Origin of the sequence: Klebsiella sp. RC2, from assembly GCF_014192815.1 — a bacterium.
Classification (GTDB): Bacteria; Pseudomonadota; Gammaproteobacteria; order Enterobacterales; family Enterobacteriaceae; genus Klebsiella; species Klebsiella variicola.
This window is the reverse complement of sequence record NZ_JACHYL010000009.1, coordinates 110,941-168,611: the sequence shown is the minus strand read 5'-3', so window position 1 is coordinate 168,611 and position 57,671 is coordinate 110,941. Positions and strand designations below refer to the sequence as shown.

General features: G+C 55.3%; 50 protein-coding genes and 1 tRNA gene (2 of these 51 only partly in view). 27 read left to right on the top strand and 24 right to left on the bottom strand.

Annotation, left to right across the window (positions count from 1 at the left end; translation table 11 throughout):
• From FHW76_RS23965 to FHW76_RS23925, 9 genes are all read left to right on the top strand, one after another.
• On the top strand, nucleotides 1-649 hold the 3' portion of the coding sequence (locus FHW76_RS23965; RefSeq protein WP_008806478.1) for a DUF554 domain-containing protein. It extends 65 nt beyond the left edge of the window; only the last 649 of its 714 coding nucleotides appear in the window; its start codon lies off the left edge, out of view; it ends in the stop codon at nucleotides 647-649.
• Nucleotides 650-754: 105 nt separating this feature from the next.
• Nucleotides 755-830, top strand: a tRNA-Phe gene (locus FHW76_RS23960).
• Nucleotides 831-1,643: 813 nt separating this feature from the next.
• Nucleotides 1,644-2,261: a DUF6088 family protein gene (locus FHW76_RS23955; protein ID WP_183477047.1), complete on the top strand. Its 618-nt coding sequence runs from the start codon at nucleotides 1,644-1,646 to the stop codon at nucleotides 2,259-2,261.
• The gene (locus FHW76_RS23950; RefSeq protein WP_087499156.1) at nucleotides 2,261-3,346 is read left to right on the top strand and encodes a nucleotidyl transferase AbiEii/AbiGii toxin family protein; all 1,086 of its coding nucleotides are present in this window, start codon (nucleotides 2,261-2,263) and stop codon (nucleotides 3,344-3,346) included. Before FHW76_RS23955 ends, FHW76_RS23950 begins: the two co-directional genes overlap by 1 nt.
• 165 nt (nucleotides 3,347-3,511) lie before the next feature.
• Nucleotides 3,512-5,839: a TerB N-terminal domain-containing protein gene (locus tag FHW76_RS23945; protein ID WP_060875998.1), complete on the top strand. Its 2,328-nt coding sequence runs from the start codon at nucleotides 3,512-3,514 to the stop codon at nucleotides 5,837-5,839.
• Nucleotides 5,840-5,842: 3 nt separating this feature from the next.
• Nucleotides 5,843-7,159, top strand: a complete 1,317-nt coding sequence (locus tag FHW76_RS23940; RefSeq protein ID WP_060875997.1) for an ATP-binding protein — start codon at nucleotides 5,843-5,845, stop codon at nucleotides 7,157-7,159.
• A complete protein-coding gene (locus FHW76_RS23935) occupies nucleotides 7,156-9,354 on the top strand; it encodes a DEAD/DEAH box helicase (protein WP_060875996.1) in 2,199 nt (732 codons plus the stop codon). Before FHW76_RS23940 ends, FHW76_RS23935 begins: the two co-directional genes overlap by 4 nt.
• 11 nt (nucleotides 9,355-9,365) lie before the next feature.
• Nucleotides 9,366-14,060, top strand: coding sequence for a hypothetical protein (locus FHW76_RS23930; protein ID WP_183477045.1), 4,695 nt, complete (start codon nucleotides 9,366-9,368; stop codon nucleotides 14,058-14,060).
• On the top strand, nucleotides 14,057-16,288 hold the full coding sequence (locus tag FHW76_RS23925) for a hypothetical protein (RefSeq protein ID WP_060875994.1): 2,232 nt from the start codon (nucleotides 14,057-14,059) through the stop codon (nucleotides 16,286-16,288). The genes FHW76_RS23930 and FHW76_RS23925 overlap by 4 nt, the downstream gene beginning before the upstream one ends.
• Nucleotides 16,289-17,175: 887 nt before the next feature.
• Here the strand turns inward: FHW76_RS23925 and FHW76_RS23920 are convergent.
• On the bottom strand, nucleotides 17,176-17,661 hold the full coding sequence (locus FHW76_RS23920; RefSeq protein ID WP_060875993.1) for a GNAT family N-acetyltransferase: 486 nt from the start codon (nucleotides 17,659-17,661) through the stop codon (nucleotides 17,176-17,178).
• Nucleotides 17,658-17,951 (bottom strand): DUF1778 domain-containing protein, encoded by a 294-nt coding sequence (locus FHW76_RS23915; RefSeq protein WP_004150912.1) that lies wholly within the window; start codon nucleotides 17,949-17,951, stop codon nucleotides 17,658-17,660. The genes FHW76_RS23920 and FHW76_RS23915 overlap by 4 nt, the downstream gene beginning before the upstream one ends.
• A gap of 595 nt (nucleotides 17,952-18,546) precedes the next feature.
• Between FHW76_RS23915 and FHW76_RS23910 the strand changes: the two genes are divergently transcribed.
• Both FHW76_RS23910 and FHW76_RS23905 read left to right on the top strand, forming a co-directional pair.
• Nucleotides 18,547-19,923 (top strand): cystathionine beta-synthase, encoded by a 1,377-nt coding sequence (locus FHW76_RS23910; protein WP_012967222.1) that lies wholly within the window; start codon nucleotides 18,547-18,549, stop codon nucleotides 19,921-19,923.
• Between the two features lie 11 nt (nucleotides 19,924-19,934).
• Nucleotides 19,935-21,083 carry a PLP-dependent aspartate aminotransferase family protein gene (locus FHW76_RS23905; protein ID WP_008806488.1) on the top strand — a complete coding sequence of 383 codons (1,149 nt, stop codon included), beginning with the start codon at nucleotides 19,935-19,937 and terminating at the stop codon, nucleotides 21,081-21,083.
• On the opposite strand, the gene FHW76_RS23900 is transcribed toward FHW76_RS23905, so the two are convergent.
• The gene (locus FHW76_RS23900) at nucleotides 21,084-21,995 is read right to left on the bottom strand and encodes a LysR family transcriptional regulator (protein ID WP_023298220.1); all 912 of its coding nucleotides are present in this window, start codon (nucleotides 21,993-21,995) and stop codon (nucleotides 21,084-21,086) included.
• A 97-nt stretch (nucleotides 21,996-22,092) separates the two neighbouring features.
• On the opposite strand from FHW76_RS23900, the gene FHW76_RS23895 reads away from it, so the two are divergent.
• The 3 genes from FHW76_RS23895 to FHW76_RS23885 all read left to right on the top strand — a co-directional run bounded on the left by FHW76_RS23895 (nucleotide 22,093) and on the right by FHW76_RS23885 (nucleotide 23,514).
• Nucleotides 22,093-22,695, top strand: coding sequence for a short chain dehydrogenase (locus FHW76_RS23895; RefSeq protein WP_012540553.1), 603 nt, complete (start codon nucleotides 22,093-22,095; stop codon nucleotides 22,693-22,695).
• Nucleotides 22,696-22,781: 86 nt separating this feature from the next.
• Nucleotides 22,782-23,126, top strand: coding sequence for a hypothetical protein (locus FHW76_RS23890; RefSeq protein WP_012540552.1), 345 nt, complete (start codon nucleotides 22,782-22,784; stop codon nucleotides 23,124-23,126).
• 199 nt (nucleotides 23,127-23,325) lie between these two features.
• Nucleotides 23,326-23,514, top strand: a complete 189-nt coding sequence (locus FHW76_RS23885; protein WP_032731253.1) for a hypothetical protein — start codon at nucleotides 23,326-23,328, stop codon at nucleotides 23,512-23,514.
• A 196-nt stretch (nucleotides 23,515-23,710) separates the two neighbouring features.
• Here FHW76_RS23885 and FHW76_RS23875 read toward each other — a convergent pair whose 3' ends face one another.
• From FHW76_RS23875 to FHW76_RS23865, 3 genes are all read right to left on the bottom strand, one after another.
• Nucleotides 23,711-24,892, bottom strand: a complete 1,182-nt coding sequence (locus tag FHW76_RS23875) for a PLP-dependent aminotransferase family protein (protein WP_008806493.1) — start codon at nucleotides 24,890-24,892, stop codon at nucleotides 23,711-23,713.
• Between the two features lie 144 nt (nucleotides 24,893-25,036).
• On the bottom strand, nucleotides 25,037-26,902 hold the full coding sequence (gss, locus tag FHW76_RS23870; RefSeq protein ID WP_008806494.1) for a bifunctional glutathionylspermidine amidase/synthase: 1,866 nt from the start codon (nucleotides 26,900-26,902) through the stop codon (nucleotides 25,037-25,039).
• Nucleotides 26,903-26,978: 76 nt separating this feature from the next.
• On the bottom strand, nucleotides 26,979-27,101 hold the full coding sequence (locus FHW76_RS23865; RefSeq protein WP_004217169.1) for a hypothetical protein: 123 nt from the start codon (nucleotides 27,099-27,101) through the stop codon (nucleotides 26,979-26,981).
• 20 nt (nucleotides 27,102-27,121) lie between these two features.
• Here FHW76_RS23865 and FHW76_RS23860 point away from each other — a divergent pair, with 20 nt between their 5' ends.
• Together FHW76_RS23860 and yghU are read left to right on the top strand one after the other, a co-directional pair.
• Nucleotides 27,122-27,682 (top strand): thioredoxin domain-containing protein, encoded by a 561-nt coding sequence (locus FHW76_RS23860; protein WP_049011378.1) that lies wholly within the window; start codon nucleotides 27,122-27,124, stop codon nucleotides 27,680-27,682.
• 47 nt (nucleotides 27,683-27,729) lie between these two features.
• Nucleotides 27,730-28,596, top strand: coding sequence for a glutathione-dependent disulfide-bond oxidoreductase (gene yghU, locus FHW76_RS23855; protein WP_008806496.1), 867 nt, complete (start codon nucleotides 27,730-27,732; stop codon nucleotides 28,594-28,596).
• Nucleotides 28,597-28,668: 72 nt separating this feature from the next.
• Here the strand turns inward: yghU and FHW76_RS23850 are convergent, their stop codons facing one another.
• From FHW76_RS23850 to exbB, 5 genes are all read right to left on the bottom strand, one after another.
• Nucleotides 28,669-28,956, bottom strand: coding sequence for a DUF2623 family protein (locus FHW76_RS23850; RefSeq protein WP_032731255.1), 288 nt, complete (start codon nucleotides 28,954-28,956; stop codon nucleotides 28,669-28,671).
• Nucleotides 28,957-29,034: 78 nt separating this feature from the next.
• Entirely contained in the window at nucleotides 29,035-29,922 is an 888-nt protein-coding gene (gene yghX, locus FHW76_RS23845; protein WP_023298222.1) for a YghX family hydrolase, read from the bottom strand.
• Nucleotides 29,923-30,044: 122 nt separating this feature from the next.
• On the bottom strand, nucleotides 30,045-30,539 hold the full coding sequence (locus FHW76_RS23840; RefSeq protein WP_008806498.1) for a TIGR00645 family protein: 495 nt from the start codon (nucleotides 30,537-30,539) through the stop codon (nucleotides 30,045-30,047).
• A gap of 140 nt (nucleotides 30,540-30,679) precedes the next feature.
• Nucleotides 30,680-31,105: a TonB system transport protein ExbD gene (gene exbD / locus FHW76_RS23835; protein WP_183477043.1), complete on the bottom strand. Its 426-nt coding sequence runs from the start codon at nucleotides 31,103-31,105 to the stop codon at nucleotides 30,680-30,682.
• 6 nt (nucleotides 31,106-31,111) lie between these two features.
• The gene (exbB, locus tag FHW76_RS23830; RefSeq protein WP_004174395.1) at nucleotides 31,112-31,843 is read right to left on the bottom strand and encodes a tol-pal system-associated acyl-CoA thioesterase; all 732 of its coding nucleotides are present in this window, start codon (nucleotides 31,841-31,843) and stop codon (nucleotides 31,112-31,114) included.
• A 250-nt stretch (nucleotides 31,844-32,093) separates the two neighbouring features.
• On the opposite strand from exbB, the gene metC reads away from it, so the two are divergent.
• Both metC and yghB read left to right on the top strand, forming a co-directional pair.
• Nucleotides 32,094-33,281, top strand: coding sequence for a cystathionine beta-lyase (metC, locus tag FHW76_RS23825; RefSeq protein ID WP_008806499.1), 1,188 nt, complete (start codon nucleotides 32,094-32,096; stop codon nucleotides 33,279-33,281).
• 131 nt (nucleotides 33,282-33,412) lie between these two features.
• Complete coding sequence (gene yghB, locus FHW76_RS23820) at nucleotides 33,413-34,072, top strand: DedA family general envelope maintenance protein YghB (protein WP_004205217.1); 660 nt, start codon at nucleotides 33,413-33,415, stop codon at nucleotides 34,070-34,072.
• 49 nt (nucleotides 34,073-34,121) lie between these two features.
• Here yghB and FHW76_RS23815 read toward each other — a convergent pair whose 3' ends face one another.
• Nucleotides 34,122-35,021 (bottom strand): AraC family transcriptional regulator, encoded by a 900-nt coding sequence (locus tag FHW76_RS23815; protein WP_012967218.1) that lies wholly within the window; start codon nucleotides 35,019-35,021, stop codon nucleotides 34,122-34,124.
• Nucleotides 35,022-35,217: 196 nt separating this feature from the next.
• Here FHW76_RS23815 and yqhD point away from each other — a divergent pair, with 196 nt between their 5' ends.
• A complete protein-coding gene (yqhD, locus tag FHW76_RS23810; protein WP_008806500.1) occupies nucleotides 35,218-36,381 on the top strand; it encodes an alcohol dehydrogenase in 1,164 nt (387 codons plus the stop codon).
• Nucleotides 36,382-36,526: 145 nt separating this feature from the next.
• On the top strand, nucleotides 36,527-37,354 hold the full coding sequence (dkgA, locus tag FHW76_RS23805) for a 2,5-didehydrogluconate reductase DkgA (protein WP_008806502.1): 828 nt from the start codon (nucleotides 36,527-36,529) through the stop codon (nucleotides 37,352-37,354).
• Between the two features lie 86 nt (nucleotides 37,355-37,440).
• Here dkgA and FHW76_RS23800 read toward each other — a convergent pair whose 3' ends face one another.
• The 6 genes from FHW76_RS23800 to FHW76_RS23775 all read right to left on the bottom strand — a co-directional run bounded on the left by FHW76_RS23800 (nucleotide 37,441) and on the right by FHW76_RS23775 (nucleotide 45,907).
• Nucleotides 37,441-39,714, bottom strand: a complete 2,274-nt coding sequence (locus FHW76_RS23800; protein WP_162822796.1) for a YgiQ family radical SAM protein — start codon at nucleotides 39,712-39,714, stop codon at nucleotides 37,441-37,443.
• A 33-nt stretch (nucleotides 39,715-39,747) separates the two neighbouring features.
• The gene (gene ftsP, locus FHW76_RS23795; RefSeq protein WP_008806504.1) at nucleotides 39,748-41,160 is read right to left on the bottom strand and encodes a cell division protein FtsP; all 1,413 of its coding nucleotides are present in this window, start codon (nucleotides 41,158-41,160) and stop codon (nucleotides 39,748-39,750) included.
• A gap of 83 nt (nucleotides 41,161-41,243) precedes the next feature.
• Nucleotides 41,244-41,981 carry a 1-acylglycerol-3-phosphate O-acyltransferase gene (gene plsC / locus FHW76_RS23790; protein WP_008806505.1) on the bottom strand — a complete coding sequence of 246 codons (738 nt, stop codon included), beginning with the start codon at nucleotides 41,979-41,981 and terminating at the stop codon, nucleotides 41,244-41,246.
• A gap of 191 nt (nucleotides 41,982-42,172) precedes the next feature.
• On the bottom strand, nucleotides 42,173-44,431 hold the full coding sequence (parC, locus tag FHW76_RS23785) for a DNA topoisomerase IV subunit A (RefSeq protein ID WP_183477041.1): 2,259 nt from the start codon (nucleotides 44,429-44,431) through the stop codon (nucleotides 42,173-42,175).
• 121 nt (nucleotides 44,432-44,552) lie between these two features.
• Nucleotides 44,553-45,422: a GyrI-like domain-containing protein gene (locus FHW76_RS23780; protein WP_080782722.1), complete on the bottom strand. Its 870-nt coding sequence runs from the start codon at nucleotides 45,420-45,422 to the stop codon at nucleotides 44,553-44,555.
• Between the two features lie 77 nt (nucleotides 45,423-45,499).
• Complete coding sequence (locus FHW76_RS23775) at nucleotides 45,500-45,907, bottom strand: YgiW/YdeI family stress tolerance OB fold protein (protein WP_008806508.1); 408 nt, start codon at nucleotides 45,905-45,907, stop codon at nucleotides 45,500-45,502.
• A gap of 149 nt (nucleotides 45,908-46,056) precedes the next feature.
• Between FHW76_RS23775 and qseB the strand changes: the two genes are divergently transcribed.
• The 4 genes from qseB (at nucleotide 46,057) to FHW76_RS23755 (ending at nucleotide 49,146) form a co-directional block, all read left to right on the top strand.
• Complete coding sequence (gene qseB, locus FHW76_RS23770) at nucleotides 46,057-46,716, top strand: quorum sensing response regulator transcription factor QseB (protein ID WP_008806509.1); 660 nt, start codon at nucleotides 46,057-46,059, stop codon at nucleotides 46,714-46,716.
• Nucleotides 46,713-48,062 (top strand): quorum sensing histidine kinase QseC, encoded by a 1,350-nt coding sequence (gene qseC, locus FHW76_RS23765; RefSeq protein ID WP_012540545.1) that lies wholly within the window; start codon nucleotides 46,713-46,715, stop codon nucleotides 48,060-48,062. Before qseB ends, qseC begins: the two co-directional genes overlap by 4 nt.
• A 106-nt stretch (nucleotides 48,063-48,168) precedes the next feature.
• Complete coding sequence (locus FHW76_RS23760) at nucleotides 48,169-48,750, top strand: NAD(P)H-dependent oxidoreductase (protein ID WP_008806511.1); 582 nt, start codon at nucleotides 48,169-48,171, stop codon at nucleotides 48,748-48,750.
• Nucleotides 48,751-48,831: 81 nt separating this feature from the next.
• Nucleotides 48,832-49,146: a putative quinol monooxygenase gene (locus FHW76_RS23755; protein ID WP_008806512.1), complete on the top strand. Its 315-nt coding sequence runs from the start codon at nucleotides 48,832-48,834 to the stop codon at nucleotides 49,144-49,146.
• A gap of 72 nt (nucleotides 49,147-49,218) precedes the next feature.
• Here FHW76_RS23755 and parE read toward each other — a convergent pair whose 3' ends face one another.
• Genes parE through nudF form a run of 5 tightly spaced genes read right to left on the bottom strand, consistent with a single transcriptional unit; the run spans nucleotide 49,219 to nucleotide 53,623 of the window.
• Entirely contained in the window at nucleotides 49,219-51,114 is a 1,896-nt protein-coding gene (gene parE / locus FHW76_RS23750) for a DNA topoisomerase IV subunit B (protein ID WP_008806513.1), read from the bottom strand.
• Between the two features lie 30 nt (nucleotides 51,115-51,144).
• Nucleotides 51,145-51,720, bottom strand: a complete 576-nt coding sequence (gene yqiA / locus FHW76_RS23745; RefSeq protein ID WP_008806514.1) for an esterase YqiA — start codon at nucleotides 51,718-51,720, stop codon at nucleotides 51,145-51,147.
• Complete coding sequence (cpdA, locus tag FHW76_RS23740; RefSeq protein ID WP_008806515.1) at nucleotides 51,720-52,547, bottom strand: 3',5'-cyclic-AMP phosphodiesterase; 828 nt, start codon at nucleotides 52,545-52,547, stop codon at nucleotides 51,720-51,722. The genes yqiA and cpdA overlap by 1 nt, the downstream gene beginning before the upstream one ends.
• 24 nt (nucleotides 52,548-52,571) lie before the next feature.
• Nucleotides 52,572-52,994 carry a DUF1249 family protein gene (locus tag FHW76_RS23735; RefSeq protein ID WP_002916847.1) on the bottom strand — a complete coding sequence of 141 codons (423 nt, stop codon included), beginning with the start codon at nucleotides 52,992-52,994 and terminating at the stop codon, nucleotides 52,572-52,574.
• Nucleotides 52,991-53,623, bottom strand: coding sequence for an ADP-ribose diphosphatase (gene nudF / locus FHW76_RS23730; RefSeq protein WP_008806516.1), 633 nt, complete (start codon nucleotides 53,621-53,623; stop codon nucleotides 52,991-52,993). The genes FHW76_RS23735 and nudF overlap by 4 nt, the downstream gene beginning before the upstream one ends.
• Before the next feature lie 196 nt (nucleotides 53,624-53,819).
• Between nudF and tolC the strand changes: the two genes are divergently transcribed.
• The 3 genes from tolC (at nucleotide 53,820) to FHW76_RS23715 (ending at nucleotide 57,297) form a co-directional block, all read left to right on the top strand.
• Complete coding sequence (tolC, locus tag FHW76_RS23725; protein ID WP_008806517.1) at nucleotides 53,820-55,292, top strand: outer membrane channel protein TolC; 1,473 nt, start codon at nucleotides 53,820-53,822, stop codon at nucleotides 55,290-55,292.
• 167 nt (nucleotides 55,293-55,459) lie between these two features.
• A complete protein-coding gene (locus tag FHW76_RS23720; RefSeq protein WP_008806518.1) occupies nucleotides 55,460-56,131 on the top strand; it encodes a DUF1190 family protein in 672 nt (223 codons plus the stop codon).
• A 5-nt stretch (nucleotides 56,132-56,136) separates the two neighbouring features.
• The gene (locus FHW76_RS23715; protein ID WP_008806519.1) at nucleotides 56,137-57,297 is read left to right on the top strand and encodes a glutathionylspermidine synthase family protein; all 1,161 of its coding nucleotides are present in this window, start codon (nucleotides 56,137-56,139) and stop codon (nucleotides 57,295-57,297) included.
• A 40-nt stretch (nucleotides 57,298-57,337) separates the two neighbouring features.
• Here the strand turns inward: FHW76_RS23715 and ygiD are convergent, their stop codons facing one another.
• Nucleotides 57,338-57,671: the final stretch of a 4,5-DOPA dioxygenase extradiol gene (ygiD, locus tag FHW76_RS23710; protein WP_008806520.1), read on the bottom strand. Its footprint extends 458 nt past the window's final position; 334 of the gene's 792 nt are visible here — the last part of the coding sequence; its start codon lies off the right edge, out of view; its stop codon occupies nucleotides 57,338-57,340.

Below are 57,671 nucleotides of genomic sequence, written 5' to 3'. Positions count from 1 at the left end.
CAGTCAACGGTTGCCGGAACGGATCCGCACATCAATGACCTCAATTTTTGGCCTGGCGTCATTAGGCATCGGCATTTTACTGGTCATTAAGTGCGCCAATCTGCCAGTGATGGTGCTGTCGACCCTGGTGGGGACGCTGCTCGGCGAAATATGCAATATGGAAAAAGGCATCAATACGCTGGTCAGTAAGCTCCAGCAGTTGATGTCAGCGAAAGGCAAGAAAAAGGCTTCGGCTCATGAGTCTTATATTCAGAGCTATGTGGCGATTATCGTCCTGTTCTGCGCCAGCGGCACCGGCGTCTTCGGCGCCATGCGCGAAGGGATGACTGGCGACGCCAGCATTCTGATTGCTAAAGCGTTTCTCGACTTTTTCACTGCCACCATTTTCGCCTGCACCCTGGGCATTGCCGTCGCCGCCATCAGCGTGCCGATGCTGCTCATCCAGCTGACTCTTGCGGCCTGCGCGGCGATCATTATGCCGCTTACTACCCCGATGATGCTGGCGGATTTCAGCGCCGTCGGCGGTATGCTGCTGGTGGCCACCGGGCTGCGCATCTGCGGGATAAAAATGTTTGCGGTGGTGAATATGCTGCCTGCGCTGGTGCTGGCGATGCCAATTTCAGCGGCCTGGACGCTGTTTTTTGCCTGAAGACGCGTGCTTTTAGCGCAATGTGGTGATAGATTGTTCAGTCTGCTGCAAAACAGATAAATTTCGTTGACGAGGCGCGGCGATTACGGTTTAATGCGCCCCGTTGCCCGGATAGCTCAGTCGGTAGAGCAGGGGATTGAAAATCCCCGTGTCCTTGGTTCGATTCCGAGTCCGGGCACCACTTATTCAGAGAACCCAGCCTATGGCTGGGTTTTTGCTTTTCTACGACCGGACTCTCCATCGAACTCCATTCGATTATTCGCCGCACAGCGGCTCACCCCTTCGGGGCCAGCGCGACACGCGCGCTGTTCAACGCCTGCGGCGTTAGTCCGAGTCCGGGCACCACTTATTCAGAGAACCCAGCCTATGGCTGGGTTTTTGCTTTTCTACGGCCGGACTCTCCATCGAACTGCGTTCGATTATTCGCCGCACAGCGGCTCACCCCTTCGGGGCCAGCGCGGCACGCCCGCTGTTCAACGCCTGCGGCGTTAGTCCGAGTTCGGGCACTCAAATACCGATACCACCATCCGGAATACCAAGTCTGGCAATACGCCTTACAAGCCCAGCGACGCGCAGTGTCTGGACCTGCTGATTAAACCTAACGGATGAAAACTCTGGCAGCTCAAGTACCACTTTGGCGGCAAGGAGGAGAAGTTGGCGTTCAGGGCTTATTGACTGCTCTTCTGCCTTCAGAACAGCACTCTCCTTTTGAAACAGTCAGAGATACCAATCACTGCATGCGCCAATTGCCGGCCCAGATTCTCGGTTGGACAGAGCAGCCCCGAAAACAAGACGCCCCACATTCAGACGCAATGAGGAACCACTAAACGCTGAGGCCTAAGACAGAAATTAACAGGGTCACTTATTAGAAATCCCTGCAACTAATTCTATCGATGTATACAATTTTTTACTGACATCAATATTCTTGTATACCATGATATGTATGGTCTAAAATAAATCCACATTAGAATGAAACGTCAGTCCAGGAGAATTAATGTCTGTTGCCGCTCTGGCCCGCCAGCGGGTTCACCGTATGAAGCGTGGCATCCCCTTTTCCATCAGCGGATTTTATTCGCTGGGAAGCCGTGCGTCGGTACAACAGGCAATGAGTCGTCTGGTCAAAGAAGGCCTGCTGGTCCGGGTCGAACGAGGCTTCTACTCCCGGCCAAAACCGTTGAAAAATCTTCCATCCGTAAACATAGTCACTAGTGCCAATGAGGTTGCCGCCGCATGGGCAAAAGAACGCGGTTACAAAATCACCCTTCAGGGACTGGAAGCCGCTTACCGGTTAGGGCTGCAAACGCAGGCACCGGTTAAACGTATCTACTGGTCAAACGGCCCTACGCGAGAGTTTCGTGTCGGCAATGAGCTGGTCCGGATCCAGCACAAATCAGCAAGCCGGTTACGTTGGCTGAACCGACCTGAAGGAGAGCTGATGCGTGGTTTGTTGAGTCTGGATCAGCAACATACTCCACCGGAAACGCTGAAGAATGCTTTTCATCGGCTCCGCATCCCGTCCGCTAAAGCGCGACAGATTGCCGGAAAGTTAATGAATGAGCCTGCGCTTCACGCCTGGCGCTCGCAGCTTATAGCGTTGCAAAAGGCGCTCTGATGAACATTTTTGATTACTACCGGAACGCATCACAACGTAGCGAGCTTCAGGAAATCCTCTCTTACGCGGCGCAGCAGCATCCCTCCGGGCTGGGAGCCAGTTTTCTGGAAAAGGATCTCTGGGTAACGGAGATCCTTCGACTGCTTTTTAATGAGGATTTGCTGGGAGAATTATCTGTCGCGTTTAAAGGTGGAACGGCGTTAAGCAAATGCTGGAACGTGATTGAGCGTTTTTCTGAAGATATCGATCTTTCTGTTCACTGGGCCGATCTGGCAGGTCACTCAGAAGAGGAAGAACAGCAGGCATGGGAGCAAAGCACGCTAAATAACAGCCAGAATCGTCGGTTCAGAGAGCAGCAGCAAGAGCGCTTAACAGAATGGACAAACGCGCTGGCAGAACGGTTAAACCAACGCTTTCAGATTTATAATATTTCAGGCCTTGAAGCAAAAATGGAACCCGACAGCGGTGGCGAAAAAGTCGATATCTATTTCCCACGGGTGAAAGAAGACAGTATGGCCTATCAGCGCGATCATATTCTGTTGGAATTTGGCGGACGAAATCGTGGCAAGCCAACCGATCTGATGCCTGTTGTAAGTTATCTGTCCGGGATTGCAGGCATGGATACACTCCAGTTACCCACCGCGACCGTAAACGCTTATGACACCGGTTATATTCTTTGGGAAAAGCTGACGGCGCTGCACCAGTTCTGCACGCAAACCAAAGCGCCAAATCCGGCCCGACTGGCACGCCACTGGTATGATGTGGACTGCCTGCTGCGTAATCATTTTGCCAACCCCTATGAAACGCTGGAAGCCATGCGCAATGTGGTCGAGATGAAGCAACGTCGCTGGTCCGTGCCGGGCGTGGATTTTACTCAGGTCATTGTCGGAAACCTGCAACTGTTGCCTGACGATGCTGAACGATTCGCCGCAATCGCCGGGGATCATCAAACGGCAGTGGAAGGGGGAATGTTCTTTAGTGAGCCTGATGGATTTGCTGACATTGCCGATCGCCTTCGTCATGCGCAAGATGAAATCAATCGTTTTATGCGTGATTCACAGGTATACCCTGACCCTGCCAATTGATCCCCCAGACATATGACATAATCCTTTTGAATAACAGGGTTTTTATGCTTGTACTCCAGCCCATTCGCGGTATCATTTTACGATCTCTCTTCCAGTTTTATGCTTACCGCCTTTGCCGCTCGTAGAACAATGCCGGGAAGCATTATCAGCGATTAAGGGCACGGAATGGGCTTCTGGATATTCGTTATTGCACTGACTGTTATCTGGCTTCTGTTTTCCAAAAAGAAAAAGTCGCCGCCTCCCAAAGTAAATAGCAAAATCATCACCAAAATAAATCATTCATCTCAACACAAATCTTTCAACCAGCCAGCCAGCAGCGTGACAGACATGCATTCTCAGGCATCCGATGATGACGAACTGGCAACCTTTAGCTTTGTTAATGGACAGGCGGTTGAATACAGCGCCAGCCGCCAGCCATCGCGAGAAAGCGCCGCCCATAGCAATACCACGCCAGCGCGATGGGTCAAACCGGGAGAAAGTATCACCATTCAAAACGTCGTCATTAATCACGGTTATTTTTATTTCGGCGGGCGGTTAAAAACACATTCATCAGGAGAATATGGCTATCTTTATAACGATGGCTCTGACGCTTCGCTGGTTAATGACGCTTTTCCCATCGAGCCTGGTTCGCGGCATTATTATGATGAATCGCTGGGATACTGGCCCAGCTTTGCCACGCTCACCCCTCGCTGCCGTGGTGCCTATCTTGACTGGCTAGCAAGCGATCGCAGCGATGCGAACTGCCCCGTTGGCTATGTTTTTATCTATTTTTACGGTCTGGAACGTCGCATACTAGCGGATGGCACACAAGAGGCTATTTCTGACGATGAATTCAAAGCATTATTCGAAGAGATATCACGCCTGAGAACCGTATTTCAGGCCAGCGGTTCCTTCCGGCATTATGCAACGCAGTTGCTGGAAATGATGATCATTCTCAGACCGAAGTTACTTTCTATACATACCGAAAACGAATATTTCTCGTCAAGGAGTTCATTACTGTTCAGACTGAATCTGGCGACGGTGGTTGAGAAAGGACAACCTGTTTGTGCCGATCTGGCACTGGCATGGATACACTATTTTCCTGATTACACCCTGCGTACGCCTGCCCGTCGATGTCATGCTGAATTTTCCGCGTTATTCAAACAGCGTTATACCCAAAAATACGGTGACGGTATTGTCGTCAAACCCAATAAAACACGGTTGTATTTAAGCTATACCCCCGCCAGTGGTACGCTTCGGGAACTTCAGGTAAAAAAACAGATGGATCTTCCCGATCCCAGCGTTTTAAAAGCCCCGGTTCAGAAGTTAATTCCTGTTGCAGAATCCTGTATCAATGCGCTGGATGCCTACAGTCGCTATCTCGGTAAAAAAGATGCCTCAGCAAGCGATGTCGCCGCCATCATGCTGCTTCCCGATGAAATACTGACCGAAGATGCAGAACGTTTGTTTGCTGAATTTAAACACTGGGCAGATGAGAAAATCCGTGAACATTCAGGACTGGCGACAGTGGCTGATTTCTGGGCCAGACTGGGTATGCCGGTACCGGATAAGATTAATAAGAAAGAAGCCGAACTGATGCAAAATTTCGCCAGACGAGCAGGCTACGGCATTGCGCCGGATATGCGCTATCACTTTGTCCGGACAGAACCAGAAGGACATATTGTTTTGTTTCCCGAAGGACATGCGGAATTCTACGTACCGTCGGCGGAATTTACGTCAGTCTCCGTGGCGCTTCGGTTGGGCGCCATGATTGCACAAATGGACAAGCGTGTGGATGTTGCTGAACAGGCCACGCTGGAAAAAACCATTGATCACAATGATACGTTGTCGCCAACAGAAAAACGTTCGCTGCACGCCTACCTCACCTGGAGGCTCAACACGCCTGCAAATCAGGCAGGCCTGAAAGCTAAAATTGAACAACTCAGCGATAAAGAAAAATCCGCTATTAGCAACGTTATTATCAGCGTCGCCTGCGCAGATGGAAAAATCGATCCGGCGGAAATTAAGCAACTGGAAAAAACCTATACCAGCCTCGGCCTGGACAGCAGTACCGTCACCAGCGATATCCACCGCTTGTCAACCGCAGAAACAACACCGACTGCTACGTTACAAACCCCATCAGCGACAAGCGGCGCGTTTTCTCTTGATGAACGGATCCTTGCCCGTCATGAATCTGATACCACCGACGTACGCCAGTTGCTGAACGCCATCTTCACCGAAGATGAACCCGCAGACGAGTCCCCGGCGGAGATCCCGCCACATACTGGCGCAGGTCTTGATGAGGCACATCACCAGCTTTACCAACGTTTGCTGGAAAAAGAGCGCTGGGCGCGAAACGAAGTTGCTGAGCTATGCCAGCAATTTAATTTGATGCTGAGTGGTGCGATTGAAGCGATTAATGACTGGTCTTTCGAACAGGTTGACGCACCAGTGCTTGATGATGACGATGATATTTACGTTGACCTGGAAATTGCACAAGAACTCAAAGGATAATTTATGTCTGGCATTCGTATTCGTCTCAAAGAAAGAGACGCCATTATTCAGTCACTGAAGTCAGGCGTTACGCCTAAAATTGGTATTCAGCATATTCAGGTTGGCCGGGTTAACGAGATAAAAGCGCTGTATCAGGATATTGAGCGTATCGCCGATGGCGGTGCAGGATTCCGGCTGATTATCGGGGAATACGGTTCCGGTAAGACATTCTTTTTAAGCGTTGTGCGCTCAATTGCGCTAGAGAAAAAGCTGGTGACAATCAGTGCCGATTTATCCCCGGACAGGCGTATCCACGCGACGGGGGGACAGGCGCGTAACCTCTATTCCGAGCTAATGAAAAATCTGTCAACGCGAAATAAGCCGGATGGAAATGCATTGTTAAGCGTGGTTGAGCGCTTTATTACGGAAGCCAGAAAAGAAGCAGAAAGTACAAACGTGACGGTTCCGACGATTATTCACCAAAAGCTCGCTGACCTGTCTGATATGGTTGGCGGTTACGATTTCGCCAAAGTCATTGAATGTTACTGGCAGGGCCACGAGCAGGATAATGAGACACTAAAATCAAATGCCATCCGCTGGCTAAGAGGTGAATACACCACGAAAACCGACGCCCGTAACGATCTGGGTGTGCGTACCATTATCTCTGATGCCTCTTTCTACGACTCGCTAAAGCTGATGAGCCTGTTTGTCCGTCAGGCTGGATACGCGGGTCTGTTGGTGAATCTGGATGAGATGGTCAATCTGTACAAACTGAGCAATACGCAGGCCAGGGTTGCGAACTATGAACAGATACTGCGTATTCTGAATGATTGTCTGCAAGGAACGGCTGAGTATATCGGCTTTTTACTTGGCGGTACGCCAGAATTCCTGTTCGATCCACGCAAGGGGTTGTACAGCTACGAAGCGCTCCAGTCCCGACTGGCGGAAAACAGCTTCGCTCAGCGGGCTGGTGTCATTGATTATTCGTCCCCTTCCCTGCATTTAGCCAGCCTGACGCCGGAAGAGCTCTATATTCTGTTGAAAAACCTACGTCACGTTTATTCCGGCGGCGATGCGGATAACTATCTGGTTCCTGATGATGCACTGACGGCATTCCTACGCCACTGTAGCAATACTATTGGTGATGCCTATTTCCGTACGCCACGAAACACCATTAAAGCCTTCCTGGATATGCTGGCCGTGCTGGAACAAAACCCGTCCATTCAGTGGTCACAGTTAATCGCCGGTGTCGCGATCGCGGAAGAAAAACCCAGCGATATGGATGAAATAACGTCGGCAGAAGATGCCGATGAGGATGGTCTGGCCGATTTCAGATTATGACGAACGAATACCAGCGGCTGGATCCACGCATACAGAAGTGGATATACCGGCAGGGATGGGCCGATCTCCGGGAACTGCAAAAAAAAGCCGTTCCACCGATATTAGCGGGCGATCGGGATGTTCTGATCAGCGCCGCGACTGCCGCAGGTAAAACGGAAGCGTTTTTCCTGCCCGCCTGTTCTGCCATTGCGGATATTCAGAGCGGCTTTGGCATTTTATACATTAGCCCACTTAAGGCCCTGATTAACGATCAGTATCGACGGCTGGAAAGCCTAGGCGATGCACTGGAGATGCCGGTCACCCCCTGGCATGGCGATGTTGCGCAGAGCAAAAAGCTGAAAGCGAAGAAACATCCTTCCGGTATTTTGCTTATCACCCCAGAGTCGCTGGAAGCAATGCTTATCCGCAATGCGGGATGGTTAAAGCAGGCTTTCGCTCCACTGGCATACATCGCCATTGATGAATTCCATGCTTTTATCGGTTCTGAGCGGGGTATGCAGCTTCTCTCTCTGTTAAATCGAATCGACCACCTACTGGGAAGAATCGACAATCCAGTCCCCCGAGTCGCACTCAGCGCAACGCTGGGGGAACTGGAGCGAGTACCGTTATCTCTGCGGCCAAATCAACGTCTGCCCTGCGACATTATTACTGACAGTCAGACTCACGTTACGTTAAAAGTGCAGGTGAAAGGTTATCTGGAACCGCTAACCACCACAGGCCAACAGCCGCCACCGTCGGCAGAGACGCAAATCTGCCATGATATCTTTCGCTTCTGTCGTGGTGATTCCCATCTGGTGTTCGCTAACAGTCGCAAACGGACCGAAAGCATTGCCGCTACGCTTAGCGATCTGAGTGAAGCGAGCATCGTTCCCAATGAGTTCTTCCCCCATCATGGCTCGCTGTCCCGAGATCTGCGTGAAACGCTGGAACAGAGGCTTCAACAAGGCAACTTACCCACCACCGCCATCTGTACGATGACGTTAGAGCTTGGCATCGACATCGGTAAAGTCAGCTCCGTTGTGCAAGTTACCGCCCCCCATTCCGTAGCCAGCCTGCGCCAGCGAATGGGACGCTCCGGTCGGCGCGACTCGCCTGCCGTATTGAGAATGCTGATTGCCGAACATGAACTGACGCCAACATCAGGCATTGTCGACCAGCTCAGGCTTCAGCTTGTTCAGTCGCTGGCCATGATCCGCTTACTTATCGGCAGCAAATGGTTTGAGCCAGCTGATACCCGGCAGATGCACTATTCCACCCTGTTCCATCAGATCCTGGCGATCGCGGCACAATGGGGAGGCGTGCGTGCGGATCAGATCTGGTCACAGCTATGCCAGCAAGGGCCATTTCAGAAAGTCCGGATCGATGACTTCAAAACGTTATTGAAACATATGGGGGAGCACCAGTTTCTGACCCAGCTATCAAGCGGCGAACTGGTTCTGGGCGTCGAGGGTGAACGTCAGGTAAATCAATACACCTTCTACGCCGTGTTCAGCACACCGGAAGAGTTTCGTATTGTAGCAGGGAGCAAAACACTGGGCTCTATCCCCGTTGATTCCCCCCTGATGCCTGACCAACACATTATTTTCGGCGGTCGACGCTGGAAGGTCACCGATATCGATAGTGATAAAAAAGTTATTTATGTCGAGGCGACAAAAGGCGGGCAGCCGCCGTTATTTGGCGGACAAGGGATGTCCATTCATGACGTCGTCCGACAGGAAATACTTACCATTTATCGGGAGGGAGACTACCGCATCACCGTTGGCGATCGCAAAGCCGATTTTGCCGATACCACGGCCAGAAACCTGTTTGATGAAGGGCTGCACTGTTTTCGCAACAATAATCTGGCTTCGGAATGTTTTATTCAGCAGGGGCAGCATATCTACATTCTTCCCTGGCTTGGCGATCAAACCGTAAATACGCTATCGGCATTACTTATACAGCGCGGTTTCAAGGCGAGCTCATTTGCTGGTGTGGTTGAAGTAGAAAAAACTACGGTCTCGGAGGTTAAACAAGCGTTATTCAGCGCACTTCAGGAAGGGCTACCTTCCGAATCCCGTCTTGCCGAAAGCATCGTTGAAAAGTGCCTCGAAAAATATGATGAGTATTTACCGGAGGCGTTGCTGACGCAGGAGTATGGGTTACGTGCTTTTAATGTTGAACGCGTGAAGGAGTGGTTGCAGGGGCATTTATATTAAGGGGAAGAAGAATGAGAAAAAGCTGGACTATAGAGGAAGATTGTAAGCTGCTAACCTTGGTGCGTCAGCACTTTTCCGCGCTGGTCAGCCATAACCGGCTGAATGCCACAATGCCATTTAGCCAGCAGCTCCATGATGCATTTGACTCACCTGACCGCGATGCCGCAGCATTGCTTTATCGCCTCGAACAGGCAAAAATCTTGGGATTTGCCAGCCGTCCTGGTGGCGATCCCACTAAACAACCGTTTCGCTGCCTGATAAACAACGATTTGGCGCTATACGACTACAGCCTCACTTTTCCCACCCTCAGAAAAGCACTACATCCAGATACCGTTGCAGCGGCGATAAACCACTTTACGATTAGCAGCCCTCACGAGCCGCTATCCAATACTATCAATGAGATCGCGACAGCCTTGCATCTTGCCCCCATGCAGGTGGAAAAGATTCTGATCGGAAGCGGCCAAATAACCATCAATAGTTACCGTAAGTGTGAGCGTGTTGGAGAGAAAACTATCAATAATAATCTGCAAGATCTCATCTCCAGGCAAATTCCTGACATAACGCTGGTCGAAGATATTAATGCTTGCCGCGCCCAAGTCTCTCAACTTTACCACGTGCATGAACGTGATGGCGCTGAGGTTATTTTCAGTTCTGACGGCACGGGGTTCGGCAAAAGCTATGGCGTGATTCAAGGGTATGTTGAATATCTGGAACGTTTCGCCAAAACCCAGCAGCCAAATTACCTGTTTCCCGAAGGCGGTTTTACCAACCTGTTGTTCATGTCGCCGCAAAAATCACAAATCGACCTGGATAGTAGCCAGAAAGAGAAAATTCTGGCCTCTGGCGGCGAGTTCATTTGCGTTCTCTCCCGTAATGATATTGCCGACCTCGATTTTATTGACTGGGCCTCTGGCCTGAAAAACCGTGAGCGCTATACCCGTTGGTATAAAAATGCCAATAGCAATTCCCCTGTAAGTGTTGCTATGCGTTCACTAAATCATCTGGTTTCGCAGATTGATCGCTGTGAAGAGCAACTGGCAACATTCAATAGTCAACATACTGATCTTGATATAGAAATAATCAAAGACCAGCTAAAGAACTACCGTCATAGTCTTCGTAATACCATTGTATCGGCCTGCAAGTCATTATTTGAACGGGGTAATGGTGAAACGTCGATTCAAGAATATATTCGCCGCGGACTGCTTGCTCGCAGAAAACGAGAGCTTAACGTGATGCAGGGAAAACCTGCGTCAAAAATGAGCGTACACGAAGTTTACTTCGAGCTCATCAAACAGGTATTGCCTTTCGAAGTATGTCAGTACCGCCCATCGGTGCTGTTAATGACCACCAAAAAATTCGATACATCAACATATCGCCTGACACCTCGTAAACGAGGCGAAGGTGTGAATTTTGAGCCCGTAGCTTTTGACCTGCTCCTTGGCGGCAAACTGAGCCCCAAAGATCCTCAGATCAGCACCGTTGCGGCTGTAGGCCACGCCGGGCAGGGCGCTTACCTTCGCGATGAACATTTCAAACGTAATCCAGACTGCCCTTTTCGCCGCAAAAATATCCGCTTTACGGTGATAATCGATGAACTGCATGAAGCCTACACCCGCCTTGAAGAAACGTGCCATGTGAAACTGGTTACACAGGAAAATAATCTGGCGCACGTTATTTCTGTCGCGGGACGTATTCACAACGCGGTACTCAGCCTGGAGAGCCGGAACAAGCCCAAAGAAGCGCAAACGACCTTTGAGCAAGAGATGGTCAAATTCATCACCATCCTGCGAGACCTACTGGCGAAAAAGTGCGAATTATCATCCGGTACGACGCTGGGATCGATCCTGGAGATGTTTCGTGACCAGTTAGGGGCATTTGAAGTCAACGGCGACGCCGCCGAACGCATCATCTCAATCACCCGCAATGTATTCAGCTTTAACCCCAAAATGTACGTCAATGAAGAGGGGCTGAAACGCATTCGCATGCGCAACAGCGAAGGCGATATAACGCGCACCGAGCTGTATTACGAAGTCGAAAATGATGCCAGTGACACCAACCCCACCCTGCACGATCTGTTCCAGTTGGTCTCCGTCATCCTCGCCGCCTGTTCTGAAATCACCAACCGGCACTTTAAGCGCTGGGTAAAGAATGGCGGCCAGGATAACTCCAGCAGCCAGAATACGCCTTTGGGCCAGTTTGTTGACGCTGCCAATAACGTAGCTGGCGTGGTGCGACATATCTTCGATCGCACCACCGATAAAAACTTGTTGATTGATCATTTCTACACTTACCTGCAACCCAAAACCGTATTCACGATGACGCCTATAGCGGAACTCAATTACGTGAACAGGGGAGCCGAGCGCACAATTATTCTGGCGTTCGAAATGGATCTGGTACAAGAGCTGCCCGAAGCCATGCTGCTGCGTTTATTAACCGGCACGCACAATAAAGTAATTGGGCTTAGCGCCACCAGCGGTTTTAGCCACACCAAAAACGGTAACTTCAATCGTCGCTTCCTGGCGCGCTATAGCCGCGACCTTGGCTACCGGGTCGTTGAACGAGAAAAGGCAGATATCGATACACTTAAGGCATTACGCGGATTGAGGGCCAGTATCCGCAACGTCGACTTCAGGGTGTTCGATGATAAGCAGTTAAAATTGACCGATATCTACCAAAATTGTGAAATCTATCGCAGGACGTATGACAACTTTTTCGACGCGCTGAAGAAACCGTTGGAATACGACCTGAAAAATACCTATAAACGGCGTCAGTACCAGCGGGAACTGGAAGCGTTATTGCTTGCCGCCTACGAGGGTAAAAACAGCCTGATTTTGTCACTTTCAGGGACGTTTAAGCGGGCCTTTATCAGCGCCTGGCGCACTCATCAATCAGCCTGGCGTCAGCAGTACGGTATGCACTCCCGGTGCGATGAAAAAACGGATAACGATAAGAAACATGACCAGATCCTGACCTTTACCCCATTCAAAGGGCGTCACACCATCCATTTGGTCTTTTTCGATTCACCACTGGCTAATGTCGAAGATGTCAGGCAAGAAACCTATCTCCAGAACAGCAATACCGTACTAGTATTTATGAGCAGCTACAAAAGTGCGGGCACCGGCCTCAACTACTTTGTTAAATACCATGACGGCGATATTAATGATATCAATGCATCACGTCTGGATGTCGATTTTGAGCGCTTAGTGCTCATCAACTCCTCGTTTTACAGCGAAGTAAAGGACAACAGCGGTAACCTCAATACATTACCTAACTATGTTACCGTGCTTAAACACTACGCCGATGACGATATTACCGTCCACAAGTTGACCGATATCAACGTTAATTTCGCCCACGGCGAAAACTATCGCCTGTTAATGGCCGAACATGATATGAGCTTATTCAAAGTCGTCGTGCAGGCCGTAGGGCGAGTCGAGCGTCGCGACACTCTATTGAAAACAGAAATCTTTTTACCCCGCGATGTGTTCCGTAATGTTGCATTCCAGTTCGCCGCTCTCAGTGAAGATAGCGCCAACGAGGTCGTATCAGAAAGCATGTCCTTGCTTAACCACCGCCTCATGGAGGAGTGCGAAAAGCTGAGTCAGAGCCAGTCATTTAGTGATGCTGAACAGCGGCATGCGTTTGAGCAGGCTATCGTAGAAAATGGTCGCCGCATCGATGCTGTTCATAAGCGAGTCCTGAAAACCGACTGGATAAATCAGGTACGCGCCGGCAAACTTGAATATCTCGAATTGTGTAATTTATTCCGTGATTCTGACTCCTTTACCGATCCCCTGCGTTGGCTGGAAAAACTTCAGGCTAATTCCTTGTATGTCGCCAATCGGCAAATGCAATCTATCCACCACGCCCTGTTTATCGATCGCCAACAGGGCAACCAAACTATTTTACTTTGCCACAAACGCGGCCCGGATGGACTTGTCCACAGAAATTATTCCGCCCTGTCGGATTTCGCTGGCGGCGCAAGAGAGTACCGGCCAGAGCTCACCCTCTTTCCGCAGTATAGAAACGATGTCGATTTTACCCCCGGCAACCTGGTCGGCGAGTTGATTCGTGAATGTAACAACATCCAGGAAACGGCATTCAAAAAATGGGTACCCAACCCCAGGCTAGTTCCATTGCTCAAAGGCAATGTCGGTGAATATCTCTTCGATAAAGTGCTGAAAAGTTATGGCGTTACCCCACTCTCCGACCAACAGGTGTTTGAACGCCTTGAACCGCTGGTATATGAGTTTTTTGACCGCTTTATTGAAGTGGGGGACGACCTGCTCTGCATCGACGTTAAACGCTGGGCGACACAGTTGGACGATTTAACGCGGGCAGAAGAAACGCTTGAGAAAAGCAGCAATAAGATTCGCCAGATCCGTAATATCGCCAGCCAAAAGGCGGATACAGAGGGACAAAAGCAGATCCAGGCGACGCTGGTAGGTCGTTATGAGCGTATTCGATTTGTCTATCTGAACGTCGCCTACAGCCAGAACCCCAATAATCTGATGTGGCAGGATAACGTGGATCACACGATCCACTACCTCAACCTGTTGCAAACCGACTACCAGTACTATCAGCCCAAAAATCGAGAGAGCAGACGAGCTCAGGAAAACTCGAAACTAAGCATGACATTGGACATTAACCCAATGTTACTAACCCTTCTGGGTATAGAAAAGTTGCCGACTAAAGGAAAAGTATCATGATCCCTAATCTGAATGAGCTGACGGATACTCCGATTGCCCGTACCAATTTGATCAAGCTTGAAGAAGATCAGTTGACGACCATCCAGCATCTATTGGCCCCTGTATCTAATATCTATACGATAGACTTTATGATTCAGCGCTTTACTAAAGAGCGAAAAGAAAAATCCGCTGATTACTATGCGCGAATTCATCAGGAGGTAAAAACTTGCGTGCGGCAGAAGCTTGGGCTTGAGGCCGGGCAGGAAGTAAAATATGAGCTGCATTGCTTACCCAATTACCATCACGTCTTTTTTTTCCTGGTGCCTGCTGCTGCACCGAACAGCCTAGCGCATCGGACTTTGGCAGAACGCATTGAAACGCTTTGCCAGCGACTCACAGCTGAAAATTATGATTTATCTCGCCTGATTCAGGGATTGTTCAGTCTGCATTTGAAAATGATAATGCTGGAACAAGCCAGCGAGCGCTTTTCGGTACCGCCAACCTACTTCAACTCTACGTTCTATCTCAACGCTCGCCTGAGTCAGCCCGTCACGCAGAAAAGCGGCACTGGAGTGATGGAGGCATTCGAACTCGACATTTATGCATCAGAATATAACGAACTCGCCTTTACCCTGCACAAACGAAAATTTCTGGTCGAACCGGAGGATGAATTGCATCTCTCTCTGGACGATACCTGCGTGTGGTTTAACATCGATAATCGTCGGCTCAAAGCCCGGCGCAAACTCGATGCCCGGGATAGCAAACTGGACTTTTTTCGTGAGCGCAGCGGCTATGGTGAATGCCAGGCCTATACCTATAACGTGGTCATGAATGCCGCCTGCGAGCGGCTCAGTGAACTAGAGATCCCGCATCAGCCTATCCCATTTCAGGCCACCCACGAGGTCAATCAGTTCGCTACCGACCTCGATCAACAGCTGACTAATACGCTGTTGGTGGTTAATAACGGCGTCGAATTTAGCGCCACGCAAGAAGCTTATTTCTTTGACACATTAGCCATCCAGTTCCCCGGGTATCAACTCTGGCCTCTGGCGTCGCTTAAACATTCTCAGCAAACCGGCTTTTCTGAGCTGCCCGCCAATACTTCTATTCTGGTGCTCAATGCGGTAGATGAAGAACGGAGCAACAGCATCCGCCAGCAAGATAATGAATCTGTTGAGTACAATGATTTTTATGCGGCTTTTGCCGACGCCCGAAAACAACCTGAACTCAATTGGGATACCTATACCCAACTTAAACTGGATCGTTTGCAAGGGTGGCTAAATCAGCAACCGCTACCTGTGGTCTTGCAGGGTATGAATATTGATCGCAAATTGCTGGATGCGATTGATCTTATTAATGAACGCTCGGCGAGCGACCCTGCTCAATACGAAATCGATCTTACGAAGCCTCACAGTCGTCTCAAGTCAGCAGTTACCTTACTTAACAGTAAGGTTCGCCGAATAAAAACCGAGCTATGGTTCAAAGAGAGCTTACTCAATCAGCATCACATCCCACTACCAGATTTGGCAGACGGGCACTATACCGCCTATGCAGTACGCAAAACGAAAAGCTATCTCCCCCTGCTTGGATATGTTGAACTAAAAATAGAACACGGCCAACTTAGGGTGGTTGATACCGGGATCGCTGAAGGTAAATTAGACTATCTATCTGTTGATCACCCCTCTCTGGGACGATTAAAGAAATTATTCGACAAAAGCTTCTATCTCTACGACCACACAGCAGATGTCCTGCTTACTACCTACAACAGCTCCCGCGTACCGCGCCTGATTGGCCCGGCGCAATTTAATATCGTCGATTCATACGCTTATCAGGAACAAGAAAAAACTCTGGCAGAGCGTAAAGGGGATAAATTTAACGGGTATGCCATCACCCGCTCTGCAAAACCGGATCAAAACGTACTGCCCTATCTGATATCACCTGGCCGCTCGAAATACGACTCGCTGACCAAAGCGCAAAAGATGAAGCATCACCATATTTATCTGCAACCGCATGAGAATGGTGTGTTTGTTCTGGTAAGCGATGCCCAGCCTACAAATCCTACTATTGCACGGCCTAACCTGGTGGAAAATCTGCTGATATGGGATGCCCAGGGCAAAGCCGTAGATGTATTTAGCCACCCGTTAACTGGCGTTTATCTCAATAGCTTCACCCTGGATATGCTCAGGAGCGGCGAAAGCAGCAAAAGTTCGATTTTTGCCAAGCTTGCCCGATTGATGGTGGAGAACTAGCGGAAAATTTAGGGCGGTGTTTTTAGAATTCGTTATGTGTGGAGTTGACGCCACATATAACGAGGTGCCTGTTCGCAAAATAACGATTTTTTATGACAACTATCACAAAAACAAAGCGATTTTTTATGAGGGCCTTATTGGGGGCGCTGTTTACAAGCAATACCAACAAAACCAATAACAAACAGCACGTTAATCGTGGATTTGACTCCAAATCCGGCACCACTATTTAAAGAACCCAGCCTATGGCTGGGTTTTTGCTTTTCTACGACCGAACTCTCTATCGAACTGCGTTCGATTATTCGCCGCACAGCGGCTCACCCCTTCGGGACCAGCGCGACAAGCGCGCTGTTCAACGCCTGCGGCGTTAGTCCGAGTCCGGGCACTAAAATACCGATACCGCCATCCGGAATGCCAAGTGGATTTGCTTTAAATTTAATAAGCCCCCCAATGTTAATTCAGATTATTTTAGTTCAATAAAAATATAAATCAGGATAATGGATGATAGCCAGATCAGGCTGAAGATGATGATTGTATTTACTCTTTTGAAGCACAACCAGACGGCAACTGCCATGAAGGCCCCAATAGTAATGGCACTGATTAACTTAACGATTACTACCAATCCAGTCATACCCATTAACTACTATCCTTGTTATGGTTAATCTTCCAGTATTCTATTTGAAATAACAGAAGTGCCTAAACTCACAACAGTGTTGACACTGTAGATGCAGCTCATTTTATGAGCTGAAATAATGCATACAGCCAGAGATATTCGATTGTCGCCATCATATAACTGATATTCGAATGGGCACCCGGATTACCTGATGGATTCTGATAACTGACATACCAGACAACGATATCTTTTGATAATTATATTTAAATAATACCCATCAGGCATGAACCAAATCCCTCAACGTCACCATCAACATCATCGGATCCATCGGCGACGGCTCAAACCCCACCCGCAGGTAAAAATCCCGTGCTTCATCCGACAGGGCGTGAACCAGCATCCCGCGAATGCCGATAGTCTCCGCCACCTGAATCACACGCAGCCCGGCATCACGTACCAGGGCCCGCCCGACACCTTTCCCATGTAGTGATTTATCCACCGCCAGACGACCCAGCACCACAACTGGGATCGGGTCAGGCATATTGCGGCGAAAACGACCCGGCGCAGTATTTGTCGTCACAGCGCTGGAAGCCAGTGAGTAGTAAGCCATCACCTTCGCGTCGTCGCAGCAGACAAAGGTGCGGGATGCGCCAGTAACCTGATTTTTCATCGCCCGCTGTTTCAGCCAGTAATCCATGGAATCTATACCGCAGCAAAACGGGGTAAGAATATGCCCGGCATGAAGCGGTTCTGGTGCCGAGATCATTCTTCCTGTTCCCACGGCGCAGGGGTCTGCATAGTTTTACGCAGTGCGGCATTAGGTGCAGGAGCCTGATCCAGACGAGCGAGAAATTCCTGATAAGCCTGCGGATCCGCCATGATGATACGTTGCTCAATTAACGCTTCCTCAGCGGCAGCGCGGGCGGCCTCCAGCACAAAGTCGGTGCGGTTTTTCCCTCTGGCTTTCGCCGCCCGATCAATAAGATCGCGTTCGGCAGGTTTAATGCGCAGATTTAACGTTTCGCGTTTTATGGACATGCTGTTTGCGGCTGGCATAGTTCTATCCTTTAGTCGATGGCTGGACAGTAATTATACAATCAATGTAACGCTAATGTCATTACGAAATACAGAACTCAGATGAAATCTCACGAAGACTTAAACCCATTTATTGCCTATGCAAATAATGTCATCTTTATGATTTAAAACCCAAAATACCCTCACCACTTAACACTCTATAGCACAAGAAGTACTGACAGAAATCCAAGTGGTCATGCACTTAAGACGATCGCGCACAGACAATAGTGATCGCCAAAAAGACGGGTTTTCTCTTTTCTACACCCTGCATCGGTGCCTATGGGTTTCTACCACGCCGTATCCTCTGTGCCATTAAGGCCTGTTCCCCATAGAATCTTTTCGAAAATACATTTTCAGATATCAGATAACACGCTGATTAAAATCGCCATTTTGTCGCAAAAAGCGGCTAAAAACGCCCTTTTCTGGAAATCGATCCGCCCAGGTGGCTACCCTGCTTTCCCTCCAGATGGCCAAATAGCATCTTATATTCCATTTGACGCTAACAGTCAGAGAAATGTTCTTTAAATTACCGTTTTCACAGCTCTACCATGCAAAAATATCTTAAACGAGTGGGTAAATGGTTATGTCACTGTTTCATTCCGTGAGCGACCTGATCGGTCATACTCCCCTGCTCCAGTTGCACAAACTGGATACCGGCCCCTGCAGTCTGTTTTTAAAACTGGAAAATCAGAATCCCGGCGGGTCAATTAAAGATCGCGTTGCGCTGTCGATGATTAATGAAGCCGAGCGCCAGGGAAAACTGGCGCCCGGAGGAACGATAATCGAAGCCACCGCCGGCAACACCGGCCTCGGCCTGGCGCTGATCGCGGCGCAGAAAAATTACCGGCTGATCCTGGTGGTGCCGGACAAAATGAGCCGCGAGAAAATCTTTCACCTGCGGGCGCTGGGCGCGACGGTGCTGCTCACCCGTTCCGACGTCAATAAAGGCCACCCGGCCTATTATCAGGATTATGCCCGCCGCCTTGCCGATGAAACGCCGGGCGCCTTTTATATCGACCAGTTTAATAACGACGCCAATCCGCTGGCCCATGCCACCTCCACCGCGCCGGAGCTTTATCAGCAGCTGGAGGGCGACATTGACGCCGTCGTTGTCGGCGTCGGCTCCGGCGGCACGCTGGGCGGGCTTCAGGCCTGGTTTGCTGAACACTCGCCGAAAACGGAATTTATTCTCGCCGATCCGGCGGGTTCGATCCTTGCCGATCAGGTTGATACCGGTCGCTACGGCGAAACGGGATCCTGGCTGGTCGAAGGGATCGGCGAAGATTTTATCCCGCCTCTGGCCAGGCTGGAGGGGGTGCATACCGCGTATCGCGTCAGCGACAGCGAAGCGTTCCAGACTGCGCGCCAGCTGCTGCAGGTCGAGGGCGTGCTGGCCGGCTCTTCCACCGGCACCTTGCTCAGCGCCGCCCTGCGCTACTGCCGGGCACAAAGCCGTCCGAAACGGGTGGTGACCTTCGCCTGTGATAGCGGCAATAAATACCTGTCCAAAATGTTCAACGATGACTGGATGCGCCAGCAAGGACTGATCGCCCGGCCCGAACAGGGCGATCTCAGTGATTTTATCGCCCTGCGCCATGACGAAGGCGCCACCGTCACGGCCGCGCCGGACGACACCCTGGCCGCAGTCTTTACCCGCATGCGGCTGTATGACATCTCCCAGCTGCCGGTGCTGGAGGATGGCCACGTGGTCGGCATTGTCGATGAGTGGGATTTGATCCGCCACGTACAGGGCGATCGCCAACGCTTCTCCCTGCCGGTCAGCGAAGCGATGAGCCGCCATGTTGAAACTCTCGATAAGCGTGCGCCAGAGAGCGAACTGCAGGCTATTCTCGATCGCGGTCTGGTGGCGGTGATCGCTGACAACGCGCGTTTTCTTGGCCTGGTCACCCGCAGCGATGTTCTAACCGCCTGGCGTAACCGAGTCGCACAATAAGGAATTTTTTTATGTCATCTATCCACACCCTGAGCGTACATAGCGGAACCTTCACCGACAGCCACGGCGCAGTGATGCCGCCGATTTACGCCACCTCCACTTTTGCTCAGCCGGCGCCGGGGCAGCATACCGGCTATGAATATTCCCGCAGCGGGAACCCTACCCGCCACGCGCTGGAGACGGCGATCGCCGACCTGGAAAACGGCACGCGCGGCTACGCGTTCGCCTCCGGGCTGGCCGCCATCTCCACCGTGCTGGAGCTGCTGGATAAGGACAGTCACCTGGTGGCGGTCGATGATGTGTATGGCGGCACTTACCGCCTGCTGGAAAACGTGCGCCGCCGTAGCGCTGGTCTGCAGGTGAGCTGGGTGAAACCCGACGACCTGAAGGGGATTGAAGCGGCGATCCGCCCCGATACGCGCATGATCTGGGTGGAAACGCCCACCAACCCGCTGCTGAAGCTGGCGGATCTCAGCGCCATCGCCGCCATCGCGCGACGCCATAACCTGATCAGCGTCGCCGATAACACCTTCGCCTCGCCGGCGATCCATCGCCCGCTGGAGCATGGATTTGATATTGTGGTGCACTCCGCGACCAAATACCTCAACGGCCATTCCGATGTCGTCGCCGGCCTGGCGGTGGTTGGCGATAACTCCGAGCTCGCGGAAAAGCTTGGCTATCTGCAGAATGCGGTAGGCGGGGTACTTGACCCGTTCAGCAGCTTCCTGACGCTACGTGGTATCCGTACCCTGGCGCTGCGGATGGAGCGCCACAGCGCGAACGCGCTGCAGCTCGCCGAATGGCTGGAACAGCAGCCGGAAGTGGAGCGAGTCTGGTTCCCCTGGCTGGCCTCGCACCCGCATCATCAGTTGGCGCGGCAGCAAATGGCGCTGCCCGGCGGCATGATTTCGGTGGTGGTGAAGGGCGATGAAGGTTACGCCGAGCGCATTATCAGCAAGCTGCGCTGGTTTACGCTTGCGGAGAGCCTGGGCGGCGTGGAGAGTCTGGTGAGCCAGCCCTTCAGCATGACCCATGCCTCGATCCCGCTGGAGAAACGTCTGGCGAATGGCATCACGCCCCAGCTGATCCGCCTGTCGGTGGGGATCGAAGATCCCAACGATCTGATTGCCGACTGGCAGCAGGCGCTGCGGGAGGAGTGATTATTCCGACGCGCGGGTCATTGTCAGCGCGTCGGCCATTCCCTGCTGAAGATGGGCGATAAACTGCGTCAGCTTCGGCAGGGGCCGACGATCCTGGCGCCAGAGCAGATGCACGGGTCTCGGCTGCGGGGTCCAGGCCTCCAGCACCCGCACCAGGCTGCCGCTGGTCAGCGCATCGGCCAGCAGCACCTCCGGCTGCATCAGCAGCCCGGCCCCGGCGATTGCCGCCTGGCGCAGCGCGTAACCATCATTGCAGCGTAAAATCGCATCGCGTTTCCAGCGCACTTCCCCCTCTATGCCCGGCAGTCGCCACTCATTGCGGGCGGTCCAGACCGTATGGGACAGGCAGAGATGATCGGCGAGATCCTCTGGCGTCCCGGGGGTCCCGTAACGCGCCAGATAAGCCGGCGCGGCGCAGATCACCATCCGATACGGCGCCAGATAGCGGGCCACCAGATCCTCCTGATGGATCTCGCCAATGCGGATCGCCAGATCGACCCCCTCATCCACCAGATCGACCATCCGGTTAGTCAGATCCAGTTCCACCCGGACCGCAGGCCAGGCCTGCAGGAAGGTGGCGGTCAGGGGCGCGATCACGCTGGCGCCAAACGAGGTGGGGGCGCTCACCCGCAGGGTGCCGGCGGGCGCCAGCCGCAGCCGCTCGACCGCGCTTTCGGCGATGGAGACCTGCTCCATCACCCGTTTCGCTTCGTCAAAATAGACCCGCCCGGCGTCGGTGAGGCTCTGGCGTCGGGTGTTACGCTCCAGCAGACGCGTCGCCAGCTGGCTTTCCAGCTGGGCGATATATTTCCCGACCATCACCGCCGACAGCCCCAGGCGCGACGCCGCCCCGGTAAAGCTGCCGCACTCCACCACGGCAATAAACGTCTCCATCCCTCGCAGCTTATCCATATTGCTAACCTCTGGTTAGTAATGTTCTAACTTTTAGCCAGTTTATCCGATATTCGTTTTATTAAAGAATAGCGTCTCACCTCATCAGGAGACAGCCATGAAAATTATCGTTATCGGTGCCAGCGGCACCATCGGTCGCGCGGTCAGCGAAGAGCTGAGCCAGAGACATGACGTTATCCGCGTCGGCCGCACCCGGGGAGATTATCAGGTGGATATCACCTCGCAGGAGAGCGTCGAGGCGCTATTTGCCCAAACGGGCGAAGTAGATGCGATTGTCTCCACCACCGGCAATCTGCACTTTGGGCCGTTAAGCACCATGACCGACAGTCAGTTCAACCTCGGGCTGCAGGACAAGCTGCTGGGGCAAATTCGCCTGGCGCTGATCGGGCAGCATTTCCTGCGTGACGGCGGGTCGATTACTCTGGTCAGCGGTATTGTCGCCCAGGAGCCCATTGCTCAGGGGGTCAATGCCACGACGGTCAACGCCGGTCTGGAAGGCTTTGTGCGCGCCGCCGCCTGCGAACTGCCACGCGGGATCCGCATCAATCTCATTAGCCCCACCGTGCTCAGCGAGTCGCTGGCGGCCTACGGCGACTTTTTCCCGGGCTTTGCCAGCGTCCCCGCCGCCGCCGTGGCGCAGGCCTATCGTCGCAGCATTGAAGGCGTTCAGACCGGCCGCATCTACCCGGTCGGCTACTAGCCTGTGCCGGCCCGCCGGGGCCGGCGCTTACATCAGGCCGTCATTGCAGGTACACTGACGGCTGATTGTCTCCGGCCAAAAAACTGATGTTGAAAAAATTACCTTTTATTATCCCGCTTTTGGCGCTTATCGCGCTGCTGGTCTGGTGGTTCACCCCGCATTACACCGCAGATGAAGAAGCCTACTACCGGGCAGTCTTTTGCATGATCGATCATGACGACAGCCGCCAGTTCCTCCACGATATGCAAAATATCGTCGAAGGGGGAAATTCGGACTATGCATTGCATAAAACCCATTACCTGCCGGCGCTGGGGCAGCGGATGCTGGACACCTGGCGCCAGCTCAGCGCGCAGGAGCAGCAAACACTGGGCGAAGATCGGCAGCGCTGTGGCGAGATATTGCGCGAAAAACAGCAGGGAAAATCATCCTGATGGGGGGCGAAATCGCAGTATATCTTCAGCGTCGAATGAGATTGTGCTGTTGGTAGCCAGATGACCGCCATAAAACACCCCGCTCTTGCGGGGCCGCGATATGACGTTTTTTTCTGCTGCGACATACTATAAAAAGTAGTTGATCTGGTACGAACTAACTCTTATTTTGCTTCTCAGTTTTCAAAATGAGATAAAACTGATGCCAGTCATTATTGCCAGTAGTATTAAAGAAGCCAACGCATTGATTAACTGTGGGAAATACAGGGAAATTATTCTCAACTTCGATATTGATGCCGATGACTTTTTCTCTCTCGCCAGCCATTCTGCTGGGACAAAAATCTCCATCTCCGACCGAAACGATCGCTCTCCGGTAAAATCAGAAAAATAATTAACCCGCGAGGGACATTTATGTGGTTGTTTATTGGCACCTTTGCGGTTGCTTTTCTCGCATCGCTGATGCTGGTCTGGCTGGATGACCGGATCGCCGAGACAGATTGACCCTGGCGCTGGACGCTAACGTCAGTTCCTCCCGCTCTCGCCGCGAAGGGCTGTGCGCCGTCGTTAAGCGGCGCACAGCAGAGTCATTACAGGGAGGCCGCCAGCCGCTCAACGGCCGTCAGCAACCCGGCCTCAGACACCGTGGAGTAGGAGAGACGCAGAGTACGGGTATCCGGCTTATCGTGATAGAACGCTTCGCCAGGAACGTAGACTACGCCGTTTTCCAGCGTTTTCTTCATCCATTCCATGGTATCGAACGGATAGCGGAAACGCGCCCACAGGAACATGCCCCCCTGCGGGCGGCTGAATTCCAGGTGCTCGCCAAGGCGGCTTTCCAGCGCGTCGGCCAGCGCCACACACTTCTTGCGGTAGTCTTCGCGAATCAACGCGATCTGGTTCTCCAGCCGGTTCATGCCGAGGTACTCCGCGGTGATCACCTGCGAAAGCATATTGGTATGCAGATCCGCCGCCTGCTTGACGATCACCGTCTGCTGCGCCAGCCAGTCCGGCATCACGACCCAGCCGATGCGCATCCCCGGCGCGAGGATCTTCGAAAAGGTCGAGGTGTAGACCACCTGATCTTCACAGCCCAGCTCAACCGCGTGCTGATAGAGCGGGCGTCGAACGGCGTCAGTGAAGCTAATTTCGCCATAGGGATCGTCTTCCAGAATGACGAAGTCATATTTTTTCGCCAGCTCAACCAGGCGACGACGACGCGTCTCGCTCAGCGTTTTGCCGCCGGGGTTGCCGAACGTCGGCACCAGATAAACGGCTTTGACGCGGGTGGTCTCCAGCAGGTCGGCCAGTTGCTCCACCAGCATCCCGTCATCATCGGTGTCGACACTGAGAATATTGGCCTGCGCCAGCTGAAACACCTGCAGCGCCGCCAGATAGGTGGGACGTTCAACGACGATAGTGTCACCTGGATCGAGCAGCGTACGAGCAACGATATCCAGCGATTGCTGCGAGCCGGAGGTGATATAGACCTGAGCGGGAGAACAGGTCACGCCACGGGAGTGACAGATTTCACTCACCGCCTGACGTAGCGGCGGGTAGCCCTCCGTCAGACCGTACTGGAATGCGTCATGAAAACGTTCGCTCATCACCTTCTGCACCGCCAGCTCCAGGCCTTCGGTATCAAACAATTCCGGGGCCGGAATGCCGCCGCCAAGCGAGATCACGCCGGGCAGTTTACTGTGCTTGAGAAGTTCGCGGACGGCGGAGGGCTTGAGTTCACCCGCGCGGGCGGCGAGACGCCGATCGTGCATACTATTTTCCTTTTCTGTCTTGTTGTTGTGTTAATTATCTTCGCTTCGTTGCAGGTGTTCCCGGCGGCGCTGACCATGCCGGGGCTATCCTTTTCTGTACGTTGTCACCCGGACAGGGGTATGCCGCTACCCGGGTTTCGCACGTCATGCTTTGTCTTTCAAAACGATTAACGGCTCGATATCGCTCTCTTTTTTCACCACCAGCGACGAATCGCCGCGCAGGCAGGTACCGCCGTAGTTACCACCAACGGTAAATGTGCACACCTGAATGTACTTACCGTCCACTTTCGGCAGGCACCACAGCTGCTGGTAGATATTCTTGCGATCGACAAACTGGCCGCTGGTCTTATCCAGAACCTCATCCTGAGGACCGATCAAATCGATATTGTTCCCGCAGCGTCCGGAAATGGGCTTCACGGCATAGCCGGTTTTCGCCAGCTCGTCGTTAACCACAAAATCGGTATCCAGCAGATAGCGATGATGCGGGAACAGCGACCACAGCACCGGCAGAATCGCTTTGTTACCCGGGATCACCGTCCACAGGGGTTCGAATACCAATACTTCAGGACGCAGCAGGACGTCAATCAGCCGCACCTCATTCTGCGGATGTCCGGTACGAATCGGCACCGCCGCGTACTCATCGGCGCTGACTTCGCGCACCTGCTCAATGGCGGTTTCCCATGCCCAGGTTTTCCAGACGCAGTTGACCAGCCGCCCGTCAGCGTCAATCAGCTGGCCGGCAGCGTCCCAGCGCAGCTCATCAAGGCCAAAGAGAATTTTGCTCTCAAAACCGGCCTGGGTCAGCGAACGCTGGATAAATTTCGCGTGGTAATTCTCTTCCAGATCCTTGTCCTGCATGATGTGGACGAAGGGCCGCGCCCGGCTGTGTTTCCACGCCCCCGCCAGCTCATCGAGCAGACCTTCTGCCGGATTGTGGCCGGTGCCGTAGTAGCCCTGCTTCAGCCACTGTTCAAGGATCAGCCCGCCTTCGGTATGGCAGGAGGCGGAGTCGGCATTGTACTCGTACACCTTCAGCCCGCGCTCGTCCATGCAAAAATCCATGCGCCCGGTGATCATATGATGACGACGGCGCTGCCAGGAGAGACGCAGACGCGGCCAGAGGATTTTCGGGATATCAAACAGCGCCAGCAGGTTATCATCCTTCATCACCTTATCGGTGGCGTGCAGATACATCAGGTGCAGCTCGTTAGTGGCTTTGATCAGCTCCTGTTCGGCGCTTTCGCTGATGGTGAAATACTGGTAGGGATCCTGGTTGATGAAATGGCCGTTGGCCGCCACGTAGGCTTTCTGCAGCGGATCTTTCTCGTTCAGCCATTTGCCGCGGAACTGGCCGTTGTTCGGCAGCCGCGCGCCTTTGATCGCCATCGCCTCGCCCGGCAGCACCGGCTGCGGCAGGCTGTGTTCGGTATCGGCGGTCTGGATCATCCAGCCTAAAATTTCGGTATCGGTAAAGGTATCTTTGATGGTGTACCGGCCGGCGTTGACCTCGAGGGTCAGCTCGCGGGTCCACTGCTGGCCCTGCGGCAGCGGCGAGTGAATGACGTTCTGCTCGGCGATACGCACTTTATTGCCGACAAGCTGGGTGATCACCGCGACGTGGCCTGTGTGCTTAAACTCGCCTCCCTTCTGCCAGATCAGTAACGAACCGGCGATGGGCGGACGGCGGGAACCGTTGGCGAAGGCCTGCAGCGGCAAAATATTGTCATTGACCACTTCACGCAGGAAACGCAGGGAGAAGATTTCATATGCCATCCCCACATCGGTAAAGACAAACCCGTAGGTCAGGAACAGAAAGCGGCGTGCAAACTCGACGCACTGCCATTTATGCCCCATATACTCATTGCCGATGTAGCTGCGAAACGTCGCGTCATCCGGGTAGTCCTGCGGATTTAAGCTACTGTAATTCGATGAATAAATCGCCACGCCGCCGGGCGCGTAGCCTAACAATGTCCCAAACGGGGCGTCACTGCTTGTCGATCCTTTGCTCATTTAGCCTGACCTCAAATTAATGCAGCCCGGGCAGTTGGCGAAACAAAACTCCCTCTTCTTATCCTGCCGCAGGCACTTACCAGACAGAGGTGTAACGATGATACCACTCATTCGTTTCGCTAATCGTGCCGTTAAGGAAAATAACCCTGCAGCCGGAAACAAAAGTGATATCGTTATCGGTGATATAACAAAAAAACAACGCAACATCAGGAGTCGACAATGAGCACACCCTCGCATCTGAATGCCCAACCGCTGGTCTGGGGACACGGCCCGCGGACGTTTGAGGTGTTCCTTGAGCCCACCTGCCCCTACTCTGTCCGCGCGTTTAATAAGCTCGACGACCTGCTTGATGAGGTCGGCGCCGATAACGTCACCATCAAGATACGCCTGCAGTCGCAGCCGTGGCATCTGTTCTCCGGGGTGATTGTCCGCTGCATCCTCGCCGCGTCTACCCTGCCGCACGGCAGAGAGCAGGCGCATAAAGTGATGCAGGCCGTGGCCGACCATCGGGAAGAGTTTGAGTTTATCGATCACTGCAGCGGGCCGAATATGAACGCCACGCCGCAGCAAATCATTGAACGCATTGAACGTTACAGTCACGTGCTGCTGGGGGCCGCCTTTGCCCGCCCGGAGCTGCAGGACGTGATCAAGTGGCACAGTAAATACGCCCGTCAGAACGGCATTCACGTCTCGCCGACCTTTATGGTCAATGGCCTGGTGCAGCCGGATCTGGGCAGCGGTGATGATGTCAGCATGTGGGCTGCGCGGATTATGGCCTGAGGTCACCTGCTACACTTTTTGTACATCCACGAAAAAGGCAAACCAGCATGTCAGAGCAAAACTACCAGCCACCCAAAGTGTGGGAATGGAAGCAAAACAGCGGCGGCGCGTTCGCCAATATCAACCGTCCCGTTTCCGGCGCGACCCATGAACGCGTCCTGCCGGTCGGTACCCATCCGCTCCAGCTATACTCACTGGGCACGCCCAACGGCCAGAAGGTGACCATCATGCTGGAGGAGCTGCTGGCGCTGGGCGTCAGCGGCGCGGAGTACGACGCCTGGCTAATACGCATTGGCGAAGGCGATCAGTTTTCCAGCGGCTTTGTCGATATCAACCCGAACTCGAAGATCCCGGCCCTCAGCGACCACTCCACCACGCCGCCGACCCGGGTATTTGAGTCCGGCAACATTCTTCTCTATCTGGCGGAAAAATTTGGCTTCTTCCTGCCAAAAGATCCTGCCGGCCGCACCGAAACCCTCAACTGGCTGTTCTGGCTGCAGGGCGCGGCGCCATTCCTCGGCGGCGGCTTCGGCCACTTCTATAACTATGCGCCGGTGAAGATCGAGTACGCGATCGACCGCTTTACGATGGAAGCCAAACGCCAGCTCGACGTGCTGGACAAACAGCTCGCCCGCGGTCGCTATGTGGCCGGCGAGGAGTACACCATCGCCGATATGGCTGTCTGGCCGTGGTATGGCAACGTAGTGCTGGGCAATGTCTATAACGCGGCGGAGTTCCTCGACGCCGGGAGCTATAAAAACGTGCTGCGCTGGGCGCAGGATGTCGGCAACCGCCCGGCCGTCAAGCGCGGACGCATCGTCAACCGCACCAACGGCCCGCTCAATGAGCAGCTACATGAGCGCCACGACGCCCGCGACTTTGACACCCAAACGGAAGATAAGCGCCAGGCGTAAGGTCTTCACCCTTTCCCGCTGACGGGAAAGGGTTCCCACCACAGGACGGCTCCGCCTGCGAAGCCGTCCTGTTTAGCTTTCCAGCCGATAGCCCGCCAGAAAATAGCGCATCGCCATACCCGACCCACCTTCTTTGAAGAAATCCATCAACCTATCTCTGTCAAGGCCATAGCGACGGGTCAGGATCCCCGCCTCCCACGCGCTGAGCTGACGGTCGCCGGTTTTTTCAAACATGCGGTGCGAGTAGCCGAGCACAAACCCGCGTTTATAGTCGGCGCAAAAATTCGCCGCATGCGCGGCGGTGTCAGCATAGGATGCCTGTAGCCCCGCCATTAAGCCTTTGCCAAAATGATTTTCCATCGCGCCCTCCCAATCGCTGTATAATAAATTATATAGCGTTTTTTTGAGCGAGCGGTAGCGCTATTTATGTCGTTTGCGCTAGCGTAAATACTTCTCAAACCATGCCAGCGTGCGTTGCCAGGCCAGATCAGCCGCAGCCCGATCGTAGCGCGGCGTGGAATCATTATGAAAGCCGTGATTCACGCCCTGATAGAGATAGGCCTCGTAGACTTTATGGTGTTCCTTCAACGCCTGTTCATAGGCGGGCCAGCCTTCATTAATGCCGCTATCGAGGCCGGCATAGTGCAGCAGCAGCGGCGCTTTAATTTTATCGACCTCCTTCAGCGGCGGCTGGCGGCCGTAAAACGGCACCGCGCAGGCTAGCTCCGGGATCGCCACCGCCGCCGCGTTGCTGACGCCGCCGCCGTAACAAAACCCGGTGATACCGACCTTCCCCGTCGCCTGTGGATGCTTCGCCATAAACGCGACCGCCGCAAAAAAATCATTCATCAGCTTCACGGGATCGACTTTCTGCTGGAGCGCGCGGCCTTCATCATCATTCCCCGGATAGCCGCCGACGGCGCTCAGGCCATCAGGCGCCAGCGCGATATATCCCGCTTTCGCGACCCGCCGGGCTACGTCTTCAATGTAGGGATTGAGGCCTCGGTTCTCATGTACCACCACAACGGCGGGCGCTTTGTCGGCTATTTTCGTCGGCGTCACCAGGTAAGCCCGCACTTCGCCGTGGCCGTCAGGAGAGGGATAATGAATATACTCCGGACGGATATCCGGATCGGTGAACAGTACCTGCTCTGCCAGGGCATAGTCGGGCTTCAGCAGATTAAACAGCGCCAGCGCGGTCATCCCGCCGACAGTATATTTCCCCGCCAGCTGGAGAAACTCGCGTTTGCTGATTTTGCCGTGGGCATAGTAGTCATAATACTCGAGCAGCTGCTGCGGGAAATCTTTGGCCGTTAATCGCGTCATCACCTTGCCTCCGTTGTTAAGCGCCCTTTAAGCAAAGCAGAAGCCCGGACATACGCCAGCGCAGAGAAGCAGAAACGGGGGAGAAAAAAGCCCAGCGGCTAACACCGCCGGGAGAGAAGAGATCAGTGTTTCACTTTGTTCAGACGATCGAGATAGCCCATCACAAAGGCCGAAAGGACGAAGGTCAGGTGGATAATCACGTACCACATCAGCTTGTTGTCCGGCACGTTTTTCGCATCCATAAACACCCGCAGCAGGTGGATAGAGGAGATCGCCACAATTGACGCCGCGACTTTATTCTTCAGAGAGGTGGCGTCCATTTTACCGAGCCAGCTCAGCTTCTCTTTCCCTTCATTGATATCCAGCTGCGACACGAAATTCTCATAGCCCGAGAACATCACCATCACCAGCAGGCCACCCACCAGGGTCATGTCCACCAGCGACAGCAGCGTCAGGATCAATTCCGACTCGCTGACGCTGAAGATATGCGGCAGAACGTGGACGATCTCCTGAAAAAATTTGATGGTCAGCGCGACCAGTCCCAGCGAAAGGCCAAAATAAACCGGTGCCAGCAGCCAGCGCGAAGTGTACATAGCGTTTTCCAGAAAGCGTTCCATATAATCCTGTTAGTTAACAAAAAGAAGCGACATTATATCTCAGACAGATAACGTGATGGCAACGCCAGGCCAACACATCGCCGGCAGACGGCCATAAAAAAGGCCGGCGCGCGGCCAGCCTTTTCAGGAACAGAATCGGGTTATTTGGCTTTGACGGTCTCTTCGCCCACCAGCCCGATCTTGAGATAGCCCGCCTGATGCAGGGCATCCATCACTTTCATCATCGTCTCGTAATCGACGGTTTTATCCGCGCGGAAGAAGACGGTGGTATCTTTTTTGCCGGCGGTCAGGCTATCCAGGGCGTTAATCATATTCGCTTCGGTAATCGGGTCGTTGCCGAGGAACATGCTCTTATCCGCCTTCACCGACAGATAAATGGGTTTTTCCGGTCGCGGTTGCGGCTGGCTGGAGGAGGCCGGCAGATTCACCTTCACGTCAACCGTCGCCAGCGGCGCAGCCACCATAAAGATAATCAGCAGAACCAGCATGACGTCGATAAACGGCGTCACGTTGATCTCATGCATTTCGCCGTTATCGTCCAGATTTTCATTAAGACGCATCGCCATAGCCGATCAACCTACCCGTAATTTCTGCGCGCTACGCACCGGCTTCACACCGCTGGCGCTGAGGTCCAGGTCGCGACTTTGCAGCAGCAGCACCTGAGCGGCGACGTCGCCGAGCGAGGCCTTGTAGCTGCCAATCATGCGGGCAAAGATGTTATAGATGACCACCGCCGGGATGGCGGCGAACAGGCCGATGGCCGTCGCCAGCAGCGCTTCCGCGATGCCCGGCGCTACCACCGCAAGGTTGGTAGTCTGCGTCTGGGCGATACCGATAAAGCTGTTCATGATGCCCCAGACGGTCCCGAACAGACCCACGAACGGCGAAATGGCGCCGATGGTGGCCAGATAACCATTGCCGCGCCCCATATGGCGACCGACCGCCGCGACGCGGCGCTCAAGGCGGAAACCGGTGCGTTCCTTGATGCCTTCATTGTCTTCCGCACCGGCAGAGAGTTCGAGTTCGTTCTGCGCTTCATTGATAAGCTGGGTGGTCAGGCTCTTCGCCTCAAAGGCGCTGGCGATATCGCTGGCCTGATCGAGAGAGCGGGCTTCCGCCAGCTGCTGCTGTTCACGTTTGAGGCGACGCTTGCTGGCGAGGATTTCCGCCCCTTTGCCGAAAAAGATGGCCCAGGTGACGACCGACGCCAGAATCAGGCCAATCATCACCACCTTAACGACAATATCGGCATGATGATACATACCCCAAACGGAGAGATCCGCCTGCATCAAATTATTACCCACGCTCTATCTCCACGACGATAATCACAAAATCTGCCCACAATAATATCAAAACGACATCGAATTGATAGTGGTTCTCATTAGTATTTACACTGTGCAGCAAATCACGTTTATTTTCCTTGCGCTCACGCAGTAAAAAAGCGGCTTACTGCGGGCCTGGTAAAATTTTCGCCTGTATCGGCGCCGCACTGGTACAGAAAAGAAGATTCATGCTAGTTTAGACGTCCAGACGTATAAAAACAGGTTCATCAACATGGCTGATAAACATCTTGATACCGCGCTGGTCAACGCCGGACGGAGCAAAAAATATACCCAGGGCTCAGTGAACAGCGTGATCCAGCGCGCGTCATCGCTGGTTTTCGATACCGTGGAAGCCAAAAAACACGCCACCCGCAACCGGGCTAACGGCGAGCTGTTCTACGGGCGTCGCGGCACCCTGACCCACTTCTCACTGCAGGAAGCGATGTGCGAGCTGGAAGGCGGCGCCGGCTGCGCCCTCTTCCCCTGTGGCGCGGCCGCGGTGGCCAACACCATCCTGGCGTTCGTCGAACAGGGCGACCATGTGCTGATGACCAATACCGCCTATGAGCCAAGCCAGGATTTTTGTACCAAAATTCTCGCTAAACTCGGCGTCGCCACCAGCTGGTTCGATCCCCTCATCGGCGCCGATATTGCCCAACTTATTCGGCCGGAGACCCGCGTGGTGTTCCTTGAATCGCCTGGCTCCATCACCATGGAAGTGCATGATGTGCCAGCGATTGTCGCCGCCGTGCGTCAGGTCGCGCCGGAAGCGATTATCATGATCGATAACACCTGGGCGGCGGGGATCCTGTTCAAAGCGCTGGATTTTGGCATCGATATTTCTATTCAGGCAGGTACCAAATACCTGATCGGCCATTCCGACGCCATGGTCGGCACTGCGGTGGCGAACGCGCGCTGCTGGCCGCAGCTGCGTGAGAATGCCTATCTGATGGGACAAATGCTGGACGCCGATACCGCCTATATGACCAGCCGCGGCCTGCGCACCCTGGGCGTGCGCCTGCGTCAGCATCATGAAAGCAGCCTGCGCATCGCCGAGTGGCTGGCGCAGCATCCGCAGGTGGCGCGGGTCAACCACCCCGCCCTGCCCGGCAGTAAAGGCCATGAGTTCTGGAAGCGCGATTTTACCGGCAGCAGCGGGCTGTTCTCGTTTGTACTCAACAAGCGCCTCAATGATGCCGAACTGGCCGAGTACCTCGACAATTTCAGCCTGTTCAGCATGGCCTACTCGTGGGGCGGCTTTGAATCGCTGATTCTGGCCAATCAGCCGGAGCAAATCGCTCACATCCGACCGGATGCGGAAGTCGACTTCAGCGGCACGTTGATCCGTTTGCACATTGGTCTCGAAAATGTTGACGATCTGCAGGCGGATTTAGCAGCGGGCTTCGCGCGTATCGTGTAAAGTGACAGTCAGTGGCAACAATAGCGGACGCTTTTTAGCAAAGCGGCCGCTTTTGTTGCGCCCGGGATCAAGGTGCTCGGGTCTCTTCAGGAGTACACTAGTCAACAATACGGTACCACTTAGGAAAGTCCATGGTTGTCATTCAAGAGATTGTCGCCGCGTTGTGGCAACATGATTTTGCCGCATTGGCGAACCCTCACGTTGTGGGCGTTGTATATCTGGTTATGTTCGCCACCCTGTTTCTGGAAAACGGGCTGCTGCCCGCGTCCTTTTTACCGGGGGACAGCCTGCTGCTGCTCGCCGGCGCGCTGATTGCTAAAGGCGTCATGGACTTTGTGCCCACTATCGCCATTCTGACCGCCGCCGCCAGCCTCGGCTGCTGGTTGAGCTATGTGCAAGGGCGCTGGCTGGGCAATACGCAAACGGTGAAAGGCTGGCTGGCGCATCTGCCGCATAAGTACCATCAGCGCGCCACCTGTATGTTTGATCGCCACGGCCTGCTGGCGCTGCTCGCGGGCCGCTTTCTGGCATTTGTCCGCACCCTGCTGCCAACCATGGCGGGGATTTCCGGCCTGCCGAACCGCCGCTTTCAGTTCTTCAACTGGCTGAGCGCCCTGCTGTGGGTTGGCGTGGTCACGGGTCTCGGCTATGCGCTGAGCATGATCCCGTTTGTGAAGCGCCATGAAGATCAGGTCATGACCTGCCTGATGATCCTGCCGATTGCTCTGCTGCTGGCGGGCCTGCTCGGCACGCTGTTCGTGGTGATCAAAAAGAAATACTGCAGCGCCTGACGGCCACCTGCCGGGGGGCCTGCGCCCGCCCGGCTTGCCCTTCCCGATATTACATGCCCTGCATCGTGCGAATTCGTGCGGCATCTTCCCCGGGCGTCATACCGAAGTAGCGCTTAAACTCGCGGCTGAACTGCGAAGGACTTTCATACCCCACCCGCATCGCCGCCGCGCTGGCCTTCATGCCGTCATGGATCATCAGCATACGCGCCTTGTGCAAACGGTAGGTTTTCAGATACTGCAGCGGTGAAGTACTGGTCACCGATTTAAAATTATGGTGAAACGCCGAGACGCTCATATTCGCCTCTGCCGCCAGCCGATCGACGCTCAGGTTTTCGGTGTACTGGCTCTCGATGTGTTTCAGCACGCGACTTATCAAACTGAAATGGGTCTGTCGGCTGACCAACGCCAGCAGTGCGCCGCCGCAGGGGCCCGTCAGCACATAGTAGAGGATTTCACGGATAATCTGCTTGCCAAGAATGCGCGCGTCCAGCGGACGATCCATGACGTCGAGCAGCCGTTCGGCAGCGCATAAAATATCTTCGGAAAGCACTGCCGAATTTATTCCGCTGGAAGCGACGGCGGGCTGAAACAGCGGATCCTCGCCAATATCCATCAGCAGCTCCTGCAGTTGCAGGATATCGACGTTCAGACGCATCCCGGCGAGGGGCACCTCCGGGGTGGCAAAGGTTTCGCATTCGAAGGGCAGCGGCACGGTCAGCAGCAGATATTCATTTGTGTCGTAGCGAAAAGTCCGCTCATTGATATAACCAATTTTATGGCCGGAAAAGAGAAAAACGATCCCCGGCTGATACATCACCGGCGTCCGGGTACCCGGCTGCGTCCCATACAGCAGGCGGACGTCAGGCAGCAGCGAACTTAACAGTTCGTGCTTATCTTTCAGCTGGTTAATCTTCTCTGTCAATATCTGGCATATCTGTGCGTGTTGCATTGCCACCGCCTCTCCCGATGTTTCTTCACCCATACATTGTGCGCAGGCTGGCGAGAATTCTCCAGCCACATGGAGAAATAGGCAAGACATCGGCAGAAATGTGCATTGAGGGTCAACGGCGCCAGGACCACAATAACCGTCATCTGGCAGCGGTATCGTCCCTGTCGGCGGTTTTACTCTTTTGAGGACACTAGCAATGAATAATTTTGACCTGCATACCCCAACCCGCATTCTGTTTGGCAAAGGCGCGATTGAAAAGCTGCGTGAACAGATCCCGGCGGAGGCTCGCGTACTGATCACCTACGGCGGCGGCAGCGTGAAAAAAACGGGCGTCCTGGATCAGGTACTCACCGCCCTGAATGGCCTGGATGTCCTTGAATTTGGCGGCATCGAGCCGAACCCATCTTACGAAACTCTGATGAACGCCGTGAAGCTCGCCCGTGAAGAGAAGGTCACCTTCCTGCTGGCGGTCGGCGGCGGTTCAGTACTGGATGGCACCAAGTTCATCGCCGCGGCGGCCCATTACGACGCCGCTATCGATCCATGGGAAATTCTGGAAACTTACGGCAGTAAGATCGCCAGCGCCATTCCAATGGGTTCGGTTCTGACTCTGCCAGCGACCGGTTCTGAATCAAACAAAGGGGCGGTGATTTCGCGGAAAACCACCGGCGACAAACGCGCGTTTATGTCTTCGCACGTCCAGCCACAGTTCGCGATCCTCGACCCGGTTTACACCTACACTCTGCCACCGCGCCAGGTCGCCAACGGCGTGGTTGACGCCTTCGTCCATACCGTTGAACAGTACGTCACCTACCCGGTTGACGGCAAAATTCAGGACCGTTTCGCCGAAGGCATTCTGCTGACGCTGGTGGAAGATGGCCCGAAAGCGCTGCAGGAGCCAGAGAACTACGACGTGCGCGCTAATATTATGTGGGCGGCGACTCAGGCGCTGAACGGTCTTATCGGCGCTGGCGTACCGCAGGACTGGGCGACCCATATGCTCGGCCACGAACTGACGGCGATGCATGGTCTGGATCACGCCCAGACGCTGGCTATCGTGCTGCCGGCGCTGTGGAATGAGAAACGCGATACCAAGCGCGCGAAGCTGCTGCAGTATGCCGAGCGCGTATGGAATATCACCGAGGGCTCCGAAGAACAGCGTATCGATGCCGCTATTGCCGCAACCCGTAGTTTCTTCGAGCAGATGGGGGTGCCGACCCGCCTCTCCGATTACGGTCTCGACGGTAGCTCCATCCCGGCGCTGCTGGCGAAACTGGAAGAGCACGGCATGACCAAACTGGGCGAACATCAGGATATCACCCTGGACGTCAGCCGCCGTATTTACGAGGCTGCTCGCTAATTTAACCCCGCCTGATTCACCTCTCCTTACGTTAAACAAACGTCGGGGAGAGGTGTTTTTACTACCGTTTTTAGCTATTTCGTCCAGACTTAATGCTACCCCTCGGCGGATTCTGCCTCGCCGAGTTCATTAACAGGAGGAAGGCATGACACATCCAACCGTTATAAAACTACACGACGGCAACCTGATGCCGCAGCTGGGTCTCGGCGTGTGGAAAGCTGGCAACGAGGAAGTCGTCTCCGCCATTCATAAGGCGCTGGAAGTCGGTTATCGCTCTTTTGACACCGCCGCCGCGTACCAAAATGAGGCCGGCGTCGGCAACGCGCTGCACAGCGCAGGCGTCAATCGCGATGAGCTGTTCATCACCACCAAGCTGTGGAACGACGATCAAAAACGGCCGCACGAGGCGCTGAAAGAGAGCCTCAGCAAGCTGAAGCTCGACTATGTGGATCTCTACTTAATCCACTGGCCGGTGCCGGCGATCGGCCATTACGTCGAAGCCTGGCAGGCGCTGATCGAGCTGCAGCAGCAGGGGCTGGCGAAAAGCATCGGCGTGTGTAATTTCCAGGTCCCGCATCTGCAGAAGCTGATTGATGAAACCGGCGTCGCACCGGTGATCAACCAGATTGAGCTCCATCCGCTGCTGCAGCAGCGTCAACTGCATGCCTGGAACGCCACCCACAAGATCCAGACCGAATCCTGGAGCCCGCTGGCCCAGGGCGGTAAAGGGGTGTTCGATCAGAAAGTCATCCACCAGCTCGCCGATAAGTACGGCAAAACGCCGGCGCAAATCGTCATCCGCTGGCATCTTGATAGCGGTCTGGTGGTGATCCCGAAATCAGTGACGCCGTCGCGTATCGCGGAAAACTTTAACGTCTGGGATTTCCGTCTCGACAAAGACGAACTCAGCGAAATCGCGAAGCTGGACCAGGGCAAGCGTTTAGGGCCCGATCCGGATCAGTTTGGCGGCTAACATATAAAAAAGCCGGATAGCGCTGACGCCTATCCGGCTCTCTAACTGGCCCGGTCAGCAAAGCGCTACCGGGCACAACATCAGGCTTAACGCCCGGCGACTTTACCGCGTTTGACCGGTTTTTTCGCCGTCGTTTCACCGTTAGAACGCTGATGTACAATCGGCGTGTGCTTGGTCAGCGCCGGACGGGTATGGCGGTTCTGGCGACGCGCTTCGCGCATCTCATCCAGCGTCGGGGCAGGCACCAGGCAGTCGCGGCGTGAGCCAATCAGGTGCTTTTTACCCATCGCCTCCAGCGCCTGACGGATCAGCGGCCAGTTTGCCGGATCGTGATAGCGCAGCAGCGCTTTATGCAGACGGCGCTGTTTATCGCCCTTCGGCACCACCACCTCTTCGCTCTTATAGCCAATCTTGCCCAGCGGGTTCTTGCCGGTGTAATACATAGTGGTCGAGTTCGCCAGCGGCGACGGATAGAAGTTCTGCACCTGGTCGAGACGGAAGCGATGTTTCTTCAGCCACAGCGCCAGGTTCACCATATCTTCATCACGGGTCCCCGGGTGAGCGGAGATAAAGTACGGGATCAGATACTGTTCTTTACCCGCCTGCTTCGAATAGGTATCAAACAATTCTTTAAAGCGGTCGTAGCTGCCCATCCCCGGCTTCATCATCTTCGACAGCGGCCCCTCTTCGGTATGCTCCGGGGCGATCTTCAGATAGCCGCCGACGTGGTGGGTCGCCAGCTCTTTGATATAGCGCGGATCTTCGACGGCGATGTCATAGCGTACGCCAGAGGCAATGAGGATCTTCTTAATGCCCTTCAGCTCACGGGCGCGACGGTAAAGATTGATCGTCGGCTCATGGTTGGTATCCATGTGCGGGCAGATATCCGGGTAGACGCAGGAGAGACGGCGGCAGGTCTGCTCGGCGCGTGGCGATTTGCAGCGCAGCATATACATGTTGGCCGTTGGTCCGCCGAGATCGGAGATCACCCCGGTAAAGCCGGGCACCGTGTCGCGAATGGCTTCGATTTCATTAATGATCGAATCTTCTGAACGGCTCTGGATAATGCGCCCTTCGTGCTCGGTGATTGAGCAGAACGAACAGCCGCCGAAGCAGCCGCGCATGATGTTGATCGAGAAACGGATCATCTCATACGCCGGGATACGCGCGTCGCCGTAAGCAGGATGCGGCACACGCTTGTAAGGCAGCGCGAAGACGCTGTCCATCTCTTCAGTCGAGAGCGGGATTGCCGGCGGGTTGATCCAGATATAGCGTTCGCCATGCTTTTGCATCAGCGCCCGGGCGCAGCCGGGGTTGGTTTCATGGTGCAGAATACGCGAAGCGTGAGCGTACAGGACCTTATCGCCTTTCACCTTCTCGAAGGAAGGCAGCAGCACATAGGTCTTTTCCCACGGTTTGGGCCGCGGCGGCTGCACGGTGATGCTTTTGGCTTCCTGCTTATTCGGCGCAACCGGCTTGTTATCGGCACACGGCAGATCCTCACCGTACGGATGCGGGATCGGGTCAATTTTGCCAGGCGTATCCAGGCGGGTGGAATCGACGCCGCTCCAGCCCGGCAGCGCCTCTTTCACCATGATGGCGGTATTGCGCACATCGCGGATCTGGTCGATGGTTTCGCCCATCGCCAGGCGATGCGCGACTTCCACCAGCGGACGCTCGCCGTTGCCGAACATCAGCATATCGGCCTTGGAGTCCACCAGCACCGAGCGGCGCACGGTATCGGACCAGTAATCATAATGCGCGGTACGGCGCAGGCTGGCCTCGATGCCGCCGAGGATCACCGGCACGTCTTTCCACGCCTCTTTACAGCGCTGGGTGTAGACCAGGGTGGCGCGGTCCGGGCGTTTACCCGCCACGTTGCCGGCGGTGTAAGCATCGTCATGGCGCAGCTTACGGTCGGCGGTGTAGCGGTTGATCATCGAGTCCATATTGCCCGCGGTCACGCCGAAGAACAGGTTCGGCTTACCCAGGCGCATAAAGTCGTCTTTGCTGTTCCAGTCCGGCTGGGAAATGATCCCCACCCGGAACCCCTGCGCTTCCAGCATACGGCCGCAGATGGCCATCCCGAAGCTCGGGTGGTCGACGTAGGCGTCGCCGGTCACCAGAATAATGTCGCAGCTATCCCAGCCAAGTTGGTCCATCTCTTCACGCGACATCGGTAAAAATGGCGCAGGGCCAAAACAGGCAGCCCAGTATTGCGGCCAGGAAAAAAGGTCACGATCCGGTTGGATCAGGGATATTGCGCTCATATTGCTTCCGGGGGAAATGATAAAAAAATAACCAAAAGGGCGTGGATTATAAGCCGGAATGATAGTGGAAATGAAGGAGGATTTTCTCAAACCCTGACCGTGTTCCGGCCAGGGTTGAAGAGATTACGGCGCGGGATTCACCAGCATCTGGCCGATCGAGCCGCGGTCGGCAAGCTCCAGCGTCTGGCTCAGATACTGGAACGGGAAGTGCGGCCACGACGGCTGAGCATAGTAGACCAGCAGTTCAACCTGCCCGTCGACCCACACGGTGTCCTTCCAGCCGCGATCTTCCGGGAAGGGCGACGAGCCGTTGACGTTACGGATCTGGAACATCACCCCTTCAATATGGAACGACTGCGGACGGTCGGCGCGCACCGTCCAGCGCTCCCAGGTCCCCTGTTGCGCCGTGATATCGATACGCTGCGGATCCCACAGCTGGCCGTTGATGCCCGGATCGTCGCCAAGGGTGATATCCCGGCTGCGGATCGGCGTGCCGGAGAGCAGTTCGGTCGGCAGCAGACGCACCGGCAGACTGTCGGTGACCAGCGGCAGCAGCCCGGTCGGCCGCAGGGTCAACACCAGCGTGGAGACCAGGATGCTTGACGGTTCAAAAAAGCCGCGGATACGGTCGACAATACTCGCCGCTTCACCGCAGGTAATGGACACTTCATCGCCGTTGGTCATATCGACCAGAATTTCACGCCGTTCCCCCGGCCCCAGCGACAGCTGCTTGAGCGAGACCGGCGCCGGCAGGAACCCCTGGTCGCCGGAAATCACATGCAGCAGTCGGCCATCGCTCATCTGCAGCTGATAGCGCCGGGAGTTGGAGGCGTTCAGCAGGCGCAGGCGCACCCAGCCGCGCGACACTTCGACATAGGGGCTCTGCACGCCGTTAACCAGCAGCGTATCGCCAACGAAGCCGCCGCTCCCCGGTTCGCTATATTCCGGCGTGCCGAAGTTATCCAGCCGCTTGTCCTGAATAATCACCGGGAAGTCATCAACGCCGTAGTGGTTAGGGATTGGCAGGTTCTTGCTGACCTCATCTTCCACCAGCCACATGCCGGCCAGGCCGTTGTATACCTGCTTCGCCATCCGGTTCGGCGTGTTGGCCTGATACCACAAGGTGGCAGCGCTCTGGCGGATAGGCAGCACCGGCGCCCAGTCGGCGTTCGGCGACATCATACGCGCCGCGCCGCCGATCAGCGGGCCAGGCACCTGCAGGCCGCGGATAGTCATCGCGACATTCTCAGTCAGACGGTTGCTGTAGATAAGCTTGACGTCGTCCCCGCTCCAGACGCGGATCGTCGGCCCCATGTAGCGGCCATTGATCCCCCAGACGGGGGCGCGAGTGCCTGGCGTAAACGACCAGTGCGAACGCTGCAGCGTCAGAAACAGCGGCTGACCGCGACGCGATTCCAGCAGCGGCGGAACCGGCAGCGCAAGCTGCTGGCCGGCGGCATGGGCTTTCAGCGGCGCGGCGCCAGCGCACAGCGCTACGCCGGAAGCCTTAATAAACTGACGCCGACTGAGTGACATATTAACTCCATGACATACTGACAAATGAAAAAGGGAATTCGTTTCCCGCCAGCAATACGCGCGCGTTGGCGGCGTTTCCTGTCTTATGACTTTTTAGCCGCTTCGCGCGCGGCCACTTCGTTGTCCAGCTCAGCAATTTTGGCGGCCATCAGCTCGCGGCAATGCGTCGCCAGCGCGCGCACGTTGTCTTTACCGAACTGGCTGGTATCCACCGGCGGCAGCATCTCAACAATCACCAGACCGTTGTTCCAGCGGTTGAGCTTAATTTTGTTCGATGTGTTGGACACGCACACCGGAATAATCGGCACTCCGGCGGCGATCGCCGCGTGAAAGGCGCCGGTTTTAAAAGGCAGCAGGCCGCGGCCGCGACTGCGGGTCCCTTCCGGGAACATCCAGAACGAAATTTTACGCTTTTTAAAGGCATTCACCACTTCAGCAATGGTGCCATGCGCTTTGGTTCGGTTATTACGGTCAATCAGCAGGTTGCCCGTCAGCCAGTAGAGCTGGCCAAAGAACGGGATCCACAGCAGGCTTTTTTTACCTACGGTGACCGTCGGCGGCTGCACGATGTTCGACGCCGTCACCATATCATAGTTGTTCTGGTGGTTAGCGATGTAGATCGCGTTGCCATAGCTTTCCGCATCAGCAGGTTTGCGCAGTTCCACCTTCAGGCCAAATACCGGAGATAAGCGGCCAAACAGATGGCCGAAAGTGGCAACATGTTTTGGATTACGTGGGCTGAACAAGCAGTACAGACAGCCAAGTATGCACACCACGATGCAATAAATGACCACGAAAATTACTCGAAAAATGAATAGCATAGCTACCTCTAAAACCCAAACCGCTTAGAATTATTCGCTGCTGACAGAAGGCAGGCTCATCAGTTCTGCGCAGGCCGGGACCGTTCTTCCTGGGTCCCTGGTGATGGACATTGTTAATCGCAACGCCTGAATAAACAACGATTTTGCGGCATTTTTTCGCCTCCTCCCGTCAAAGACGGGAGGAGTGGCGTTTACTCTTCACTATCGCCTGCCGCGGCGCGGCGCGGCGAGTCGATTTCAACACGGTCGATCTTCTGCAGCCCGCGCATCAGCGAACCGCGGCGACCACGCTCGCCGGTGACTTTTTGCAGCTCTTCCGGACGCAGTTTGATTTTCCGTTTGCCAACATGGATGGTGAGCGTGCTCTGCGGTGGCAGGATAAACAGATGCGCCAGGCCATCCTGCCCGGCGGCGGCTTCCGCCGCAGGAATGCTGATAATTTTGTTGCCCTTGCCTTTCGACAGCTGCGGTAGATCGCTCACCGGGAACATCAGCATCCGTCCGGCTGCCGTGATGGCCAGCAGCATATCGGACTCGTCCTCAATCACCAGCGGCGGCATCACGTGCGCGTTGTCAGGCAGGGTGATCAGCGCTTTACCGGCACGGTTGCGCGCCACCAGATCGTTGAAGGTGCAGACAAAACCGTAGCCCGCGTCGGAAGCCATCAGCAGCTTACGATCGTCGCTTTCCATCAGCATATGTTCCACGGTCGCCCCCGGCGGCAGAGTCAGCTTACCGGTAAGCGGCTCGCCCTGGCCACGCGCGGAAGGCAGGGTAATCGGATCGATGGCATAGCTGCGCCCGGTGGTATCGATAAACACCACCGGCTGGTTGCTCTTGCCTTTCGCCGAGGCCTTCCAGCTGTCGCCCGCTTTATAGCTCAAGCCCTGAGCGTCGATGTCGTGCCCTTTGGCGCTCCGCACCCAGCCCATCTGCGACAGAACGATAGTCACTGGCTCAGACGGCTGCATATCATGCTCGCTCATCGCTTTCGCTTCTTCACGTTCGTGAAGCGGCGAGCGGCGTTCGTCACCGAAAGCATCGGCATCAGCCTGCAGCTCTTTTTTCAGCAGGTTGTTCATTTTACGCTCAGAAGCCAGAATCGCCTGCAGCTGGTCGCGCTCTTTTTCCAGCTCGTCCTGCTCGCCGCGGATCTTCATCTCTTCCAGTTTGGCGAGGTGGCGCAGTTTTAATTCCAGAATCGCTTCCGCCTGGGTTTCGCTCATGCCAAAGCGCGACATCAGGGCTGGCTTCGGTTCATCTTCGGTGCGGATGATCTCGATCACTTCATCGATATTGAGAAACGCCACCAGCAAACCTTCAAGGATATGCAGGCGCTTAAGCACTTTCTCTAACCGATGGTTCAGACGGCGACGCACGGTATCGCGACGGAACACCAGCCACTCGCTGAGGATCTCCAGCAGGTTTTTCACCGCCGGGCGTCCGTCGAGGCCGATCATATTGAGGTTGATGCGGTAGCTTTTTTCCAGATCGGTAGTAGCAAACAGGTGGTTCATCACCTGTTCCATATCCACCCGGTTGGAGCGCGGGACGATCACCAGACGGGTCGGGTTTTCGTGGTCCGATTCGTCGCGCAGATCGTCAACCATCGGCAGCTTTTTATTGCGCATCTGCGCCGCAATCTGCTCCAGCACTTTGGCGCCGGAAACCTGGTGCGGCAGCGCGCTAATCACCACCGCGCCGTCCTCTTTGCTCCACACCGCGCGCATGCGCACTGAGCCGCGTCCGTTCTGGTAGATTTTGCGAATTTCCGCCCGCGAGGTGATGATCTCCGCCTCGGTCGGGAAATCCGGCCCCTGCACGATATCCAGCAGTTCGTCGAGAGTCGTTTTCGGCTGCTCAATCAGGGTAATAGCCGCTTTGGCCACTTCACGCAGGTTGTGCGGCGGAATATCAGTGGCCATACCCACCGCGATGCCGGTGGTGCCATTAAGCAGGATGTTCGGTAGACGCGCAGGCAGCATTTTCGGCTCCTGCAGCGTCCCGTCAAAGTTTGGTACCCAGTCGACCGTTCCCTGTCCCAGCTCGCTGAGCAGCAGTTCAGCATACTTCGACAGGCGGGACTCGGTGTAACGCATGGCGGCGAAGGATTTCGGATCGTCCGGCGCACCCCAGTTTCCCTGCCCGTCTACCAGCGGGTAACGGTAAGAGAACGGCTGCGCCATCAGCACCATCGCTTCATAGCAGGCGCTGTCGCCGTGCGGATGATATTTACCCAACACGTCGCCGACGGTGCGGGCGGACTTTTTGAATTTCGCGCTGGCGTTCAGCCCCAGCTCGGACATCGCGTAGACGATGCGACGCTGGACCGGTTTTAAGCCATCGCCAATAAACGGTAATGCCCTGTCCATGATCACGTACATGGAGTAGTTCAGGTAAGCATTTTCCGTAAATTCATGCAGCGCAAGGCGCTCTGCCATATCGCTCATTAATCGTGGATCCTCAATCTGGGTACCGACCGTTCGGACGGCAAAACTACCCGCGATAATACCCGATCTCACGCCCTGAGTCACAGGCCGTGAGATCGGCTGAGGATTCCGTCACGCTTAATCAGGCCAGCGGCAGATAAATATCGGTTTGCAGTTCATGCTCAGCCACCTCATGGACAAAATTGAGGTAACGGAAGTACACCGGAAAATCCCGTAACGTCTCGCCTGACGCGGGTAACCAGTCGCGATAGAGAAACCAAACGCTGTTCGCCAGCGTGTCCAGCGAGCCGTGATGGCGCACGACGGCGCAGCGTCCGCCGGGGATTTCGCTGTTAATCACGCCAAAGGCGTTTTCACCGACCGGCCCAGCGACCGTACCGCAGATATCAAAACGAAATGCCTCCTGCGGGGTGGTCTGCGGATCGTCCCAGGCGATACCCCAGGTATCGCTGGTGGCGACGGGCGATAATCCGCTCGTCTTACGCCAGGCGATAAAACGCGCGGCGGTGGTGTTGACAAGGTCCGGGCTGCCGCGATGTTGCAGTACGGCTATCCGGGTGGTGGGGAAGGAAATGATATTGACGTCCATCGACGTTTGCTCCTGTAGCGTATGTTTCGGTACGCGTCGATGCCACTCGGCCCAGTCCGGTTGCTGACGGAATTGGGTCGGGCTTTGGTCAAACGCGGTACGGAAGGCACGACTGAACGACTCCGCATTCTGAAATCCGGCATCAAGGGCAATATCGATGACTTTATCGCGGGGGTTGAACGCCAGGCGCCAACAGGCGCGTCGCAGACGCAACCACTGAATATACCGGTACAATGGAATGCCGGTATAAGCGCTAAATTGCCGGTGAAAATGGTAAGGCGAACTGTGCGCTATCGCGCTCAGCGCCTCCAGCGACAGCGGCTCATCAAGATGGCGCGCAATGTACCTACAGACACGCTGGAAGCGCCCGACATACGCCGGGCTGGCCTTAATATCGTTCATCGTCTCCTCCTCGCGACATACTCTGACAGAGCGAGGATCGCGATGCCTGACCGATCTTGCGCTTATCTGACGAAGACTTATGGCGCGATTTTACGGATCTGTTTAACGTCGATTTCTACTGAGTTCCAGTCCTTATCGACTTCCCCCTGAATTTCTACTGTGTCCTGCGGGCCGACGGTCACGCCGTTCCAGCGCTTGTGGTCGATATCGACATTGATCACCCCGGAAGCATCCTGGAATTTATACAGATCGTCAGAAATGCGCTCGGTTATCTTGCCGCGCAGGGTCACCCAGGTATCGTCCCGCAGCGATTTGGCATTGGCGACGGTGGTCACCGCGCCGCTCGGGCCGGTGAATCCGCCAGCCTGCGCGGTGGAACTGACCTGCGTGGTCGAAGAAGGACCGGTAAACCCGCCCTGTTCGGCAGCCAGCACCGGCATGGAAACCAGGGCAACGATCGCGGTCATCGCAGCAATTTTCTTCATGATGTGTTCTCCCTTCGTGTTGATATGGCTCCTATTACGCCCGACAAAACTTAACGACTTCTTAAGCGGAAAAAAGAAATTTTAATGCTGTACATCACCCGCTTCAACGCGGTTTACTGCGCAAAGAAACAGGATCGTCGGAGGGAAACATGCGCATATTACTGGTGGAAGATGACAAGCTGATCGGCGACGGCATCAAAGCCGGGCTGAGCAAAATGGGCTTCAGCATTGACTGGTTTACCGCCGGGCTGGAGGGCAAAAATGCCTTATATAGCGCCCCCTACGACGCCGCAATCCTGGATCTCACCCTCCCCGGCATCGATGGCCTCGATATTCTGCGCGAATGGCGGGACAAGGGCCGCCATGAACCAGTGCTGATCCTTACCGCCCGCGATGCGCTCAGCCAGCGAGTGGAGGGGCTACGGCTCGGCGCCGATGACTATCTGTGCAAGCCTTTCGCCCTGATTGAAGTGGCGGCGCGCCTCGAAGCGTTGATCCGCCGCGCGCACGGCCAGAGCAGCAGCGAGCTGCGCCACGGCAAGGTGAGCCTCGACCCGAACCGCTTAACCGCCAGCCTCGACGGCGAGAGCCTGGTGCTAAAGCCGAAAGAGTTCGCCCTGCTGGAACTGCTGCTGCGTAACGCCGGTCGCGTACTGCCGCGCAAGCTTATCGAAGAAAAGCTCTACACCTGGGACGACGAGGTCTCCAGCAACGCCGTGGAAGTTCACGTCCATCATCTGCGCCGCAAACTCGGTAGCGGATTTATCCGCACTGTCCACGGCATAGGCTATACCCTGGGTGACGCATGAAACGACTTGCCCGCCTGAGCCTGCGCGTCCGTCTGACGCTGCTGTTTGCTGTGCTGACCGCGGCCGCCTGGGGCGTCGCCAGCGTGATCGCCTGGCAGCAAACCAGCAAAAAGCTGGATAAGCTGTTCGATACCCAGCAGTTGCTGTTCGCCCGCCGCCTGAGCGCCATGCATTTCGATGAACTCCGCGCCCCACCCGAATCGCTCGGTGAAAAGAAAAAGGTGCGGCATGGACACATCGACGACGACGCGCTGGCGTTCGCCATCTTCACCCGCGACGGCACCATGGTGCTCAACGACGGCGAGAACGGGGAGGATATCCAGTGGAGCTCACAGCGCGAGGGGTTCAGTGATGGCTATCTGCGCGGCGATGATGACGAGTGGCGCTTCCTGTGGTTAACCACTGCCGATGGTCGTCATCGCATCGTCGTCGGTCAGGAGTGGGATTATCGGCGCGAAATGGCGATGGATATCGTGACCTCGCAGCTCACCCCGTGGATGATCGCCCTGCCGCTGATGTTCGTGCTGCTTATCGTGCTGTTAAGCCGCGAACTGGCGCCGTTGAAAAAGCTGGCGCGCACGCTGCGCCTGCGCGCGCCGGACTCAGCGGAATCGCTCAGCGTGGAGAAGATCCCCTCCGAAGTCCGCCCGCTGGTCGAGGCTCTGAATCAGCTGTTCCAGCGCACCCATGACGCCATGCTGCGCGAACGTCGGTTTACCTCTGATGCCGCCCATGAGCTGCGCAGCCCGCTGGCGGCGCTGAAGGTACAGACCGACGTCGCCCAGCTCTCTATGGACGATGCAGAAGGACGTGAGAAAGCGCTGGCCCAGCTCCACCAGGGGATCGATCGCGCCACCCGGCTGGTCGATCAACTGCTGACGCTGTCGCGGCTGGACTCACTCGCCCAACTGGACGACGTGCAGCCGGTCGCCATCGACGACCTGCTGCAGTCGGCGGTCATGGAGATGTATCACCATGCGCAGCAGTCCGCCATTGAACTACGCCTACACCTGAATGCCAGTCATATCGTTCACACCGGCCAGCCGCTGCTGCTCAGCCTGCTGGTGCGCAACCTGCTGGATAATGCCGTACGCTATAGCCCGCGCGGCAGCCAGGTTGATATCACCCTCAACGCCCGCGAGTTTCGGGTGCGTGATAACGGCCCAGGCATTAGCCCGCAGGCGCTGGCGCGCATCGGCGAGCGTTTTTATCGCCCGCCGGGGCAGGACGCGCCGGGCAGCGGCCTGGGCCTGTCTATCGTCCGACGCATCGCCTCGCTGCACGGCATGCAGGTTGATTTCGCCAACGCGCGCGACGGCGGCTTCGAAGCCCGCGTGTACTGGTAGCGAGATTATTGCTCATTTGGCAAAAGACTTTGCACATTTTGCTCATTTTACTGCCCCGCTTCGCGGGGTAAGATCATCGGCAAATTTTCAAGATTGAGGACAAATGATGAGCAACATCCTGATTATCAATGGCGCAAAAAAGTTCGCGCACTCGAATGGCCAGCTGAACGACACCCTGACCGAGGTCGCGGAGAGTTATCTGCGTGACGCCGGGCACGATGTTAAAAGCGTTCGCGCCGAAAGCGAGTACGACGTAAAAGCAGAAGTGCAGAATTTCCTCTGGGCCGATGTGGTGATCTGGCAGATGCCGGGCTGGTGGATGGGCGCCCCGTGGACGGTGAAGAAATATATGGATGATGTCTTTACCGAAGGCCACGGCTCGCTGTACGCCAGCGACGGTCGTACCCGCTCCGACGCCAGCAAAAAATATGGCTCCGGCGGCCTGGTGCAGGGGAAAAAATATATGCTCTCCCTGACCTGGAACGCGCCGATGGAAGCCTTCACCGACGAAGACCAGTTCTTCCACGGCGTCGGCGTTGACGGCGTTTACCTGCCGTTCCATAAGGCTAACCAGTTCCTGGGAATGGAAGCGCTGCCGACCTTTATCGCCAACGACGTGATTAAAATGCCTGATGTCCCACGGTATATCGCAGAATATCGCAAGCATCTGGCGGAAATTTTTGGTTAACTACAGGTCTACGCTCTACATATTTCGAGTTATTCGAACCTGGAGTATGACGAGATACACACAGAAGGAGTTGAGTTAACCATGTTAACAGTGATTGCAGAAATCCGTACCCGCCCGGGCCAGCACCACCGTCAGGCGGTTCTCGATCAGTTCGCGAAAATCATTCCGACCGTTTTGCAGGAGGCCGGCTGCCACGGCTACGCGCCCATGGTAGATCATGCCGCCGGCGTCAGCTTCCAGACCACGGCCCCCGACTCTATCGTCATGGTGGAGCAGTGGGAAAGCGTCGCGCATCTTGAAGCGCACCTGCAAACGCCGCACATGAAAGCCTGGTCGGAAGCGGTCAAAGGCGATGTGCTGGAGACCACCATCCGTATCCTGCAGCCTGGCGTCTAAGCCCGCCGACGCAGTCGTGAAATGAAAAAGGGAGCCTGAGGCTCCCTTTTACGTCAGGCGCAGCGTACAGACTTACACTTCCAGATCCGCCATATCGCCCTTCTCCTGCAGCCAGTTGCGACGGTCTTCGGAACGCTTCTTGGCCAGCAGCATGTCCATCATCGCCGTGGTCTGCTGCTCATCCTCATCGCTGATCACCAGTTGCACCAGCCGGCGGGTATTCGGATCAAGCGTGGTTTCCCGCAGCTGCATTGGGTTCATCTCACCCAGACCTTTAAAGCGCTGGACGTTTGGCTTGCCCTTCTTACGCTTCAGCTGCTCCAGCACGCCGGTTTTTTCTTCTTCCGTCAGCGCGTAGTAGACCTCTTTACCGAGATCGATACGGTACAGCGGCGGCAGCGCGACGTAGACGTGCCCCTCTTTCACCAGGGTACGGAAATGTCTCACAAACAGCGCGCACAGCAGGGTGGCAATGTGCAGGCCATCGGAATCGGCATCCGCCAGAATACAAATTTTGCCGTAGCGCAGCTGGCTTAAATCATCGCTATCCGGGTCAATACCAATCGCCACCGAAATGTCGTGCACTTCTTGCGAAGCTAACACTTCATCGGACGAGACTTCCCAGGTATTCAGGATCTTGCCTTTCAGCGGCATGATCGCCTGATATTCGCGATCGCGCGCCTGCTTGGCAGAACCGCCCGCCGAGTCCCCTTCGACGAGGAACAGCTCGGTGCGGTTCAGGTCCTGGGCGGTGCAGTCTGCCAGCTTACCCGGCAATGCCGGACCGCTGGTCAGCTTTTTACGCACCACTTTCTTGGCGGCGCGCAGACGACGCTGGGCGCTGGAGATAGCCATCTCCGCCAGCAGTTCGGCAGCCTGTACGTTCTGGTTCAGCCACAGACTGAAGGCATCTTTCACCACGCCGGAGACGAACGCCGCGCACTGGCGCGACGACAGACGCTCTTTGGTTTGCCCGGCGAACTGCGGATCCTGCATTTTCACCGACAGCACGTAGGCGCAGCGATCCCAGATATCTTCGGCTGACAGCTTCACGCCGCGCGGCAGGATATTACGATATTCGCAGAACTCGCGCATCGCATCCAGCAGTCCCTGACGCAGACCGTTAACGTGCGTCCCGCCCTGCATGGTCGGGATCAGGTTGACGTAGCTTTCGGTCAGCAATTCGCCGCCTTCCGGCAGCCACAGCAGCGCCCAGTCCACGGCTTCCGTCTCGCCGGAGAAGGTGCCGACGAACGGTTTTTCCGGCAGCAGCGGCAGGCCGTTTACGGCTTCGCACAGGTAGTCGTTAAGGCCATCGGCATAGCACCAGCGCTGCTCGCTGTCGTTGACCTGATCGCGAAACACGATTTCCACGCCGGGACACAGCACCGCTTTCGCTTTTAACAGATGGGTCAAACGCGAAACGGAGAAACGCGGGCTGTCGAAGAAGCTTTCGTCCGGCCAGAAATGGACGCTGGTCCCGGTATTGCGTTTGCCACAGGTACCAGTGACGTGCAGATCTTCTACTTTTTCACCGTTTTCAAAGGCGATGCTGTAGACCTGACCGTCGCGACGAACCGTTACCTCTACGCGTTTTGACAGGGCGTTGACCACCGAGATCCCCACCCCGTGCAGGCCGCCGGAAAACTGGTAGTTTTTGTTGGAAAACTTACCGCCCGCGTGCAGTCGGCAGAGGATCAGCTCAACCGCCGGCACCCCTTCTTCCGGGTGAATGTCGACCGGCATGCCGCGCCCGTCGTCAATGACTTCCAGGGACTGGTCGGCATGAAGGATAACTTCCACGCGTTTGGCGTGGCCTGCCAGCGCTTCATCGACACTGTTATCAATAACTTCCTGACCAAGATGGTTAGGACGGGTGGTGTCGGTATACATGCCCGGACGGCGGCGCACCGGCTCTAGCCCGGTGAGTACCTCAATGGCATCAGCGTTATATGAAGATTGCGTCATGGTGTGTATTCGTAGGTCGTTCAGGGCCGTTTAGCACAGGCCGAGAAATTCGATAATCTGAGTGAAATGATCGTCAAAGCCGACAAATGCGTGATTACCGCCCTCCTCCACCGTTTGCCGGCAGGAGGCGTAGTAATGAACGGCCTGGCGGTAATCAAGCACTTCATCCCCGGTCTGCTGCAGCAGCCAGAGTAAATCCGGCGCTTCAAGCGGGTCGATTTGCATGACCTTGAGATCGTAAATATGGCGAGACTCTAGCACATATTGCTGCCCGGTGTATGGATTCTCATTGTGGCCGAGAAAATTGTTCAGCAGTTCAAACGGGCGCACCGCCGGGTTGACGACCACCGCCGGCACCATAAAGCACTGCGACAGCCAGGTCGCGTAGTAGCCGCCCAGCGACGACCCCACAACCCCGAGTGGCTCGCCGCCATGCTCCAGCACAATGGATTCCAGCAGCTCTGCTGTTTCAGCCGGATAAGGCGGCAGCTCCGGTACCACCATGGTGATGTCGGGGTGCTGCTGCGACAGCCAGGTCTTTAACGCCATCGCCTTCGCCGAGCGCGGGGAACTGTTAAAGCCGTGCAGATAAAGAAGCGTCGCCATCAGTAGCCTTCTGAAGCAATATCCGGGTGGAACTCGGCGCCTTCCAGGCGGCACACTTCGGTGGTCAGCGTCCCGTCAGGATGCAGCTCCAGCCAGCGCCAGCCGGGTGAGACGGTATCCAGAGTGAAATTGGCGCAGTGTGGTTTGAACTGGACGCAGGTCGACGGCGTCGCCATCATGCGCCGGCCATTCCAGTCCAGATCCAGCTCCTGATGAATATGGCCGCACAGCAGATGTCTCACCCGCGGCCAGGCGCTCAGCGCGCGGTCCAGCGCGCCAGCGTTGCGCAGGCTGTGTTGGTCCAGCCAGCTACAGCCAGCAGGCAGCGGATGGTGGTGCAGCAGGAGTAAGGTATAACGCTCCGGCGCTTCTGCCAGCTTGTGTTCGAGCCACTCCAGCTGGAAGTCGCTCAGCTCGCCATGGGGAACGCCAAACACCTGGCTGTCCAGCAGCAGGATCTGCCAGTGGTCGCCGAGAAACACGCGCTTGGCGGGTGAAATGCCTGACGCCTGCAGCGTACTGTACATCGCCGGCTGGAAATCATGGTTACCCGGTAGCCAGACGCAGGGTGCAGCAAAACTCGCGATACCCTCAGCAAAATGCTGATAGGCCGCGGAGGAGTGGTCCTGCGCCAGATCGCCTGTTGCGACAATCAGATCGCATGGACGCTGTGAGGCATGAATAGCCGACAGTACGGCCTGATAACTTTCCCAGGTATTAATGCCTAACAACGTTTCATGTTTTTCAGCAAACAGGTGAGTATCAGTAATTTGTAAGATCCTGACTCTGGCCTCACCAGCCAGAGGTAGGTTTAACAGGCTTTCCAAATGGTGTCCTTAGGTTTAACGACGCTAACAAACCGGAATCGCCATCGCTCCATGTGCTAAACAGTAACGCAGCCAGTCGGCCAGAAACTGGTTAATTTGATGCTTTTCGTCGCGTTGATGCAACTTTTTATTAGGATAATCATACCGCGCTTTGAAGCGAAAGATCTGCTGACTCGAACACACTTCGGCCACCATGGCGTCATGGTAGAGGCGAACGGTCATCGACGGCAGGCTCCAGTAGCTTACCGCAGGCAGAGTCTGTTCTATCGCCACCAGAGTAGTGTAGCGGGTCGATTCAACTATCGTTAACCGATACTGCGCGCTTCCCACCTGATAACTTACCTTCTCACCCGCTGCATCCGTTCGCGGCAACAGGCGGCGCAACTGCGCGAAGTTGGTCTCGCACAGGCGCATCATCTCAGGGAAGTCAGGTGTATAACGCTTCATTTTGTCCACTCGTTTCGTAAATTGTGATAATGCAATTGCAGCCATTGCAAGGCGATGACAGAGGCTGCGTTATCGATTTTCCCCTCTTCTACCCACTGGTAAGCCTGTTCCCGGCTCACCACATGCACCCGAATATCCTCGTTTTCCTCGGCCAGGCCATGAATGCCTTTCGCCGTGGATGCATCAACTTCTCCCACCAGGATCGATAACCGTTCGCTGGTGCCGCCAGGACTGGCCAGATAGCTTAATATTGGTTTCGTCCGCCCAACTTCAAGTCCGGCCTCCTCCAGCGCTTCCCGACGGGCAACGTCTTCCACCGTTTCCCCCGCTTCGATCATGCCGGCGACCATTTCGAGCAGCCATGGGCTCTCGCTGGTATCATAGGCGGCAATACGGATTTGTTCGACGAGCACCACTTCGTCCCGCACCGGGTCAAAGGGTAGCAAGACGGCGGCATGCCCGCGCTCAAAAATTTCACGGGTGACTTCGCCGCTCATGCCGCCGTTAAACAGGCGGTGGCGAAAACGGTATAAATCGAGCGAAAAAAAACCACGATACAGCGTTTCGCGTGCAATAATTTCTACATCATTTTTGAAGAAGGTAATTCCCTGCTGAATGGGTTTGCTCATTGTCATGTCCTGCTAATCCGAAATTAGGGATTTCCAGACCGTTTGGCTACCGTTTTACGGTCCGTATGTTAGATTGGTGCAAATTACCGCCGGATGGCACGTAACGCCAACTTTTTACGGCGGCAGAATCGATACAATCAGCGGAATTTTTCTTAGAATTAGACCAGCGCTAAATGCTTCACAACAAGGAATGCAAATGAAGAAATTGCTCCCCATTCTTATCGGCCTGAGCCTGACCGGGTTCAGCGCCATGAGCCAGGCGGAAAACCTGCTTCAGGTTTACCAGCAGGCGCGCATCAGCAACCCCGATCTGCGTAAATCGGCAGCCGATCGTGACGCCGCGTTCGAAAAGATCAATGAAGCGCGCAGTCCATTACTGCCTCAGCTTGGGCTGGGAGCGGATTATACCTATAACAATGGCTATCGCGACAGCAACGGCATCAATTCAAACGTCACCAGCGGCTCGCTGCAGTTAACGCAGGTTCTGTTTGATATGTCGAAATGGCGCGCCCTGACGCTGCAGGAAAAAACGGCAGGCATTCAGGATGTCACGTATCAGACCGATCAGCAAACGCTGATTCTGAATACCGCGACGGCCTATTTTAAAGTGCTGGCCGCCATCGACACGCTCTCCTATACCGAAGCGCAGAAACAGGCCATTTACCGCCAGTTGGATCAAACCACGCAGCGCTTTAACGTAGGCCTGGTGGCGATCACTGACGTACAGAACGCCCGTTCACAATACGACGCCGTGCTGGCGAACGAAGTCACCGCGCGTAACGATCTCGACAACGCCGTCGAAGAACTGCGCCAGGTCACCGGTAACTACTATCCGGAGCTGGCCTCGCTGAATGTGAATGGCTTCAAAACCAACAAGCCGCAGGCGGTCAACGCCCTGCTGAAGGAAGCGGAGAACCGCAACCTGTCGCTGCTGCAGGCGCGTCTGAACCAGGACCTGGCTCGCGAGCAGATTCGCCAGGCGCAGGACGGGCATTTGCCGACGCTCAGCCTATCCGCGTCGAGTGGGGTATCGAATACTAGCTACAGTGGTTCAAAAACCCATAATAATCCTCAGCAATACCAGGATAACGATGCCGGGCAGAACCAAATCGGCCTGAACTTCTCTCTGCCACTGTATCAGGGCGGCGCGGTGACCTCGCAGGTCAAACAGGCGCAATACAACTTCGTCGGCGCCAGCGAGCAGCTGGAAAGCGCCCACCGCAGCGTCGTGCAGACTGTGCGTTCGTCGTTTAACAACGTGAACGCCTCCATCAGCAGCATCAACGCCTACAAACAGGCGGTGGTCTCTGCGCAAAGCTCCCTGGATGCGATGGAAGCAGGCTACTCGGTGGGTACGCGTACCATCGTTGACGTCCTCGACGCCACCACCACGCTGTATAACGCCAAGCAGCAGCTCTCCAATGCGCGCTATAACTACCTGATCAACGAGCTGAACATTAAGTCGGCGTTAGGTACCCTGAATGAGCAGGATCTGGTCGCCCTGAACAACACGCTGGGCAAACCGATCCCCACCTCCGCAGACAGCGTCGCGCCGGAAAATCCACAGCAGGATGCCACTGCCGATGGCTACGGCAATACTACCGCAGCGGTGAAACCGGCGTCCGCACGGACCACCCAGAGCAGCGGCAGCAATCCGTTCCGTCAGTAATTCCCATACTGTGACGCGCATCGCCTGTCCGTCGGACAGGCGATGCGTTAAACGTAAGGCAACGTAAAGATCCCCCGCTTAGCGCCCCTCTTCGCTTCATTTTCCACCACTCATCCTCTATCCTGAGCGTTAACACACGCCATACCACTGGGTCCTGGAAGACAAATATGAAACGGACAAAAAAAATTAATCATTCGTCGTTCCGCAAAAGCTGGAGCGCACGCCATCTGACGCCGGTCGCGCTGGCCGTCACCGCGGTCTTTATGCTTGCCGGTTGTGAAAAAAGCGATGAAACGGTGTCGCTATACCAGAACGCCGATGACTGCTCCGCCGCCAATCCGGGCAAAGCAGCCGAGTGCACCACGGCTTACACCAACGCGGTAAAAGAGGCAGAACGTACCGCGCCGAAATATGCCACCCGGGAAGACTGCGTCGCCGAGTTTGGCGAAGGCCAGTGCCAGCAGACGCCAGCCCAGGCGGGCGTCGCCCCGGAAAACCAGGCGCAGGCGCAAAGCAGCGGCAGCTTCTGGATGCCGCTGATGGCCGGCTATATGATGGGCCGCCTGATGGGCGGCGGCATGGCGCAACAGCAGCCGCTGTTCAGCTCGAAAAACCCGGCCAGCCCGGCCTATGGTCAATACACCGATGCGAGCGGCAAAAGCTATGGCGCCGCCCAGCCGGGTCGCACCATGAACGTGCCGAAAACCGCGATGGCGCCGAAGCCAGCAACTACCACCACCGTTACCCGCGGTGGTTTTGGCGAGTCGGTGGCGAAGCAGTCGACTATGCAGCGTAGCGCCGCAGGCTCAACGTCCTCTTCTCGCTCGATGGGCGGCTAACTCACATGGAAAGAGTCAGTATTACCGAGCGCCCGGACTGGCGCGAGAAAGCGACCGAGTACGGTTTCAACTTCCACACCATGTACGGCGAGCCCTACTGGAGCGAAGAGGCTTATTACAAGCTGACCCTCGCGCAGGTGGAAAAACTGGAGGAAGTCACCGCCGAGCTGCATCAAATGTGCCTCCAGGTGGTGGAGAAAGTGATCGCCAGCGATGAGCTGATGACTAAATTCCGCATCCCTAAACACACCTGGGGCTTTGTGCGCCAGTCGTGGAAAACCAACCAGCCGTCGCTCTACTCGCGTCTCGACCTGGCCTGGGATGGCGTCGGCGAGCCGAAGCTGCTGGAGAACAATGCCGACACCCCGACCTCGCTGTATGAAGCGGCCTTCTTCCAGTGGATCTGGTTGGAAGACCAGCTCAACGCCGGCAAGCTGCCGGCGGGCAGCGACCAGTTCAATAGTTTGCAGGAAAAGCTCATCGATCGCTTCGGCGAGCTGCGCGAGCAGTTTGGCTTCCAGCTGCTGCATATGGCCTGCTGCCGCGATACCGTTGAAGATCGCGGCACTGTGCAGTATCTGCAGGACTGCGCCGCGGAAGCAGGCCTGGCGACGGAATTCCTCTATATCGAAGATATCGGTCTGGGCGAAAAAGGTCAGTTTACCGATCTGCAGGATCAGGTGATTGGTAACCTGTTCAAGCTCTATCCGTGGGAGTTTATGCTGCGGGAGATGTTCTCCACCAAGCTGGAAGACGCCGGCGTGCGCTGGCTGGAGCCCGCGTGGAAAAGCATTATCTCCAACAAAGCGTTGCTGCCGATGCTGTGGGAAATGTTCCCCAATCACCCGAATCTGCTGGCGGCCTACTTCAGCGAAGATGCCCACCCGGAGATGGAGAAGTACGTCATTAAGCCGATCTTCTCTCGTGAAGGGGCCAACGTCTCCATTGTTGAGCAGGGCAAGGTCGTGGAGTCGGTGGAAGGTCCGTACGGGGAAGAAGGAACCATCGTGCAGGAGTTTTACCCCCTGCCGAAGTTTGGTGACAGCTACACACTGATTGGCAGCTGGCTCATCAACGATCAGCCCGCCGGGATCGGCATTCGCGAAGATCGGGCGCTGATCACTCAGGATCTGTCGCGCTTCTATCCGCACATTTTCGTCGAATAATGTCGCGCTCCGGCGACGATATCGCCGGAGCGCACTATCATCAGGCGCCAACCACTACCGACAGCATACTCAGCGAGCCCATCTCGATGCCATCGACCGGGATCGTAATCGCTTCAACACCATCCCACGCCCCCAGGATATATAGCAGCGGCAGGAAATGCTCCGCCGTTGGGTTGGAGAGCGAGCCTCCTTCGTGTGCCAGGTAGTTAACCAGCGGGTGCTGCTCGTCCGGCCCCTGCCATTGCAGATTCGCCTTCACGTAGTTATTGAAGGACTCTGCCCATGGGTACGGCGTGTTCTCGCCGTGCCAGCGGGCGGTGCGCAGGTTATGCACCACGTTGCCGCTGGCCACCAGCATAATGCCTTCATCACGC

Coding starts and splice junctions, on each gene's coding strand:
- FHW76_RS23955 (WP_183477047.1), top strand. CDS start 1,644: ATGTCTGTTGCCGCTCTGGCCCGCCAGCGGGTTCACCGTATGAAGCGT.
- FHW76_RS23950 (WP_087499156.1), top strand. CDS start 2,261: ATGAACATTTTTGATTACTACCGGAACGCATCACAACGTAGCGAGCTT.
- FHW76_RS23945 (WP_060875998.1), top strand. CDS start 3,512: ATGGGCTTCTGGATATTCGTTATTGCACTGACTGTTATCTGGCTTCTG.
- FHW76_RS23940 (WP_060875997.1), top strand. CDS start 5,843: ATGTCTGGCATTCGTATTCGTCTCAAAGAAAGAGACGCCATTATTCAG.
- FHW76_RS23935 (WP_060875996.1), top strand. CDS start 7,156: ATGACGAACGAATACCAGCGGCTGGATCCACGCATACAGAAGTGGATA.
- FHW76_RS23930 (WP_183477045.1), top strand. CDS start 9,366: ATGAGAAAAAGCTGGACTATAGAGGAAGATTGTAAGCTGCTAACCTTG.
- FHW76_RS23925 (WP_060875994.1), top strand. CDS start 14,057: ATGATCCCTAATCTGAATGAGCTGACGGATACTCCGATTGCCCGTACC.
- FHW76_RS23920 (WP_060875993.1), bottom strand. CDS start 17,661: ATGATCTCGGCACCAGAACCGCTTCATGCCGGGCATATTCTTACCCCG.
- FHW76_RS23915 (WP_004150912.1), bottom strand. CDS start 17,951: ATGCCAGCCGCAAACAGCATGTCCATAAAACGCGAAACGTTAAATCTG.
- FHW76_RS23910 (WP_012967222.1), top strand. CDS start 18,547: ATGGTTATGTCACTGTTTCATTCCGTGAGCGACCTGATCGGTCATACT.
- FHW76_RS23905 (WP_008806488.1), top strand. CDS start 19,935: ATGTCATCTATCCACACCCTGAGCGTACATAGCGGAACCTTCACCGAC.
- FHW76_RS23900 (WP_023298220.1), bottom strand. CDS start 21,995: ATGGATAAGCTGCGAGGGATGGAGACGTTTATTGCCGTGGTGGAGTGC.
- FHW76_RS23895 (WP_012540553.1), top strand. CDS start 22,093: ATGAAAATTATCGTTATCGGTGCCAGCGGCACCATCGGTCGCGCGGTC.
- FHW76_RS23890 (WP_012540552.1), top strand. CDS start 22,782: ATGTTGAAAAAATTACCTTTTATTATCCCGCTTTTGGCGCTTATCGCG.
- FHW76_RS23885 (WP_032731253.1), top strand. CDS start 23,326: ATGCCAGTCATTATTGCCAGTAGTATTAAAGAAGCCAACGCATTGATT.
- FHW76_RS23875 (WP_008806493.1), bottom strand. CDS start 24,892: ATGCACGATCGGCGTCTCGCCGCCCGCGCGGGTGAACTCAAGCCCTCC.
- gss (WP_008806494.1), bottom strand. CDS start 26,902: ATGAGCAAAGGATCGACAAGCAGTGACGCCCCGTTTGGGACATTGTTA.
- FHW76_RS23860 (WP_049011378.1), top strand. CDS start 27,122: ATGAGCACACCCTCGCATCTGAATGCCCAACCGCTGGTCTGGGGACAC.
- yghU (WP_008806496.1), top strand. CDS start 27,730: ATGTCAGAGCAAAACTACCAGCCACCCAAAGTGTGGGAATGGAAGCAA.
- FHW76_RS23850 (WP_032731255.1), bottom strand. CDS start 28,956: ATGGAAAATCATTTTGGCAAAGGCTTAATGGCGGGGCTACAGGCATCC.
- yghX (WP_023298222.1), bottom strand. CDS start 29,922: ATGACGCGATTAACGGCCAAAGATTTCCCGCAGCAGCTGCTCGAGTAT.
- FHW76_RS23840 (WP_008806498.1), bottom strand. CDS start 30,539: ATGGAACGCTTTCTGGAAAACGCTATGTACACTTCGCGCTGGCTGCTG.
- exbD (WP_183477043.1), bottom strand. CDS start 31,105: ATGGCGATGCGTCTTAATGAAAATCTGGACGATAACGGCGAAATGCAT.
- metC (WP_008806499.1), top strand. CDS start 32,094: ATGGCTGATAAACATCTTGATACCGCGCTGGTCAACGCCGGACGGAGC.
- yghB (WP_004205217.1), top strand. CDS start 33,413: ATGGTTGTCATTCAAGAGATTGTCGCCGCGTTGTGGCAACATGATTTT.
- FHW76_RS23815 (WP_012967218.1), bottom strand. CDS start 35,021: ATGCAACACGCACAGATATGCCAGATATTGACAGAGAAGATTAACCAG.
- yqhD (WP_008806500.1), top strand. CDS start 35,218: ATGAATAATTTTGACCTGCATACCCCAACCCGCATTCTGTTTGGCAAA.
- dkgA (WP_008806502.1), top strand. CDS start 36,527: ATGACACATCCAACCGTTATAAAACTACACGACGGCAACCTGATGCCG.
- ftsP (WP_008806504.1), bottom strand. CDS start 41,160: ATGTCACTCAGTCGGCGTCAGTTTATTAAGGCTTCCGGCGTAGCGCTG.
- plsC (WP_008806505.1), bottom strand. CDS start 41,981: ATGCTATTCATTTTTCGAGTAATTTTCGTGGTCATTTATTGCATCGTG.
- parC (WP_183477041.1), bottom strand. CDS start 44,431: ATGAGCGATATGGCAGAGCGCCTTGCGCTGCATGAATTTACGGAAAAT.
- FHW76_RS23780 (WP_080782722.1), bottom strand. CDS start 45,422: ATGAACGATATTAAGGCCAGCCCGGCGTATGTCGGGCGCTTCCAGCGT.
- FHW76_RS23775 (WP_008806508.1), bottom strand. CDS start 45,907: ATGAAGAAAATTGCTGCGATGACCGCGATCGTTGCCCTGGTTTCCATG.
- qseB (WP_008806509.1), top strand. CDS start 46,057: ATGCGCATATTACTGGTGGAAGATGACAAGCTGATCGGCGACGGCATC.
- qseC (WP_012540545.1), top strand. CDS start 46,713: ATGAAACGACTTGCCCGCCTGAGCCTGCGCGTCCGTCTGACGCTGCTG.
- FHW76_RS23760 (WP_008806511.1), top strand. CDS start 48,169: ATGAGCAACATCCTGATTATCAATGGCGCAAAAAAGTTCGCGCACTCG.
- FHW76_RS23755 (WP_008806512.1), top strand. CDS start 48,832: ATGTTAACAGTGATTGCAGAAATCCGTACCCGCCCGGGCCAGCACCAC.
- parE (WP_008806513.1), bottom strand. CDS start 51,114: ATGACGCAATCTTCATATAACGCTGATGCCATTGAGGTACTCACCGGG.
- yqiA (WP_008806514.1), bottom strand. CDS start 51,720: ATGGCGACGCTTCTTTATCTGCACGGCTTTAACAGTTCCCCGCGCTCG.
- FHW76_RS23735 (WP_002916847.1), bottom strand. CDS start 52,994: ATGAAGCGTTATACACCTGACTTCCCTGAGATGATGCGCCTGTGCGAG.
- nudF (WP_008806516.1), bottom strand. CDS start 53,623: ATGAGCAAACCCATTCAGCAGGGAATTACCTTCTTCAAAAATGATGTA.
- tolC (WP_008806517.1), top strand. CDS start 53,820: ATGAAGAAATTGCTCCCCATTCTTATCGGCCTGAGCCTGACCGGGTTC.
- FHW76_RS23720 (WP_008806518.1), top strand. CDS start 55,460: ATGAAACGGACAAAAAAAATTAATCATTCGTCGTTCCGCAAAAGCTGG.
- FHW76_RS23715 (WP_008806519.1), top strand. CDS start 56,137: ATGGAAAGAGTCAGTATTACCGAGCGCCCGGACTGGCGCGAGAAAGCG.